Consider the following 57,671-nt stretch of genomic DNA (forward strand, 5'->3'; position numbering starts at 1 on the left):
GCACAGCCCGGCGGACGTGAAGCGTCCTGCTCATACGACCGCCTCGGGCTTGAGACCGAGGCCCTACAGGGACCCCCCCCCCCCCCCCCCCCACCCCCCCTCCCCCCCCCCCCCCCCCCCCCCTCCCCCCCCCCCCCGCCCTCGGCCTCTGTGCGGCAGAGTCGGTACGCGTCAGTCGCGGGTGGCCCCGCCCAGGTGGTGCACGCGGACCATGTTGGTGGTGCCCGGGACGCCGGGGGGCGAGCCGGCCGTGATGATCATGGTGTCGCCCTCGTTGTGGCGGCCCAGCTTGAGCAGCTCGCCGTCGACCAGGTCGACCATCGCGTCGGTGGTGTCCACGTGCGGGACGATGTAGGACTCGACGCCCCAGCTCAGCGTGAGCTGGTTGCGGGTGTTGACGTCCGTGGTGAAGGCCAGGATCGGCTGGCTCACGCGGTAGCGCGACAGGCGGCGGGCCGTGTCACCGGACTGGGTGAAGGCGATCAGCGCCTTGCCGTCGAGGAAGTCCGCGATCTCGCAGGCCGCGCGGGCGACGGAGCCGCCCTGCGTACGGGGCTTCTTGCCCGGGACCAGCGGCTGGAGGCCCTTGGACAGGAGCTCCTGCTCGGCCGCCATGACGATCTTCGACATCGTCTTGACGGTCTCGATCGGGTAGGCGCCGACCGAGGACTCGGCCGAGAGCATGACCGCGTCCGCGCCGTCGAGGATGGCGTTGGCGACGTCGGACGCCTCCGCGCGCGTCGGGCGGGAGTTGGTGATCATCGACTCCATCATCTGGGTCGCGACGATCACCGGCTTGGCGTTGCGGCGGCACATCTCGATGAGCCGCTTCTGGACCATCGGGACCTTCTCGAGCGGGTACTCGACGGCCAGGTCGCCGCGGGCCACCATGACCGCGTCGAAAGCCGCGACCACGGCCTCCATGTTCTCGACGGCCTGGGGCTTCTCCACCTTGGCGATGACGGGGACCCGGCGGCCCTCCTCGTCCATGACCTTGTGGACGTCCTTGACGTCGTCGGCGTCGCGGACGAAGGACAGGGCGACCATGTCGCAGCCCATCCGCAGGGCGAAGCGGAGGTCGTCGACGTCCTTCTCCGACAGGGCGGGGACGTTGACCGCGGCGCCCGGCAGGTTGATGCCCTTGTGGTCCGAGATGACACCGCCCTCGATGACGATGGTCCTGACCCGGCGGCCCTCGACCCCGGTCACCCGGAGCTCGACGTTGCCGTCGTTGATCAGGATCTGGTCGCCCTTGGCGACGTCTCCCGGCAGGCCCTTGTAGGTGGTGCCGCAGATGGACTTGTCGCCCGGGACGTCCTCGGTGGTGATGGTGAACTCGTCACCGCGCACCAGCTCGACGGGACCCTCGGCGAAGGTCTCCAGACGGATCTTCGGGCCCTGGAGGTCGGCGAGGACGCCGACGGCGCGCCCGGTGTCCTCGGAGACCTTCCGGACGCGGTCGTACCGCTCCTGGTGTTCTGCCTGGGATCCGTGGCTGAAGTTGAATCGGGCCACGTTCATGCCTGCCTCGATGAGCGCTTTCAGCTGCTCATACGAGTCGACGGCGGGGCCCAGCGTGCAGACGATTTTGGAACGGCGCATGGAGCGGATCCTATCGGTTTGTTTCGCAGCGGAATATTCCGGCTGGTGGAAAGTCCAAGTGACTACTCGGTAACCAGTGCGTACGCCTGGGTGGCGATCTCCAGTTCCTCATCCGTCGGAACCACGGCGACGGCCACCCGCGCGTAGTCCGCGGAGACCAGCCGCGGGTGCGGCGAACGCGTCGCGTTGGCCTCCGGGTCCAGCGCCAGGCCCAGCTCGGCGAGGCCGTCCACGGCAGCTTCCCGGACCTGGTGGGCGTTCTCGCCCACCCCGGCCGTGAAGGCCACCGCGTCCACCCGGCCGAGCACCGCCGAGTAGGCGCCGATGTACTTCTTCAGACGGTGCACGTACGCGGCGAACGCGACGCCCGCCGCGTCGTCGCCCTCCCCGGCCCGCCGCAGCACCTCGCGCATGTCGTTGTCGCCGCACATGCCCAGCAGACCGCTCTTCTTGTTCAGGAGCGAATCGATCTCATCCACTGAGAGGCCGCCCACCCGCGCCAGGTGGAAGACGACCGCCGGATCCAGGTCGCCCGAGCGGGTGCCCATGACCAGACCCTCGAGCGGGGTCAGGCCCATGGACGTCTCCACGCACACGCCGCCGCGGACGGCGGAGGCCGAGGCCCCGTTGCCCAGGTGCAGCACGATCACGTTCACGTCCTCCACCGGCCGGCCGAGCAGCGCCGCCGTCGCCCGGGAGACGTAGGCGTGGGAGGTGCCGTGGAACCCGTACCGCCGGATGGAGTACTTCTCCGCCGTCGCGGCGTCGATCGCGTACCGCGCCACGTACTCCGGCATCGTCGAGTGGAACGCCGTGTCGAAGACCGCGACCTGCGGGATGTCCGCCCGCAGCCCGCGCGCCACCTCGATGCCCGTCACGTTCGCCGGGTTGTGCAGCGGCGCGAGGGGGATCAGGCTGCGGATCTCCGCCAGCACCTCGTCGTCGATCACGGTCGGCTGCGTGAACCGCGTCCCGCCGTGCACCACCCGGTGCCCCACGGCGGCCAGTTCGGGGGAGTCCAGGCCCATCCCGTCGGCGGCGAGCTCCGCCGCCACCGCCCCCAGCGCCGCCTCGTGGTCGGCGATCGGACCGAGCCGCTCGCGCCTGCCGCCCGCGGCGCCCGGCCCGGTGAGCGGTTCGTGGACGAGCCGGGAGGTCTCCTCGCCGATGCGCTCCACCAGGCCGACGGCCAGGCGGGAGCGGTCCGCCATGTCGAGGAGCTGGTACTTGACCGACGAGGAGCCGGAGTTGAGGACGAGGACGCGTGATGCGGTCACGGTGCGGGTCTTTCCTTCGGGTGCGGTGGGGAGGTCTTCCGGGCGGTAACGGGCGGTCGGCGCGCGCCTACCGGGCGGCGTCGGGCAGTGGCCGCGCCTGCGCCTGGGCCTGGATCGCGGTGATGGCCACGGTGGTGACGATGTCCTGCACCAGCGCGCCGCGCGAGAGGTCGTTGACCGGCTTGCGCAGGCCCTGGAGCACCGGCCCGACCGCGACGGCGCCCGCCGAGCGCTGTACGGCCTTGTAGGTGTTGTTGCCGGTGTTCAGATCGGGGAAGATCAGCACGCTCGCACGGCCGGCCACCTGGGACTCCGGCAGCTTGGTCGCCGCGACCGAGGGCTCCACGGCCGCGTCGTACTGGATCGGCCCCTCCACGGCCAGGTCGGGGCGCTGGGCGCGGACGATCTCGGTGGCCTTGCGGACCTTGTCCACGTCCGCGCCGCTGCCCGAGGTGCCGGTCGAGTACGAGAGCATCGCGATCCGCGGCTCCACCCCGAAGGCGGCGGCGGTGGCGGCCGACTGGACGGCGATGTCCGCGAGCTGCTCGGCGTCGGGGTCCGGGTTGACGGCGCAGTCGCCGTACACCAGCACCCGGTCGGCCAGGCACATGAAGAAGACGGAGGAGACGATGGAGGCCTCCGGCTTGGTCTTGATGATCTCGAAGGCCGGGCGGATGGTCGCCGCCGTGGAGTGCACCGAGCCGGAGACCATGCCGTCGGCCAGCCCCTCCTGCACCATCAGCGTGCCGAAGTAGTTCACGTCGGTGACCACGTCGTTGGCCAGCTCGACGGTCATCCCCTTGTGGGCGCGGACCGACGCGTAGTACTCGGCGAAGCGCTCGCGCAGGGGGGAGGTCGCCGGATCGATCAGCTGCGCGCCCGAGATGTCGATGCCGAGGTCCGCGGCCTTCTTCAGGATGGCCGGCTCCTCGCCCAGCAGGGTGAGGTCGCACACCCCCCGGCGCAGCACCACGTCGGCCGCGCGCAGCACGCGCTCCTCGGTTCCCTCGGGCAGCACGACGCGGCGCCGCTCGGAGCGGGCCCGCTCCAGCAGCTCGTGCTCGAACATCATCGGGGTCACGCGCTCGGAGCGGGCCACCGACAGCAGGTCGCGCAGCTCACCGGTGTCCACGTGCCGCTCGAACAGACCGAGCGCGGTCTCCAGCTTGCGCGGGGTCGCGGAGTTCAACCGGCTCTGGAGCGAGAAGAGTTCGGCGGCCGTGGGGAAGCTGTTGCCGGCCACCGACACCACGGGCGTACCCGGTGCGAGCTTCGAGGCCAGCGTGAGGATGTCGGGGCCCGGGCGCTCGTTCAGGGTGAGCAGCACGCCGGCGATCGGCGGGGTCCCCGAGGTGTGCGCGGCCAGGGCGCCGATGACCAGGTCCGAGCGGTCCCCGGGGGTCACGACCAGGCAGCCGGGGGTCAGGGCGTTCAGGAAGTTCGGCAGCATGGCGCCGCCGAAGACGAAGTCCACGGCGTCGCGGGCCAGCCCGGCCTCGTCGCCGAGCAGCACCTCGCCACCGAGGGCCCGGGTGATCTGGGCGACGGTGGGGGCGGAGAGCGACTTGTCGTCCGGCAGGACGTAGCAGGGCACGGGGAGCCGGGCGGCCAGCCGCTCGGCTATGGAGTCGCGGTCCTCGGGGGCCACCCGGTTGACGACCATCGCCACGACGTGGCAGCCCAGGCTCTCGTACGCGCGGTAGGCGTTGCGGGCCTCGGCGCGCACGGCCTCGGCGGGGTGCTTGACGCCGCCCACGACGGGGACGACGACGGCGCCCAGCTCGTTGGCGAGGCGGGCGTTGAGCGCGAGTTCGTCCGGCAGGTTGGTGTCGGCGTAGTCGGTGCCGAGGACCAGCATGACCTCGTACTCGCGCGCCACCCGGTGGTAGCGGTCGACCAGCCGCGAGACCAGCTCGTCGGTGCCCTTCTCGGCGAGGATCGCCGAGGCCTCCTGATATTCCATGCCGTAGGCCGTGGAGGCGTCCTGCTCGATCCGGTAACGGGCCTTCAACAGGTCGAAGAGCCGGTCGGGGGCGTCGTGGAGCAGCGGCCGGTAGACGCCGACCCGGCCCGTCTGCCGGGTCAGGAGCTCCATGATCCCCAGTTCGACGACCTGCCGGCCGTCCCCCCGCTCGATGCCGGTCACGTACACGCTGCGCGTCACGCGTGCTCTCCGTCCATGCTGTGATTGTCCATTTAGTGTGCCTTGACCTCTTGACAATACCTCTGCCGGTGGATAAGACGCCCGCCGGAAAAAGCCCTGGCCGGGAGGGTCGAAGGGCCCGGTGTCGGGAGCCGCACAGGACGCGCGGCACCCCGGGCCCGTGGAACAATCGGACAAGCTTCCTCATGACGCCCTTCTTCCCATGTACGGCAGGAGACACAGCACGATGCGTATCGGAGTTCTCACCGCGGGCGGCGACTGTCCCGGCCTCAACGCTGTCATCCGGTCGGTCGTACACCGCGCCCTGGTCGGGCACGGAGACGAGGTCATCGGCTTCGAGGACGGGTTCAAGGGCCTGCTCGACGGCAACGTCCGCCCGCTGGACATCAATGCCGTCAGCGGCATCCTGGCCCGCGGCGGCACGATCCTCGGCTCGGCCCGCATGGAGCGCGCCCGGCTGCACGAGGCCGCCGAGAACGCGCAGGAGCTGGCGAGGCGCTACGGCATCGACGCCCTCATCCCCATCGGCGGCGAGGGCACCCTGACCGCCGCGCGGATGCTGTCGGACGCCGGGATGCCGGTCGTCGGCGTGCCGAAGACCATCGACAACGACATCTCCTCCACCGACCGCACCTTCGGCTTCGACACCGCCGTCATGGTCGCGACCGAGGCCATCGACCGTCTGAAGACCACCGCCGAATCGCACCAGCGCGTCATGGTCGTCGAGGTGATGGGCCGCCACGCGGGGTGGATCGCGCTGGAGTCCGGCATGGCCGGCGGCGCCCACGGGATCTGCCTGCCCGAGCGCCCCTTCGAGGTGGACGCCCTGGTGAAGATGGTGGAGGAGCGGTTCGCGCGCGGGAAGAAGTTCGCCGTCGTCTGCATCGCCGAGGGCGCGCACCCCGCCGAGGGCTCCATGCCGTACGAGAAGGGCGCGATCGACCAGTACGGCCACGAGCGCTTCGCCGGCATCGGCAACCGCCTGGCGGTCGAGCTGGAGCGGCGCCTGGGCAAGGAGGCCCGCCCGGTCATCCTCGGCCACGTCCAGCGCGGCGGCACCCCGACCGCCTACGACCGGGTGCTCGCGACCCGCTTCGGCTGGCACGCCGTCGAGGCCGTCCACCGCGGCGACTACGGCAACATGACGGCCCTGCGCGGCACCGACATCGTGATGGCCCCGCTGGCCTCGGCGGTCACCGCGCTGAAGACCGTCCCCGAGGAACGCATGTACGAGGCCGAGTCCGTCTTCTAGCCGGTCCGCCCCTACGGGGCCGGGATCAGGCGGCGCCGCCGGCGAGGCTCCAGAACCGGTCCACGATCCCGGCGAGGAACTCCCGCCCCGCGTCCCCGCTCCGGGCCTCGCCGCCGCTGCCCCAGCTGAGCGTCGCCCTCATCCGGGACTGGTAGTCCCCGTGCAGCACCTCCAGGACCCGCTCGAGGTGGCCCTTGGGGATCGGCAGCAGCTTGCCCAGCGGCTTTACGTACGCCTGCCACCGGGTGGTCACCGCGCTGCGCAGCAGCTCCGCCAGTTCCTCCTGCTTGCCGGTGGCCGTCACGAACTGGGCCAGCGACAGCCCGAGCACCGTCGCGAGGGCCGCGGACTGGCGCTCGTTGCCCTTCCAGCGGCCGGTGTCCTCCATCTTCTGGTAGGCGCCCGCCTCGATGCCGAGCCGCCGGGACAGCTCCTCCACGGACAGCCCGCGCGAGATCCGGTGCTCCCGCAGGGTCACGGGCTCGGCGAGCAGCTCGCCGGGCGAGCACCACAGGACGCCGGCGAGGGCCGTCAGCTCAGTGGAGGAGGGCGAAATCTCGCCACGTTCCCAGGCCATCACGGTCTCGGGGGCGACGATCAGTCCGTACTGGGCGCGCAGGCCATAGGCGACATGACCGGGAGCCATGCCCAGGGCCGCGCGGAGACGACGCGCGGCGGGGGCATTGAAAGGGGGGCTGGAGTGCACACGGCACACCGTAGAAGTGGCTGGGTGTCGGCGCCTACAGACCAATCAAACAAGCCCATAACTCGTAGGAACGTCCTAGGGAGTTATGGCATTTTGCCGGTATATCCGGCGACCGTCCGGTAATCGGTGCAGTCGAAGATCGCTTTCACCGTACGGTTCCAGCCAAAGCCGGTCGAGGCAAGGCCCCTCACAGGTCCCACACACGGCCTTGACGCCGGCGTCCAGGAACGAGGTCCCTACGAGGTCCCTTCCTGCCCCCTTCGGCGACCCGGCGGAGCGGGCCGGCGCCGGCACCCGCGCCGGGGAAGTGCTGCCCCAGGAGCCGGAGCGGCACCTCCCCGGCGGCCGCTACGGCCGGAACCAGATCGTGGCCAGCGGCGGCAGCGTCAGGCGGAGGCTCGCCGGGCGGCCCTGCGCGGGGACCGGCTCGGGCCGCAGCGGCTCCAGGTGCCGCACACCGCTGCCGCCGTACTCCTCCCGGTCGGTGTTGAGGACCTCCCGCCACAGCGGGACCTCCTCCGGCACCCCGATCCGGTACCCGTGCCGCACCACCGGGGAGAAGTTCGACACGCACAGCAGCTGCGAGCCGTCCTGGGCGTAGCGCAGGAACGCGAAGACGTTGTCGTCGGCCGCGTCCGCCTCCACCCAGGCGAACCCCTCGGGAACGGTGTCCCGCTCCCACAGGGCGGGCGCCTGCGCGTAGGTGTGGTTCAGGTCCCGCACCAGGCTGCGCACGCCCCGGTGGTCACCGGCCGCCGCGTAGGAGTCGTCCAGCAGCCACCAGTCCGGCCCGTGCGCCTCCGACCACTCCGCCCCCTGGGCGAACTCCTGCCCCATGAACAGCAGCTGCTTGCCGGGATGGGCCCACATGAAGCCCAGGTAGGCGCGGTGCGAGGCCCGCTGCTGCCACCAGTCCCCGGGCATCTTCGACACCAGCGAGCCCTTGCCGTGCACGACCTCGTCGTGCGAGATCGGCAGGACGTAGTTCTCGCTGAAGGCGTAGATCATCCCGAAGGTCATGTCGTGGTGGTGGTACTTGCGGTGCACCGGCTCCTTCGACGCGTAGCGCAGCGTGTCGTGCATCCACCCCATGTTCCACTTCAGGCCGAAGCCCAGGCCGCCCTGGTCCGTCGGCCGCGTCACGCCCTCCCACGCCGTGGACTCCTCGGCGATCGTCACCACGCCCGGGCAGCGCCGGTACACGGTCGCGTTCATCTCCTGGAGCAGCGACACCGCGTCCCAGTTCTCCCGGCCGCCGTGCTCGTTCGGCGCCCACTGCCCCTCCTCGCGCGAGTAGTCGAGGTAGAGCATCGAGGCGACCGCGTCCACGCGCAGCCCGTCCACGTGGAACTCCTCGCACCAGTAGACGGCGTTGGCGACGAGGAAGTTGCGGACCTCCTTGCGGCCGTAGTCGAACTCCAGCGTGCCCCAGTCGGGGTGCGCCGCCCGCCGGGGGTCCGGGTGCTCGTACAGCGGACGCCCGTCGAACTCGGCCAGCGCCCAGTCGTCGCGCGGGAAGTGCGCGGGCACCCAGTCGACGATCACCCCGATCCCGGCCCGGTGCAGCGCGTCCACCAGGAAGCGGAAGTCGTCCGGACCGCCCAAGCGCGAGGTCGGCGCGTAGTAGCCGGTGACCTGGTAGCCCCAGGAGCCGCCGAAGGGGTGCTCGGCGACGGGCATCAGCTCCACGTGCGTGAAGCCGAGCTCCTTGACGTACCCGGGCAACTGCTCGGCGAGCTGCCGGTAGGAGAGCCCGGGCCGCCAGGACGCCAGGTGCAGTTCGTAGACGGAGAAGGGCGCCTGGTGCGGGGGCCGGGCCCCCCGGCGCGCCATCCACTCCTCGTCCCCCCACGTGTAGGAGGAGGAGGCCACCCGCGAGGCGGTCGCCGGGGGCACCTCCGCGGAGCGGGCCATCGGGTCCGCGCGCAGGGTGTGGCTGCCGTCGGGACGGGTGATGTCGTACTTGTACAGCGCCCCGGCGCCCACGCCCGGCAGGAAGAGCTCCCACACGCCGCTGGAGCCCAGCGAGCGCATCGGGTGGGCGACGGAGTCCCAGTAGGAGAAGTCCCCGCTGACGCGGACCCCCTGGGCGTCGGGCGCCCACACCGTGAACCGGGTGCCGGCCACGCCCTGGTGCTCCATCGGCTCGGCCCCGAGCGCCTTCCACAGCTGCTCGTGGCGGCCCTCGCCGATCAGGTGCAGGTCGAGCTCGCCGAGCGCGGGCAGGAACCGGTACGGGTCGTGGAGTTCGAGCTCGTCGCCGTCGTAGGCGACCAGGAGCCGGTAGTCCGGCACCGCGGTCAGCGGCAGCAGCCCGGAGAACAGCCCGTCCCCCTCGGAGTGGAGTTCGGCCCGCAGCCCCTTGGCGACCACGGTGACCGACTGGGCGAAGGGGCGCAGTACGCGGAAGGACACTCCGCCCCGGACGGTGTGGGCGCCCAGCACCCCGTGGGGGTCGTGGTGGCGGCCCTCCAGCAGCCGGGCCCGTTCCTCCCCGGCCAGCGGTGGCGCCGGCCGGACCCCCTGCGAAGGGGCGGCGGTGCGGGCCCGCGGGGTGCGCGGTTTCCCGGCGGACGCCTGGGTGGGTGCGGTCTCGTCGCGGACGGTCGGTGTCGGCTGTCGTGCGGCGCTCACGCGAGCGGCCTCCTCGGGGGCGTCTGGCGGGGTTGGGGGTGCGGGGAGATGGAGCCGGGGGCGGACGGGGTCGGCGGGACCCGGTGGGCGGGCCGCTGCGGTTCGGAGAGCCGCCGGATCGCGGCCATCGGGACGTGCAGCCAGTCGGGGCGGTGGCGGAACTCGTAGCGGGCCTCGTACACCGCCTTGTCGGTCTCGTACGCCCGCAGCAGCACCGGGTCCTCGCGGGGGTCGCGGCCCGTCGTACGGGCGTAGCCCTCGCAGAAGGCGGCCCGGCAGTCGTCCGACCAGGCGGGGGCGAAGGGCCGGTGCGAGCGCGCGGCGTAGTCGAAGGAGCGCAGCATCCCGGCGATGTCGCGCACGGCCGGTTCGGGGCGGCGCCGGTCGGCCAGCGGCCGGGCCGGCTCACCCTCGAAGTCGATCAACGACCAGGAGCCGTCGAGGGTGCGCAGGGTCTGGCCCAGGTGCAGGTCGCCGTGGATCCGCTGGGCCGCGACCCCGGCGCCGCGGGAGGCGGCCAGTGCGTCGAAGGCCCCCCGCAGCCCCGCCTCGTAGGGCCGCAGCGCGGCCACCTCCCGGGCGGTGGCGGCCAGCCGGGCCGTCATCCCGGCGGCGAGCCGGGCGGTCTGCTCCGGGCCGAGCGCGACGGTGGGCAGGGCCGAGGCCAGCGCGCTGTGCACCTCGGCGGTGGCCCGGCCCAGCGCGTGCGCCTCGGCGGTGAAGTCCTGCCCCGCCCCGAGCCGGCGCAGCGCGAGCTGCCAGCCGTCGTCGGAGCCGCGCAGGTACGGCTGCAGCACGCCCAGGGTCAGCGGCTCGCCGCTCCCGCCGGGCAGCTCGGCCTCGTACCAGGCGACGGGCGCCGGGACGCGGCCGCAGCCCGCGGCGGCCAGCGCCCGGGGCAGCTCCAGGTCCGGGTTGACCCCCGGACCGACCCGCCGGAACACCTTGAGGATGTAGGAATCCCCGTAGATCAGCGAGGAGTTGGTCTGCTCGCCGGACAGCGGCCTGGGGGCGAGCCCGGCGGGGACGGGCGCGTCCGGGTCCCGCTCGAAGCGCAGCGGTCCGAGCATGCCGGGGGAGCGCAATCGTTCCAGCAGCATCGCCGCGAGCCGGGGATCGCCCAGCGCCTCGTACACCGCCCGGCCCGCGTACGGGCCCTCCTGCGGGTGGCCGACCAGGGTGTGCGCCAGCGCGGAGGGCAGGGACGGGCGGATGCCCAGCAGCAGTTGGTAGCAGTCCCCGTCGACGTCGAGGAGCAGGTGCAGCAGGCCGGGGACGGACCCCGGTGGCAGCAGTTCGGCCGCCGAGACGGCGCTGAGCGTGCCGATCGGCCGGCCCTTGCCGGCGAACCAGCGCTGCGCGGGCAGCCAGGTCCGCAGCAGCGGTTCCAGTGGGCCGATCCCCGTGATCAGGGCGGCCCGGTCGGCCGTGAGCCGACTCCGGGCGGATGCAGCCTCCGACATGGCGTCGCGTCCTTTCCCCGGGCCGTCACAGAATGCGCAGTGTCCCGGATGTGCGGCAGTTGCTTCTCCGGTATGTGCGGGTGTCGGGTCAGGATGGTCCGTACAGGGGCGGGCGATTGACCCGTTCGCGTGCTGCCCGCCCCGTACCCGTCGTGCCGGGGCGTGCCCTATTCGGCGCGTTGCCTGGCGCGTTGCTCGGCGCGCTGCTCGCCGCGTTGCTCGGCGCGCAGCCGGAACCAGTAGAAGCCGTGGCCCGCCAGGGTCAGCAGGTACGGCCATTCGCCGATCGGGGGGAAGCGCACGTCACCCGTGAGCTCCACCGGGATCCGCCCGTTGAACGACCGCAGGTCCAGCTCGGTGGGCTGCGCGCAGCGCGAGAAGTTGTGCACGCACAGCACCAGGTCGTCCCCGAACTCGCGCAGGAACGCGAGCACCGCCGGGTTGGACGACGGCAGTTCGGTGTACGACCCGAGCCCGAAGGCCGGGTTCGCCTTGCGGATCTCGATCAGCCGGCGGGTCCAGTGCAGCAGTGAGGAGGGCGATGCCATCGCGGCCTCGACATTGGTGACCTGGTACCCGTAGACCGGGTCCATGATGACCGGCAGGTTCAGCCTGCCCGGATCGCAGGAGGAGAAACCGGCGTTGCGGTCGGGCGTCCACTGCATCGGCGTGCGGACGCCGTCGCGGTCGCCCAGCCAGATGTTGTCGCCCATGCCGATCTCGTCGCCGTAGTAGAGCACCGGCGAGCCCGGCAGGGACAGCAGAAGGGCCGTGAACAGCTCCATCTGGTTGCGGTCGTTGTCCAGGAGCGGGGCGAGGCGGCGCCGGATGCCGATGTTGGCCCGCATCCGCGGGTCCTTGGCGTACTCGGCGTACATGTAGTCGCGCTCTTCGTCGGTGACCATCTCGAGGGTCAGTTCGTCGTGGTTGCGCAGGAAGATGCCCCACTGGCAGCCGTCCGGGATCGCCGGGGTCTTGGCCAGGATCTCGGAGACCGGGTAGCGGGACTCTCTTCGCACGGCCATGAAGATGCGCGGCATGACGGGGAAGTGGAACGCCATGTGGCACTCGTCCCCGCCCTTCGCGAAGTCCCCGAAGTAGTCGACGACGTCCTCGGGCCACTGGTTGGCCTCGGCGAGCAGCACGGTGTCCGGGTAGTGCGCGTCGATCTCCTCGCGGACCCGCTTCAGGAGCTTGTGGGTGCGCGGCAGGTTCTCGCAGTTGGTGCCCTCCTCGGCGAACAGGTAGGGCACGGCGTCCAGCCGGAAGCCGTCGATGCCGAGGTCCAGCCAGAAGCGCAGGGCGGAGAGCACCTCCTCGACGACGGCCGGGTTCTCGAAGTTCAGGTCCGGCTGGTGCGAGAAGAAGCGGTGCCAGTAGTACTGCTTGCGTAGCGGGTCGTACGTCCAGTTCGAGGTCTCGGTGTCGATGAAGATGATGCGGGCGTCCTGGTACTGCTTGTCGTTGTCCGCCCACATGTAGTAGTCGCCGTACGGACCGTCCGGATCCTTGCGGGACTGCTGGAACCACTCGTGCTGGTCGCTGGTGTGGTTCATGACGAAGTCGATGATCACCCGCATGCCGCGCTGGTGCGCGGCGTCCACGAATTCGACGAAGTCGGCGAGATCGCCGAATTCGGGGAGGACCGAGGTGTAGTCGGAGACGTCGTAGCCGCCGTCGCGCAGCGGCGAGGCGAAGAACGGCGGCAGCCAGAGGCAGTCGACCCCCAGCCACTGCAGGTAGTCCAGCTTGGAGGTGAGCCCCCTGAGGTCTCCCACGCCGTCGCCGTTGCTGTCGTGGAAGGAGCGGACCAGGACCTCGTAGAAGACGGCCCGCTTGAACCAGTCGGGGTCGCGGTCCTTGGCGGGGGTGTCCTCGAACGTGTCGTGGACGGGATCGTTGATGATCATGTGGTGGGTGACCCTCCGGTGGGCGGGGACGGTCGCAGAGCGGTGAGCACGTGCGCGGGCGTGCGGCCCGGTTCCAGACGCACGTAGTTCGCCCTGCCCCAGTGATAGGTATCGCCGGTGAGCTCGTCGCGCACCGCGAGGGACCCGTGCCAGTCGAGGCCGAGTACCGGCATGTCCAACGAGACCGTCGCCTCCTGGGTGTGGTGCGGATCGAGGTTGACGACCACCAGTACGGAATTGGCGCCGGCGTGCTTCGAATAGGCGATCACCTGTTCGTTGTCGGTCGAGTGGAAGTGGATGTCACGCAGCTGCTGGAGGGCCGGATTGCGCCGGCGCACCCGGTTCAGCGTGGTGATCAGCGGGGCGATGGTGCGGCCCTCGCGCTCCGCCGCCGCCCAGTCGCGCGGCCGGAACTCGTACTTCTCGGAGTCCAGGTACTCCTCGCTGCCCTCCCGCACCGGGGTGTTCTCGCAGAGCTCGTACCCGGCGTAGACGCCCCAGGCGGGGGAGAGGGTGGCCGCGAGCACCGCCCGCACCTCGAAGGCGGGACGGCCGCCCTTCTGTAGGTACGCGTGGAGGATGTCAGGGGTGTTGACGAAGAAGTTCGGCCGCATGACGGAGGCCGATCGGGTCCCGGCGAGCTCGGTGAGGTACTCGGTGAGCTCGGCCTTGGTGTTGCGCCAGGTGAAGTACGTGTAGGACTGCTGGAAACCGACGGCGGCCAGGGCCCGCATCATCGCCGGGCGGGTGAACGCCTCGGCCAGGAAGATCACGTCCGGGTCGGACTTGTTGATGTCCGCGATCACCTTCTGCCAGAAGACCACGGGCTTGGTGTGCGGGTTGTCCACCCGGAAGATCCGGACGCCGTGGTCCATCCAGTGGCGCAGGATCCGGCAGGTCTCCTCGACGATTCCGGCCATGTCGGCGTCGAAGTGGATCGGGTAGATGTCCTGGTACTTCTTCGGCGGGTTCTCGGCGTACGCGATCGTCCCGTCGGCGCGGTGGCGGAACCACTGCGGGTTCTTCTCCACCCACGGGTGGTCGGGGGAGCACTGGAGGGCGAAGTCCAGGGCGATCTCCAGCCCCAGCTCGCGGGCCCGGCCGACGAAGGCGTCGAAGTCCTCGATGGTCCCGAGGTCGGGGTGGACCGCGTCGTGGCCGCCTTCGGTGGAGCCGATGGCCCACGGCACGCCCGGATCCCAACTCCCGGCGGACAGAGTGTTGTTCGGGCCCTTGCGGTAGGTCGAGCCGATGGGGTGGATGGGCGGCAGGTACACCACGTCGAAGCCCATCCCGGCGATGGCCGGCAGCCGCTCGGCGGCGGTGCGGAACGTTCCGCTCACCGGTGCCTCGCCCGGTACCAGGACCGCGCCCTCCGACCGGGGGAACATCTCGTACCAGGAGCCGAACAGGGCGCGCTTGCGCTCCACCAGCAGCGGCAGCGGCTTGGCGGCGGTGACGAGCTCGCGCAGCGGCTTCTTCGCGAGCACGGCGTCCACGGACGGGTCGAGCGCGGCCGCGTACCGTACGGACACCTCCCGGTCCTCGTCCCGCATGGCCTCGGCGGCGGCCAGCAGCACCCCGCGGCCGTCCCGCTTGGGGATCTTGGCGGCGGCCCGCGCGTAGATCTCGGCGCCTTCGAGGAGGGTGAGGTCGGTGTCGATCCCGGCGGGAATCTTGATCGCGGCATGGGCCCGCCACGTGGCCACCGGGTCGCTCCACGCCTCGACGGTGTACGTCCACCTCCCCTCGACCTCGGCGGAGACCCGCGCGCCCCACCGGTCGGTGCCGGGGGCGAGTTCGCGCATCGGCACGGGGGGTCGCAGCCGCCCGCTCGGATCGCGGAGCACGAGGTGGGCGTTGACCGCGTCGTGCCCCTCGCGGAACACGGTTGCGGAGATCTCGAAGACTTCGTCCACGACCGCCTTGGCGGGTCTGGCGCCGCAGTCGACGGCGGGGCGGACGTCCAGCACGGGAATGCGACCGATCATGATGGGATCACCTGGGGGCAGTTCGCAGGGCTCGGTGTCAACGGGCCAGTCGGCGTCGCGACTGGTAGTGCACGCTCTGTTCGCTCTGTTTCTAGCCGCTCGGTGGACGGCTGGGCTGCGGGCATGGCCGCTCCTGTCCGCGTTCACTCGGGTGGCGGGAGGGGTCGGGTGCGGTGCGCCGTGCGTGTACCTCGTGTACCCGGTGAGCCCTTCCCACTCTCCCCGCGCGCAATCCGTGCCCTTGGTTAACTACTCGTACGTAGGGCCACGGCCGGCACCGGGTACCGGCTCGACATTCCTGCGGGCGGCGTCAAGCCGGGCAGGACCACCTGAAGGAGCTACATCCCTCACGCGCCCCACTCGTAACCCGACCCTTGCCGCGCCTCACAGCTCACAGGGATGAATATATAGAAAACGGGCAGATCGCGAACGCCTCGGTACGGCCGCACGGGTGCCGCAACCCACCGAAGTTGGCCGGTCCCCTACGGCGGAGGCTGGCGGATCCGTCCGAAACGGACACCGGGCATCCCACGGAGTGGGACAGTCCGGTACGGATCCTGACGGCGTGTCGCCCGGCGCAGCGGCCCGGAGGCGGCCCGGCGGCGGCCCCCGGCGGCCGAGGCGGCATGGCCCCCGGGACGGGGCCGGCGCTAGCCTTCCGGGGGTGATGCGCGGATGCACAGCGTGGTGCGGCCGCCCCGATCCGCAATCCCCTGCGAAGGTGGAACGTGTGAAGGCTATCCGTCGATTCACCGTGCGCCCCGTACTTCCCGAGACCCTGCTGCCGCTCACCGACCTCGCGCACAATCTGCGCTGGTCCTGGCATGCCGAGACCCGTGAGCTCTTCCAATCCGTCGACCCCGAGGGCTGGCAGGCCGCCGGGGGCGACCCCGTCCGGCTGCTCGGCACCGTGTCCGCCGCCCGGCTCGCGGAGCTCGCCGCCGACCGCCGCTTCCTGCGGCGGCTCGCCGTCGCCGCCGCCGACCTCGATGACTACGTGAACGGCGGGAGGTGGTACCAGAGCCGGGAGAACGGCGCGGAACTCCCCGCCGCCATCGCCTACTTCTCGCCCGAGTTCGGCATCACCGCCGCCCTGCCCCAGTACTCCGGCGGCCTCGGCATCCTCGCCGGGGACCACCTGAAGGCCGCCAGCGACCTCGGCGTCCCGCTCATCGGCGTGGGGCTGCTCTACCGGCACGGCTACTTCCGCCAGTCCCTCTCGCGCGACGGCTGGCAGCAGGAGCAGTACCCCGTCCTCGACCCCAACGAGCTGCCGCTCGCCCTGCTCCGCCAGGACGACGGCACCCCCGCCCGCGTCGGCCTGACCCTCCCGGGCGGGCGCACCCTGCACGCGCACATCTGGCAGGCCCGCGTCGGCCGCGTACCGCTGCTGCTCCTGGACTCCGACGTCGAGGACAACGACGCCCAGGCCCGCGAGGTGACCGACCGGCTCTACGGCGGCGGCAGCGACCACCGGCTGCTCCAGGAGATGCTGCTCGGCATCGGCGGGGTCCGCGCCGTGCGCGCCTACTGCGCGATCACCGGGCACCCCGACCCCGAGGTGTTCCACACCAACGAAGGGCACGCCGGCTTCCTGGGGCTGGAGCGCATAAGGGAACTGGAGCGGGAGCGCGGCCTCGGCTTCGACGCCGCCGTCGAGGCGGTGCGCGCCGGGACCGTGTTCACCACGCACACCCCCGTCCCGGCCGGCATCGACCGCTTCGAGCGGTCCCTGGTCGCCCGGCACTTCGGCGAGGGCGCGGAACTGGCGGGCGTCCCCGTCGAGCGGATCCTGGAGCTGGGCGCGGAGAACTACCCCGGGGGCGACCCCGGCGTGTTCAACATGGCCGTGATGGGACTGCGCCTGGCGCAGCGCGCCAACGGCGTGTCCACCCTGCACGGCGCCGTCAGCCGGGAGATGTTCGCCGGGCTCTGGCCCGGCTTCGACCCCTCCGAGGTGCCGATCACCTCCGTCACCAACGGGGTGCACGCCCCGACCTGGGTGGCACCCGAGGTCGTCCGGCTGGGCGCCCGTCAGATCGGTGCCGGGCGGACGGAGGACGCGCTGTCCGTCGGCGGGTCCCCGCGCTGGGACGCGGTCGCCGACATCCCGGACCAGGACGTGTGGGACCTGCGCCGGGTGCTGCGCGAGCAGCTGGTCCAGGAGGTCCGGGACCGGCTGCGGGCCTCCTGGCGCCAGCGCGGGGCGGCCGACGCGGAACTGGGCTGGGTGGACTGCGTCCTCGACCCGGACGTGCTCACCATCGGCTTCGCCCGCCGGGTGCCCTCGTACAAAAGGCTCACGCTGATGCTGCGGGACCCGGACCGGTTGCGCAGGCTGCTGCTGGACCCGGAGCGGCCGGTGCAGATCGTCGTCGCGGGCAAGGCCCACCCGGCGGACGACGGCGGCAAGCGGCTCGTGCAGGAGCTGGTGCGCTTCTCGGACGACCCGCGGGTGCGCCACCGGATCGTCTTCCTGCCCGACTACGGCATGGCCATGGCGCAGAAGCTCTACCCGGGCTGCGACGTCTGGCTCAACAACCCGCTGCGGCCGCTGGAGGCCTGCGGCACCAGCGGGATGAAGGCCGCGTTGAACGGCTGCCTCAACCTCTCCGTGCTCGACGGGTGGTGGGACGAGTGGTTCGAGCCGGACTTCGGCTGGGCCATCCCCACGGCCGACGGGGTCGGCACGGACGAGGAGCGGCGTGACGACCTGGAGGCGAACGCCCTCTACGAGCTGCTCGAGGGCCGGGTCGCGCCCCGGTTCTACGACCGGACCGGGCGCACCGGCCTTCCCGTGCGGTGGATCGAGATGGTCCGGCGCACGCTGGTCTCGCTGGGGCCGAAGGTGCTCGCCGGGAGGATGGTGCGGGAGTACGTGGAACGGCTCTACGCACCCGCCGCCCGTGCCCACCGCGCCCTCGACGCCGAGGCGGCGCGGGACCTCGCCTGGTGGAAGGGCCGGGTCCGGGCGGCTTGGCCGCGGGTCGGCGTCGAGCACGTCGAGGCGCTGGCCGCGGGCCCGGTCAACGGCACGGCCGAACTGGGGGCCACGCTCACGCTGCGCGTGCAGGTGTCGCTGGACGCGCTGCGGCCGGAGGACGTGGAGGTGCAGGCCTTCGCCGGGCGGGTGGACCCGCGGGACGTGATCCGGGACGGGCGGACCTTCCCGCTCAAGCCGGCCGCCGGACCCGACCTGGAGGGGCGCTGGGTGTACGAGGGCCCGCTCGCCCTCGACCGCACGGGGCCCTTCGGCTACACGGTGCGCATCCTGCCGGCGCACCCGATGCTGGCGAGCCCGGCCGAACTGGGTCTGGTCGCGGCCCCGGTGGAGACGGAGGCGGAGGGCGGCGTCCTCCTGCGGTGACGCCGGCCCCCGGGCACGGGGGACGGGCGGCCGGACCTGGCCGCCCGTCCCGCACCGGTGGACGGGGCCACGGACCCATGGAACAGGGCCGCCCGGGGAGGTCTGCTCCCGGGCGGCCCCGTGGTCATGCGGGTTCAGCAGGTGCTCGCGTCACCCCGGTCGGGGTCAGAAGGTGAGCTTCCAGCTGTTGATGTAGCCGGTGTCCAGGCTGGCGGCGTCCCGGACGCGGAGCTTCCAGGTGCCGCTCGCGGCCTCGGTGGAGGCGTTCACGGTGAAGGACTGGACGATGTTGTCCGCGCTGCCGCCGGTGCGGTTGCGCAGGTTGTACACGCTGCCGTCGGGGGCGACCAGGTCGACGACCAGGTCACCGACGTAGGTGTGGACGATGTTCACGTCCACCTTGAGGGTGCTCGGGGCGTTGCCCGTGCGGGTCACCGCGATCGGGGACTCGACCGTGGCGTTGTCGGCGATCTGGTAGTCGTTCAGGTTCTCGAACACGTTCTGCTGGCCGGTGCCGACCGTCCAGGTGAACGACGCGGTGCCCTTCTGGCTCTGCGCGTCGGTCACGGTGACGGTCACGTTGTACGTGCCCGCCGTGGTGGCCGTGCCCGAGATCAGACCGGTGGAGGCGTTGATCGACAGCCCGGCCGGCAGGCCGGTCGCAGAGTAGCTCAGCGCACCCGGGTTCGTGCTGGTGGCCTGGACCTGCAGGCTGACGGCGGTGTTGACCTGGGTGGTCTGGTTGGCGATCGGGCTGACCGTCACGCCGTTGGAGATGCGGGACCCGACGGCCACGCCGGCCCAGGCGTTCGCGACGTTGTTGTAGATGGCGGAGCCCTGGCCGTAGAGGTCGGCGGCGGCCCTCAGCGTCTGGACGCGGGCGTCCGCGTAGTTGGTGGTCGACTTGAAGTAGCCGACCGTCAGCGCGCGGAACCAGATCTTCGAGGCGGCGTCGCGGCCGATCGCGGTGACGGGCAGGCCGTCCGCGGTGGGCGAGTCGTAGCTCACGCCGTTGACGACCTTGGCGCCCGAGCCCTCGGAGGCCAGGTAGTACCAGTGGTTGGCCGGGCCCGAGGAGTAGTGGACGTCGATGGAGCCGATGCCCGAGTACCAGTTGTCCTTGGACGAGCCGTCCCTGCTGGGCTTGTCCATGTAGCGCAGCGGGGTGCCGTTGCCGCGGATGTCGATCTTCTCGCCGACCAGGTAGTCGCCGACGTCCTGCGGGTTGTTGGCGTAGAACTCGACGGCCGCCGCCATGATGTCGGAGGTCGCCTCGTTCAGGCCGCCGGGCTCACCGCTGTAGGTCATGTTGCCGGTGACCGAGGTGAGGCCGTGGGTCATCTCGTGCGCGGCCACGTCGGTGGAGGTGAGCGGCTTGGCGTTGCCGTCACCGTCGCCGTAGGTCATGCAGAAGCAGGAGTCCTGCCAGAACGCGTTCACGTAGTTGTTGCCGTAGTGGACGCGGGTGTACGGGGAGACCCCGTCGTTGCGCAGGCCGTTGCGGCCGTGCACGTTCTTGTAGTAGTCCCACGTCACCTGCGCGCCGTAGTGGGCGTCGGCGGCGGCCGTCTCGAGGTTGGCCGGCTGGCCGTTGCCCCAGATGTCGTCCGGGCCGGAGAAGAGCGTGCCCGTGCCGGAGGTCCCCCGGTTGAGGTTGTAGGTCTTGTGGTTGCCGCGGCCCGCGTCGGTCAGGTTGTAGGTGCTGCCCGACTGCGAGGTCCCGAGGGTCACCTGGCCGCTGTACATGGTGTTGCCGGTGCCGGTCTCGACGGCCTGCCACTCGCTGATCTTGGCGCCGGTCTTGGCGTTGGTCACCACGTGCAGCTCGTTCGGCGTGCCGTCGTGCTGGAGGCCGCCGACGACGGTCTCGAACGCGAGGACCGGGACGCCGTCGGCCGCCCAGATCACCTTGCGGGCGCTCTTGGAGGGCTTGGCCTCCTTGGAGCCTTCCGCGTTCGCGGCGGAGACCGCCTGGCTCTCCGCGGCCGCCGGCGTCACCGAGGCGGTGGTGTCGGCCACCTTGATCTCGTGCTGGGTGGCCTTGGTCACGCTCTTGGTCACGCCGGCCTTGGCGTGAACCGTCAGGTCGCCGCCGAGGACGGGCAGGCCGTCGTAGGTCCGCTCGTAGGTGGTGTGCGTGGTGCCGTCCGCGTCCTGGACGACGTCACGCACGATCAGCTTCTCGCCGCTGCCGAGGCCGAGGGCCTTGGCCGCCTGCACAGTGGTCGAGTTCGCCTCGGCGAGGAGCGTCGCACGCTCCGAAGCGCTGAGGACGCGGTTGGCCGCGCCCGGGTTGGGCTGGGCAGCCGTGCGGGCCTGTGACGCGGTGGCGTCGGCGGTGGCGGTGCCGGTCTGTATGCCTACGGCGAGCAGTGCCGCCGCGGCTACGAGGGCGCCGGCCGCGGTGGCTCGCCTCTGGGGGGTGGACCTCAACGCAGACTCCTTCTGCAAGGGGGGTTCCGGACGGCTGGGTGGGCCTCCGGGCAGAACAGGGCTGGTGCGATGAACGGTCGAAGAGTGCCAGCTGCCCGTCGCGATGTCAGGAGCGCGTCAAAAGGTTGGCCGGAAACGGTTCGTTCTCCGAAGAGACGTCTCCGGTATCCGGACTCTTCACCTTTGCGTGCGAAAGGGGGCTCCGATATTCGGAACGGCTGATACCGGTTGCTAACACTTGAGCAACAAGAGGTCGGGTTGCCCCAATCCGCATTTACCGTACGGGTGTTTGTCGTACTGTTTCCCGGTGCGACAGTCGTTCGTTGCCTGGGGAAGCCGCGGACGCTCGCCCATGTCATAGACCACGTGCCAGGGGGGCCCATGAGGCATGTCCATTTTCCGGCGCAAAGGGTGGCCGGGACGGTCCGTGCGGCGTCGTCGCCGGTACGGCGTCTCGGCGACAAGGCGCGCTGGTACCTGCCCGCCGCCGTGAGCGCCGACTTCCTGGGCGCCGCCGTGCCCGTGGGCCTGGTCTTCTCCGCGGCCCAGCAGGTCCGGCCGGTGTACTGCGCCCTGGCCGCCGCCGTGGCGTGGACCGGGGTGCAGGCGCTGCGCCGGCGGTACGCGGTACGGGCGCTCGGGGAGTCCCGCGGCGTGCTGCCCGTTCTGCACGACTGGCTGATTCTGATCGGCGTGCTGGCCGTGGCCCGCGTGGTGACCGAGGAGGACACGCCCCGGCTGTCCGCCCTCGGGGCCCTGCTGCCCGCCCTGCTGATCACCGTAGCCTGCCACAAGCTGACCTACCGCCACCTCACCGCGGCCCGCCGCGAGGCCCAGGCCGTCAGCCGGGTCCTGCTGGTGGGCGAGCCCGACGCCGCCGAGGACGTCATCGCGCACCTGGCCGCCCGCACCGACCACCCGTACGTGGTCGTCGGCGTGGTCCCGGTCGGCGCCGGAGCCCTCGCCAGCGGCGTACCGGTCGCGGGCCGCCTCGACGCGGAGATGGCCGGGACGCCGGGCGGCGACTCCGCCGCGGTGCTCGGCGCCGTCCGCAGCCACAACGCCGACCTGGTCCTGGTGGCCCCCGGCGCGCGGATCGCGGGCGAGCGGCTGCGCCGGGTCGCCTGGGCCCTGCACGACACCGGAGTGGAACTCGCGGTCTTTCCCGGGCTGGTGGAGGTCTCGGTCAAGCGGCTGGAAACCGTGTCCGCGGGCGGGCTCGCCGTCCTGCGGGTCGCACCGCCGGTCAGCCGGGGCGTGCAGCCCCTGCTCAAGTCCGCCCTGGACCGGGTGGGCGCGGCCGCGGGCCTGCTGCTGCTCTCGCCGTTCTTCCTCGGCATCGTCCTGGCGATACGTCTCGGCTCGCGCGGCCCCGCCTTCTACCGGCAGCAGCGCATCGGCCGTGACGGGATCCCCTTCGTCATGTGGAAGTTCCGCACGATGGTGGTCGACGCCGACGCACGCAAGGCCGAGCTCACCGGACACAACGAGAACGACGGCCTGATGTTCAAAATGCGCCGCGACCCCCGGGTCACGCGGGTGGGCCGGCTGCTGCGCCGCACCTCCATGGACGAGCTGCCCCAGCTGATCAACGTCCTGACCGGCGACATGTCGCTGGTCGGCCCCCGTCCGCCGCTGCCGGAGGAGGTGGCGCAGTACGACGAGGTCGAACTGCGCAGGCTCACCGTGCGGCCGGGGATGACGGGGCTGTGGCAGATCAGCGGACGCTCCGACCTGTCCTGGGACGAAACGATTCAGCTGGACCTGCAGTACGTCGACAACTGGTCCTTCACCAGTGACGTCGACGTGATGGGCCGTACGCTCCGCGCCGTCGTCGACGGCCGCGGAGCGTACTGAGGGGCCCGGGTGCGCTCAGCCGCCCTGCCGCTGCTCGCGCAGCCACCAGGCGTAGGTGGCCGCGATGCCGTCCCGCAGCGGGACGGCGGGCTTCCAGCCGAGCGAGCCCAGCCGTCCGACGTCCAGCAGCTTGCGCGGGGTCCCGTCCGGCTTGGAGGTGTCCCAGGCGAGCCGGCCGGTGAAGCCCGTCACCTCGGCGACGGTCTGCGCCAGCTCCCGGATCGTCAGGTCCTCGCCGCAGCCGATGTTGACGGGCTCGTCGCCGTCGTAGGTGTCCAGCAGCACCGCACACGCGGCGGCGAGGTCGTCCACGTGCAGGAACTCGCGGCGCGGTGTGCCGCTGCCCCACAGCACGACCTCGTCGCGGCCCTCGGCGGCGGCCTCGTGGAAGCGCCGGATGAGGGCCGGCAGCACGTGCGAGGACTCCAGGTCGAAGTTGTCGCCCGGGCCGTAGAGGTTCGTCGGCATGGCCGAGATGTACGAGGCCCCGTACTGCTTGCGGTAGGACTGGACCTGCACGATGCCGGCGATCTTCGCCAGCGCGTAGGCCTCGTTGGTCGGCTCCAGCGGGCCGGTCAGCAGCGCGTCCTCGCGGATGGGCTGCGCGGCCAGCTTGGGGTAGATGCAGGACGACCCGAGGAACAGCAGCCGGCCCACGCCGGCGGCGTGCGCGCCGCCGATCACGCTGAGCTGGATCTGCAGGTTCTCCTCGAGGAACTGCACCGGGTAGGTGCTGTTGGCCATGATCCCGCCGACCTTCGCGGCGGCCAGCACCACGGCGTCCGGGCGGACGTCCGCCAGGTAGCGGGCGGTCGCGGCGGCGTCGCGCAGATCGAGGTCGGCCCGACCCCGGGTGAGCACCTCGTGCCCGTCGGCGGTCAGCCGGCGGGCGACCGCGGACCCCACGAGGCCGCGGTGGCCCGCGACGAAGACGCGGGCGTGCGGGGGCAGGAGCGGCAGCGAACTTGTCATACCGCCGATGATGCCAGTCTCCCGCCCGGGCGGTGGCGGCAGTCCGGGCCCAGCCGGCCCGCACGCCACCGGGCCGGCCGGAACCGGCCCCGCGCGGACCCGGGCGCGAAGGGGCGGAATCGGCGTGTACGGTACGCATCCAGCCTCCGGGACACCGGATCGGGCAGCCCCGGGCGGGCAGGGGAAGCCCCCGCCGGGCACCACGGAACACAACGCACCCCAGGGGGAACCGCATGGGCAAGACCGCGCTGATCACCGGCGTCACCGGACAGGACGGCTCGTACCTCGCCGAGCTGCTGCTCTCCAAGGGCTACACGGTGCACGGGCTGGTGCGGCGCTCCTCCAGCTTCAACACGGAGCGGATCGACCACATCTACCAGGACCCGCAGGCGCCCAACCGGTCCTTCGTCCTGCACCACGCCGACCTCTCCGACGGCGTGGCCCTGGTGAACCTGCTCCGTGAGATACGGCCGGACGAGGTCTACAACCTCGGCGCGCAGTCCCACGTCCGCGTCTCCTTCGACGCACCCCTCTACACCGGCGACGTGACCGGCCTCGGCGCGCTGCGGCTGCTGGAGGCCATCCGTGCGAGCGGGATCGACACCCGCATCTACCAGGCGTCGTCCTCCGAGATGTTCGGCGCCACCCCGCCCCCGCAGAACGAGGGCACCCCGTTCCACCCGCGCAGCCCCTACGGCGCGGCCAAGGTGTTCGCGTACTGGACCACGGTGAACTACCGCGAGGCGTACGACATGTTCGCCGTCAACGGGATCCTGTTCAACCACGAGTCACCGCGCCGCGGCGAGACCTTCGTGACCCGCAAGATCACCCGCGCCGTCGCCCGCATCAGGGCCGGTCTCCAGGACAAGCTCTACCTCGGCAACCTCGACGCGGTCCGCGACTGGGGCTACGCCCCCGAGTACGTGGACGCCATGTGGCGGATGCTCCAGCAGGACGAGCCCACCGACTACGTGGTGGCCACCGGTGTGGCCGCGACCGTCCGCGAGTTCGTCGAGGCGTCCTTCGCCCACGCGGGTCTGGACTGGAACGAGTACGTGCGCTACGACGCCAAGTACGAGCGCCCCAGCGAGGTCGACGCGCTCATCGGCGACGCCTCCAAGGCCCACGACCTGCTCGGCTGGAAGCCGACGGTCCTGGTGTCCGAACTGGCCCGGATCATGGTCGACGCCGACATCCGCCAGGTCGACGACCAACTGGCGGGCGCGACGGTCCGCATCGACCGCTGAGGCCTTATATTTCCCCTACGGTTTGCCGTGTCACGGTCATACCCGCAGATGCGTGTGGGTGTGACCGCGGTAAACCTGCCATATGTCCGTAGTGCACCCTCCCTTGCCGAACCTGTTGATTCCAACTTGGTATGCAATGGGTCAAGGAGGGTGACCGGGCCCTCGCGTGAGCCCTAGTCTGCGCCCGTACATATGGCTGTTCGGATAGTTCCAGCCATCAAACCGGGCGATGCCCTGGGGGGCTCATGCGTAAATCCAGAGGGCTGACTGCTGCCCTCGTCCTGTCACTGGCCGGTGCCGGCACCGGGATAGGCCTGGTGCTGATGCCTCAGGCGTCCGCCATCACGGCTCCAGTGGCCTTCACCGCCGACAGCCTGCCGACCTGGCAGCCCGACGGCATCGTGTTCGCGATGGCCCAGGCGAACGGCACCGTCTTCGCCGGCGGGACCTTCTCGGCCGTCCGGCCGCCCGAGGGCACCGCCGGCGCCGAGCGGGAAGCCGTGAACTTCGTCGCGCTCGACGCCGCGACGGGCGTCCCGACCGCGTGCAAGCTCGCGTTCACCGTCTCCGAGGGAAGCGCGACCGTCCGCGCGCTCGAGGTCTCGAAGGACCAGAAGACCCTCTACGCCGGCGGTTACTTCGGCGCCGTCAACGGGACCCCGGTCTCCAGCCTCGCCGCGATCGACATCGCCACCTGCACCCCCAAGGCAGCGTTCCACCCCGGCGTCCCGGCCACCGTGCGCGCCCTCGCCGTCACCGACGACACGCTGTACCTGGGCGGCGACTTCAACGCCGTCGACGGCCAGACCCGCGAGCGGTTCGCCGCGGTGGACGCCGGCTCGGGAGCGCTCAAGCCTTTCGTGGCCGACGCCGACGAGCCCGGCCGTGCCATCGAGGTGAGCAACGACGGCAAGAACGTCCTGCTGGGCGGCGACTTCTTCTCGGTCAACGGCTCCAACACCCACGCGCTGGCCGTCGTGAACGCCACCACCGGCGCCGTCGCCAAGACGTACACCAACATCCCGTCCAACTCCGTGGTCAAGGACATCTCGGCCGACGCGACGGGCTACTACACCGGCAACGAGGGCTCCGGCGGCGGCGTCTTCGACGGCCGCATCGGCCTGAACACCGACTTCAGCGAGAAGTGGCGCGACCGCTGCCTCGGCGCGACCCAGTACGTGCTGCCCTACGACGGGGTGCTCTACAGCTCCTCGCACGCGCACGACTGCTCCACCGAGCTGGAGTTCCCCGACGGCAAGCGCCACTTCCTGCTGGCCCAGCCCACCGACCACACCGGCCCGGCGCCGGCCCCCGTGGGCGGCTTCGTGCGCGGCCCGGGCAAGCTCGGCTGGCACCCCACCGCCAACGACGGCCTCGGCGAGGGCATCGGCCCGCGCGTCATGTCCGTCGCGGAGAAGAACGACGTCAAGTACATGTGGGTCGGCGGTGAGTTCACCCTCATCAACGGCAAGCCGCAGCAGGCGCTGACCCGCTTCGCCTCCACCGGCGACGTCGGCGCCCCGACCACCCCGGTGGCCAGCGTCGACAGCGTCAAGCCCGGCGAGGCACAGGTGCGCTGGCGCACCAGCTACGACGCGGACGACAGCAAGCTCACCTACCGCATCTACCGCAACGGCTCGGCCACGCCCGCCGCCACGGTGAACGCGGACTCCCTGGAGTGGCAGCGCCGGCAGGCGTCCTGGACCGACACCACGGTCAAGGCCGGCCAGTCCTACAGCTACCGCGTGACCGCGACCGACGCGGCCGGCAACACCAGCGCCCTGTCGGCCGCCGTCTCGGTGACGGTCCCGACCACCGTCCAGTCCTACCCGAACCAGGTCCGCGCCGACGGCGCCAGCCTGTACTGGCGTTTCGACGACACCGTCAGCCCCTTCACCGCCGACTCCTCGACCGGCGGCAACACCAGCGGTGTCCAGCTGAACGCCCCCGCCCTGCGCCAGACGCCCGGCGCGGTCACCGGCGCCAGCACCGCGATGGGCTTCAACGGCACCAGCCAGAAGGTCTACAGCGACCACCGCCAGACCGTCGGCGCCGCCTTCACCATCGAGACCTGGTTCAAGACGGGCACCCTTCGCGGCGGCAAGCTGGTCGGCTTCGGCAGCAACACCGACCGCTCCAGCGGCTCGTACGACAAGCACCTGTACATGACGAACACCGGCCGGCTGGTCTTCGGAGTCTCCAACGGCTCCGCCCAGACCGTCTCCACCGGCCTGTTCGACACCTACAACGACAACAAGTGGCACCACGTGGTCGCCACCCAGGGCCCCGGCGGCATCACCCTCTACGTGGACGGCCAGAACAAGGGCTCGTCGAACCGGACCAGCACGCAGACCTACGCGGGCTACTGGCACGTCGGCGGCGACAACCTCACCGGCTGGCCGAGCCGCCCGACGAGCAACTTCTTCAACGGGCAGCTCGACGAGACGGCCGTCTACCCGACGGCGCTCACCGAAGCCCAGGTCAAGAACCACTTCACGCTGGCCAAGGCGCCCACCGACTCGGTCTCCGAGGTCAACGCGACCGAGGACACCTACGTCAACCAGGGCGCTCCGGGCACCGCGTACGGCACGTCCACGTCGCTCGCGGTGCGCGGCACCTCGGCGTACGAGACGTACCTGCGCTTCAACGTCCCGGCCGCCCCGGCCGGGCAGGTGCTGAAGTCCGCCACCCTCCAGTTCAAGACCAACACCCAGACGGGCGCCGGCACCGCCGACACCGTCTCCGTGGTGCCGGTCACCGGAACCTGGACCGGTGCGGGCACGACCTTCACCACCAAGCCGACCCTCGGCGCCACCCCGCTCGGCACCATCGCGGGCGTGCCGGACGGCTCGGCGGTCCACTCCGTTCCGCTGGACACCGCCGCGGTCACCGCGGCACTGGGCAGCAGCTACAGCCTGGGTCTGACGAGCACGGGCACCGACCCGCTGTGGATCTGGTCCTCGGAGGCCACGGCCGCCGACGGCGTCCCGCAGCTGGTCCTCACCTTCGGCGCCAAGTAGCGGCGAACGCCTCGGTGGGGCCCGGCCGGCACGACGTGGCCGGGCCCCGCACCCCTGTCCCACCCCAGTAAGCACGGGAGCCATCCGATGTACCGACGCTCCGCAGCGGCGGCCGTCCTGCTGACCGCCGCCCTGACGCTGACCGCCTGCAGTTCCGGCGGCGGCAAGGCCGATTCCGGCGCGGAGGCGAAGGCGAAGCCGCCGGCCTCGTCGGCGGCCCCCGATCCCGCGGACAGCCCGGCGCCCTCCGCGCCGGCCCCCGACGCCAAGCCGACGGGACCCGTCCTGCCCGACGCCAGGATCACCCCGAAGACGGGCAGCTTCACGGCGCAGGAGAAGAAGTATTTGAGCGGGCGGGTCCCGGAGAAGACGGACCCCGCGGCCGTCCTGCAGTCCGGCCAGGAAGCCTGCCAGCGCGTCCAGTACACCGCGAAGCGGGACAAGGACGCGGCGACCGGGGCCGTCATCACGGGCGAGATCCCGGGCGCGAAGGACGCGATCACCCACCTCTGCCCGGACCAGAAGCCGATCCTCGTGGCGGCGGAGAAGGGCTTCCCCGAAGGCCCCCGCACCTCGCCCGCGGCCGGCACCTACCGCGCCCTGACCCAGGCGTCCACCTGCACTTGGGAGGCGAAGTCCAAGGACGGCTCGATCCTCGCCTCGGGCCCGGAGACCCCGCCGAACGCCGGAGACAAGATCAACGCGACGATCCCGTCGGGCACGGCCGAGTTCACCTCCTCGGGCTGCTACGCCTGGATCCCGGCGTAAGGCCGGCCTGCGCACCACCACCGGACGCCCTGCGCCGCCGAACTGACGGCGGCGCAGGGCGTTTTCGTCTGCCGCGCCGGGGTATCCGCAGGACCGGAGCACGACGACACCGAGCCTTCGGAGGCGAATCCTATGACCGGCCTTGGTGGCTGCATCGGCCTGATTGTGGTGGGGGCCATCCTGACGTTCGCCACCGACTGGGAGATGGACAGCGTCAACCTCGACGTGGTCGGCCTGATCATGATGGCGGTCGGCCTCATCGGCCTCGCCGTCTACACCAGCGTCCTCAAGCGCCGCCGCGCCATGGGCGCCCTCCCGGTCGTCGAGCAGCGCCGCGACATCTGAGCCTTCCGCACCGCCCCTCAGCGCTGCAGGGCCGCCTCGTACACCGGGAGCAGGGTGTCCAGGACGGCGGCCATCGAGAAGGAGCCGGCGGCCAGTTCGCGGGCGGCCGAGGAGGCGGCGGCGTTGGCCGCCGGGTCCAGCAGCGACAGGACCGCCGAGGCCACGCCCGCCGGACCGGGATCGACCGCGCGGCCCGCGCCCGCGGCGGCGATGTCGCGGGCCAGCCCGTTGGAGTGGGTCACCACCGGCGGAACACCCACCGCGAGGGCCTCCAGGACCGACATCGGGAACGGCTCGTCCACCGAGGGCAGCACGTAGACGTGCGCCCGCCGCAGCTCCGCCAGCACCTGGGCACCCGACAGGGCCCCGGGCACCGTGAAGCGGTCGCCCAGGCCCAGAGCCGCGACGCGCGTGCGTACGGCGGCCAGCTCGCCCTCGTCCGGGCCCGCCACGACGAAGTGGGCGTCCGGGTGGACGGCCAGGACCGCCGGAGCCGCATCCACGAAGTCCACCGGCCGCTTGCGGGCCTGCAGGCGCGCCGAGTACAGGATGCGCGGGGGACCGCTCGGTGCGGGCCGCTCGTCCTGCGCCGGGGTCCCGTTGACCAGCCGGACCGCACGCGCCAGCGGTGCGCCGCCGACCACCGCGTCCAGGTCGCCCCGCTCGTGCGGGGTCAGGTACAGCACCGCGTCCGCGCCGCGCAGCAGCCGGCGTACCGCCACCGCGTCCAGCAGCCTCGCCAGCGCCTTCTCGCTCGGGTCCACCATCCCGTGGGTCTGGAGCACCAGCGGCCGGCCCGCCCGCAGCGCGGCCAGCGCCACCGGCAGGGTCACCAGGTCCCGGGCCAGGTGGACGTGGACCACGTCCGCGTCCCGGACCAGTCGCCCGGCGGAGGCCAGCAGCGCCGGGGAGGTCATGCCGCTGAAACCCAGCGGGAGGATCCGCCGCGCCGGGAACAGCTTCGCCGGGACCCCTTCGACGTCGGTCGGCCACGGTTCGGGGAACCCCTCGCCGAGCGCGACCAGCCGCGCCTCGTGCCCGCGGGCCCGCAGCCCCTTGGTGAGGTTCAGCGCGACCCGTACCGGCCCGCCGAAGGCGTGCGAGGGCGAGTGCAGGGTGACGGCGTGCAGGACTCTCACTTGGGCTCCTCCACCGGGCGGCGCCGCCCGTCCTGGGTCTGCAGGGTCAGCTCCGGCAGGTCCTTGTGCACGACGGCCCCCGCGCCCGCGACCGCGCAGCGGCCCACGGTCACCCCGGCCAGCACGCTCGCCCGTACCGCCACCCACGCGCCGTCCTCGATCGTGACGGGCGCGTTGCGGTAGCGGAAGTCGGCGGCCCGGTGGTCGTGCGAGCCGGTGCACAGCATGGCCTCCTGCGAGAGGCACACGTGCGAACCGATCGTCACCGGCTCCAGGTTGAGCAGCCACACGCCCTCGCCGATCCAGGTGTGGTCGCCGACGGTGAGCTTCCACGGCCACAGCACCCGCACCCGGTGCCGGATCAGCACTCCCTCGCCGATCTTCGCCCCGAAGGCGCGCAGCAGCGCCACCCGCAGCCGCGCCGGACAGAACCAGCTCATGAACAGCGTGTTCATCACGGCGAACCAGAGCGCCTGCGTCAGCAGCCCGCGCCCCTTGTCGTACCCGGCCAGCGTGAAGGCAGGAAGGTCACGCAACTGAAAGCCCCGATCGTTCCGCGCGGACGCGCCTCCCCTGGCGCGGCCCGCTCAGACTAGACTGCGCGCGGACCAGGCACATGGGGTGGGGGCGGCAGTGGCAACGGACATACGCAAGCCCCCCGTCGTCCGCCCGCCGTCCCCCTTCGAGGACGAGTCCCTCTGGGGCCGGGTCACGACCCCGCGCACGCTGCTCTCCCGCGCGCTGTCCGTCCCGCTCGCCCTCGGCTTCTCCGTCTTCCTCCCGCTGTTCGTCGCCGCCCAGACCGGCGCGGGCGCGCGCGACGCGGCGTTCTGGCTCCAGCTGCTCCTCACCATGTACGCGGGCGCCCGCCTCTCCGCCATGGTGCTCACCAGCCGCCGCAAGCTGCTCCAGGGCTCCTTCTGGCTGTTCGTCTACATGGCCATGGGCGTGGCCCCGCTCGCGCAGGCCGTCCTCGGCCAGGTCCCGACGCCCGTCGTCGGGCCCCGCTCCGACCTGACCGCCGCGATCGGGCTGGTCCTGCTCGGCTGCACCGCCTTCGACGTGGGCGTGCTGCTCGCGCGGCACCGGCCCGCCGGGCGCGCGGGCGGCTCCCAGAAGCAGCCCCGGCCGGTCATGGCCCACCGGCGCCGCCTGCAACTGCTGACCGTCCTGTCCTTCCTGTGCAGCGCCGCCTTCGTGATGAAGCTGGGCGGTCCGGCGGTGTTCTTCTCCAGCCGCCAGGAGATCATCGCGGGCATCGAGGAGGCGGGGGTCTCCAACGGTGACGGACAGGCAGGCCAGGCCCTGCTGCGCGGCTTCGGCACCGTGCCGGCGCTGCTGTCGCTGCTGCTGTACACGCGCTGGCTGATCACCTCGAAGTACGCCCGGCGCAAGGTCTCGATCATCGTCACCTGGTCGGCGCTGGCCGCGCTGAACCTGGTGGTCAACAACCCGATCTCGAACCCGCGCTACTGGTTCCTGACGGTCATGTTCGCGCTGCTCTTCACCATCTTCCCGGTCAGCGCGGCGATGTACCGGGTGGCCCTGTCGATGGCCGTGGTCGTCGCCCTGCTCGTCTTCCCGTTCGCGGACCGCTTCCGGTACGACGAGAAGAACTACAAGCCGGTGGAGACCACGTCCTTCCTCGAGCCGATGGCGCTCAAGGACTACGACCAGATCGGCATGTTCGCCAACACCATCACCTACTCCGAGTCCGGCCCGGGGCACTTCTACGGGCGCCAGCTGGCCGGATCGGTGCTGTTCGCGGTGCCGAGGTCGGTGTGGGAGGGCAAGCCCCGGGACACGGGCGTGATGGTCGGGCAGTGGATGGGCACGGTCAACACCAACCTCTCCTCGCCGATCTGGGCCGAGCTGTGGCTCGACTTCGGGCCGCTGGGGATGGGGGCGGGGCTGCTGGGGATGGGCTACGCCGCGGCCCGCGTCGACCGGCGCTATGCGAAACGGGCCACGCGCAGCGCGCCCGTGGGAAGCCTGATCTCGGTGGTGGTCCCGCTGGTCGCGGGCTACTCCTTCATCCTGCTGCGCGGGCCGCTGCTGCAGGCGTCCGGGCGGGTGGCGATCGCGGCGCTCTGCCTGGCGCTGGTCGCGACCTACCGCCAGGACCGCGCCACGACCCTGCGCTAGCCGTATTGACCCCCGGGGGTCCCCGGGGTGGGTGGCGCGCCGTCGGGTCGGTCAGGTGGTCGGGGCCGTCGCGGGGGCGGGGACCGGGACCTCGGCCGGCAGTCGGGTCACGCGGTGCCAGGCAGCCGCGGCCTTGAGGGCCGACCCGGCCGCCAGGCCCCAGGCCGCGCCGAGCGGGCCCCAGGCCGCGTAGCCGCCGAGCAGGAGCGCCACGGACAGCAGCGAGAAGACCACCTGCACCGACAGCGTGGCCCGGGGGGCCAGGACGCGCAGCGTCAGCAGCCCGGCCGTGCCGAGGCCCATCACCGCGTACTGGGCCCCCGTCGCCGGCAGCAGCGCGGCCGCCGAGGCCCAGGTGTCGCCCAGCAGTTCCCGGCCCAGCCGGTCCGGCAGCAGGGCCAGGGCCGTCGCCCAGCCGGCGCCGACCGCCGCCAGCAGCAGGCCCAGCGCCGCCGTCGCCCGCACCACGGCCCGCCGGCCGCCGCCGAGCCGCGCCAGCACCGGCGGCGCGAACGAGTTCGCCGAGTTGAACAGCACGTTCAGCGGACCGAACAGCGTGCTGGCACCGCGCAGCGCGCCGACGGCCAGGGGGGTGGCGAACACGCCCAGGCCCAGCACCGCGAGCTGGCTCGAGCCGTTGCCCACCGCGAACTCGACCACGAACCGCTGCCCCAGGTGCCCCCGCCGCAGGTACGGCCGCAGATCCGCCCGCACGCCCCGTACGGACGGCCGCAGCAGCCACAGCCCCAGTCCCAGCGCGGGCAGCGCGGACAGGCCCCACACGAGCACCAGCCGCCCCGCCGAGGCCCCGGCGGGCTGCGCCGCCAGCGCCGCGACCACGCACAGCAGGCGCAGCGCGTCCGCGGCCAGCGCCCGCTCGGGGGCGCGCAGGGCCGAGAAGCAGTACCGCAGCCCGTCCTGCACCAGCACCAACGGCAGGACGAGACCCAGCGCGAGGAAGGCCCGCCCGCCGGCCCCGCCGAGCAGCAGGCCGAGGACCGCGAGCACCGCGCCGACGGCGCCCGAGGCGGCCCCGGTGAAGGCGACGGCCGACCGGCACGCCGCGCCCAGGTGTTCGCCGGACCTCTCCAGGACCAGGCTCTGGCCGACGTAGGCCATGCTCAGCCCGAGCAGCACGGTGAACGTCACGTACACCATCGAGAAGGCGGCGAAGCCGGCCGCCGACGACAGCCGGGCGGCCAGCACCAGCACCAGGATGTTGGTGGCGCTGGAGGCGGCCTGGTCCAGGACCGAGGAGACGGCGGCGAGGCGGCCCCGGCTCATCTCCGGCCCGTGCGGACGGTGCGCAGCGCGACCGTGTCGGTGCCGTCGCCGGGGATGTGCTGCTCCGGCTCGGCCGCCTCGCGCGTCAGCGGCTGCGGCGCGGCCGGTGACGGGGCGGCAGCGGGCGCCGGGCCGGCGCCCTTGCCCTTGTCCTTGCCCCGGCCGCGCTTCTCGCCGGGCAGCGGGGCGTGCAGCACCGCGCCGAGCACCGTCCCGCCGGCTCCGCTGATCAGTTCGCGGATCCGGGACAGGTCGGAGCGGTGGACGGCGCGCGGGTCGCAGACGACCAGGACGCCGTCGACACGGTCGACGAGGGCGAGGGCGTCGGCGTAGGAGAGCACCGGCGGCGCGAGCACCACCACGGTGGAGTTGGGGGAGTCGGCCTCGGAGATCAGCCGGGTGGCGCGGGCGGAGGTCAGCGCACGCGGCACGTTGCGGGCGCGTTCGCCCGGGATCAGGTCGAAGGAGCCGGACTCCCCGGCGTCCACGACGAGCTGGCGCCCGTCGGGCCACTCGGTGTCCGAGTGGCGCCCGCCGGGCGTCGGGCTGCCCGGGGTCTGGCTCCAGCGGGGACGGCCGCCCGCGTCGGTCGGCAGCTGGCTGGCCAGGACCGGAGTGCGCAGGTCCGCCTCGATGAGCAGGACGTCCTTGCCGGTCTCGGCGAAGGAGGCGCCGAGGTTCACGGCCACCGCGGCGGCGGTCTCGCTGCTGCCGCGCGGGGCGACGACGAGCAGCCGGCGCCGGTCGGCGAAGCGGGCGTCGTAGGCCAGCCGGAAGGCCACCGACCGGTACTCCTCGGCGAGCCGCGGGTCGGCCTCGCCCGCGGCGAGCAGCGGCCCGCCGCCCGTCCGGTCGCGCGGCAGGTAGCCCAGGACGGGTGCGCGCAGGGCCCGGGCCACGTCCCCCTCGGAGCGCGGCGCCGGGTCGAACACGAGCCGGACCCAGGCGGCCAGCAGACCGAGGGCGAGGCCCACAGCCGCGCCGAGCGCGAGGGACATCACGATGCCGGGGCCGTCGGCGCCGGGCGGCGCGGTCGCGGCGCTGGTGACCCGGCCGGGGGTCATGTCCAGGGCCTGGAGCTTGGCGATGTTGCTGTTGAGCGTGTTGACCTTGCTCTGCAGGTCGGTCTTGGAGGAGTAGGCGGCGTCGCGCCCGGGGCCCGGCGGCATCGAGTTGATCTGCTTGACCAGGTCGTCGAGCTGCTTGGCCACCGGATCGCGCTGGTCCTGGTAGCCCTTGACCATCTTGTCGCGGGTGACGTCGAGGGCCTCCTGCCGCTTGAGCAGGTACGCCTCGGTCATCGCGTTGGCGCGCCGGGCGGCCTCCTTGGGGGAGGACGCGGTGTAGGTGAAGCGCAGCACCATCGTCTGCGGCGGATTGGTCACCTGGAGCCCGCTGCGCAGGGCCGCGAACCCGGAGGCGGAGACACCGAGCTTCTTCGCCGCCTCGTTGGCTATGGAGGAGCTGAGCGCGACCTGGCGCTCCGAGCCGATGTTGATCGCCTTGTCGGGGGCCAGGCTGGGGTTGAAGGGGTCGTCGGTGGGTGCGCGCAGCACCACGTCGGCCGTCGCGACGTAGGTGTCGGCCGTGGAGACGCCGAGGTACACCCCGCCCAGCAGGCCGATCCCGATGCCGGCGCCGAGCAGCCGGCGGTAGCGCAGGAGCTGGCGGAACTGGTCCCGGAGGAGATCGGGTTCGTCCTCGGCGGGCGCGGCTGCCGGGCGGTTCGTCTCGATCACGGCCGGGGACCCCCAAGTGCTTCGTCCATCAGTGCGTCGATGCGGGCCAGGCCCGCTGCGCGGCTCAGGTGCGCCGCCACGTGGCGGGGCCCGGCCGCTCCCAGTGCGTCCGCGGCCACGGGGTCCTCGGCCAGGACCCGTACGGCCTTCAGCAGGGCCTCGGGGTCCTCCGGCTGCACGAGCACCCCCGCTCCCGAGCGCTCCACCTCCTGGGCGGTCCCGCCCTCCGCCGCCACGGAGGCGACGACGGGCCGGCCGGCCTGGAAGTAGGAGGTGAGCTTCGAGGGAACGCTCATGTCCAGCACGGCGGCGTGCTGGGTGACCGCGAGGACGTCCGCCGCGGCGAGGATATCCGGGAACTCGCCGTCAGCGGCAGGGGGGATGATGTCCAGATTGGGTACATCAGCCGACAAGTCGGCGAGGGCCGAGCGCTGGCTGCCGTCACCCATCAGGACGAAACGGACGCGCGGGTCGAGCCGGGCGGCGGCCACGAGCACCTCGAGGCCCTGCTTGAGGCCCATGTTCCCGGAGTGCAGGACCACCGTCTGGTCGGGTGCCCAGCCGAGGTGGCGGCGGGTCTCCCCGCGCGGCTTGGTGGGCACCGCCACATGGGACCAGTTGGGGACGAGGCGGATCCTGCCGGGGTCCACCCCCATGCCGACGACCCGGTCCACGAACGTCTCGTGGATCACGCCGACGAGGGTGGCCCGCTTCAGGGCGTACGCCTCGGCGCGCCCGGCGACCGCGGCCGCCTTGTCGCCGCCGCTGATGCCGCTCTGCGCGGCGGCGGCGCCCATCAGGTCCTGGACGACCGGGACGAAGGGGACCTTCCACCGGGCCGCGAGCCGGGCGGCCAGCACGCCGCCGGCCAGGCTGGGCATCTGGGCCATGACCGCGTCCGGCTTCGGCATCCGGGGCGGGGCCGCGGCGCCGTGCAGCAGGATCGATCCTTCGAAAAGGGCCCGCTTCAGGGCGGTCTGGCGCTGCGGCACGGTGTGCGCGCGCCGGTGCACGACGACCCCCGCGCGCCGTTCCGTGCGCCGGAGCGCCCCCTTGTACTCCGGCTCGACCGACCACGCCGGATAGTGCGGCATGCCCGCGAGGACATGGGTCTCGTGGCCGAGATCCTCCGCCCAGTGCTCCGCGATCTGGGTGGCGTACGGCCCGATTCCCGCGTGCTCGGGCGCGTAGTTGGTGGAGACCAGCAGCAGGCGCCGGTGACCGGATATGGACACTGAGCGTCCCCTCTTCCCCTGGATGATGCGCTCGTCACCCTATTCGTTCACCCGCGTGCTGCGGAACGTGCACGCTATTGTCTGCTAATCCGCCACACCGGGGGGTGTGGCCGCTGGGGGGTAACAGATGATGGAGCGGGACATGTCCGAACTCGGTGCGCCCGCGCGCCGGCCGTACCGGGTCGGCTATGCGCCGGGTGCCTACGATCTCTTTCACATCGGACACCTCAACATCCTCCGGCACGCCCGTAGCCAGTGCGACTACCTGGTGGCCGGAGTCGTCTCCGACGAGATGGCCGAGCGCGCCAAGGGCCGGCGCCCGATGATCCCGCTCGTCGAGCGGCTGGAGATCGTGCGCAGCGTGAAGTACGTGGACGCCGCCTTCGTGGAGACCGTCCCGGACAAGGTGGAGACCTGGAAGCAGGTCCGCTTCGACGTGATCTTCAAGGGTGACGACTGGCGGGGCACCGCCAAGGGCGAGCGGCTGGAGAGGGACTTCGCCGCCCACGGCGTCGACGTCGTGTACTTCCCGTACACCGTCCACACCTCCAGCACCCAGCTCCGCCGGGCGCTGGACGCGCTCGCCGAACCCCTCGCGGCGGTGGAGCCCTTCACCGCCGAACGGCGCTGAGCTCCCGGAACCACTTCACGAGGAACGCCACCAGGAACAAACCGGCGACCGCCCCGAAGACCGCGTACGCCCAGGCGAACAGCTCGCCGCCGCCGAGCAGCAGGAACACCAGGCACAGCACCCCGTAATCCACGGGCAGCAGGGCCACCGCGCGGACGGTCGAGGGGGCGGCGGCGGGGCTCCCGGGGGCCGGCCGGGGCTTGAGCTTCTCCGTCAGCAGTCCGCCGAAGAAGGTCACGACCGCGGCGAACTGGAAGCCGAGCGGTACCAGCAGCCAGCCGTCCCCGCCCGTCCCGTAGGCGTCCGGGAAGCGGTAGAAGGCGATCAGCACGCAGGAGTGCAGCGCGGTCAGCTTGGCGCAGTCCACGACGTGATCGAGCCACTCGCCGGCGGCGCTGCCGCTCCCGCGCAGCCGGGCCAGCTGGCCGTCGGCCGAGTCGAACGCGAATCCCACGGCGAGCGCGGCCCATACGGCGGCCCCCAGGGCCCAGGAGGGCGCGCACAGCGCCACCGCCGCCGCGGCGGCGAAGCTGAAGGCCGCGCTGACCAGCGTCACCTGATTCGGGGTGAGCCCGAGGGCGTAGGACCCGGCGGCCAAGTACCGCCCGGCCGGCCGGTTCACGAACCGCGAGTAGAGCGACACGCCCTTCGCCGACTTCTGCGCTCCGCGCAGCTCCCGCAGTGCGAACCCGACTCTGGCCATGCACGGACCCCCTCAGTGACGATGTCGAACACATCATCGCAGGGCGCACGTGCGCTCCCCTCCGGGCGATCCAGGACGTCCGAAAGCAGCGGCACGGGAGGTGCGCGCCGGCCGCGCCGGCCCGCCGCCCTATCCCGCCACCCGCAGCAGCAGTACCGAACGGGCCGGGACCGTCAAGGTCCGCCCGCCGAGGTGGCGGGTGAGGGGGGCCTCGGACTGCTCCTCGCGCGAGGTGTCCAGGACCAGCTCGTACACCTCCGCCCACGGCGCCCCCGGCAGGAGCCACTCCACCGGACGGTCCCCGGTGTGCAGCAGGGCCAGGAAGCTGTCGTCGTCCACCTGGCGGCCGCGCTCGTCACGGCCGGGGATGTCCCGCCCCGAGAGGTACATCCCGAGCGCCGCCGCCGGCGCGTACCAGTCCCGCTCCGTCATCTCCGCCCCCGCCGGCGTGAACCAGGCCAAGTCCCGCAGGCCGTCCACGCCCTGCGGCCGCCCGGAGAAGAACGCCCGCCGCCGCAGGACCGGATGGGCCTGGCGCAGCGAGACCAGCCGCGCGGTCAGCGCGAACAGCTCCCGCCACGCCGGGTCCTCCAGCAGCGACCAGTCCACCCAGCCCGTCTCGTTGTCCTGGCAGTACGCGTTGTTGTTGCCGCCCTGCGTGCGCCCGAACTCGTCCCCCGCGACGAGCATCGGCACCCCCGTCGACAGCAGCAGCGTGGTCAGCAGGTTCCGCAGCTGCCTGCGGCGCAGCGCGGCGACCGGCGGATCCGTGCCCTCCGGCGGGTCGCCCTCCACCCCGCAGTTCCACGACCGGTTGTCGTTGGTCCCGTCCCGACCCGCCTCCCCGTTCGCGTCGTTGTGCTTGCGCTCGTAGGACACCAGGTCCCGCAGGGTGAACCCGTCGTGCGCGGTCACGAAGTTCACCGAGGCGTACGGCCGCCGCCCGCCCCACGCGTACAGGTCGCTCGACCCCGACAGCCGGTACCCGAGGTCCCGTACGTCGGGCAGCGCGCCCCGCCAGAAGTCCCGGACGGCGTCCCGGTAGCGGTCGTTCCACTCCGTCCACAGCGGGGGGAAGGCGCCCACCTGGTAGCCGCCCGCGCCCACGTCCCAGGGCTCCGCGATCAGCTTGACCCGGCGCAGCACCGGGTCCTGGGCGATCACCGCCAGGAACGGCGACAGCATGTCCACGTCGTGCATCGAGCGGGCCAGCGCCGCCGCGAGGTCGAAGCGGAAGCCGTCCACCCCCATCTCCGTCACCCAGTACCGCAGGGAGTCGGTGATCAGGCGCAGCACGTGCGGGCGCCCGGCGTGCAGGGTGTTCCCGCAGCCGGTGTAGTCGGCGTACCGGCGCTGGTCGGACTGGAGCCGGTAGTAGCCCCGGTTGTCGATCCCGCGCAGGGACAGCGTCGGCCCGAGCTCGCCCGCCTCCGCCGTGTGGTTGTAGACCACGTCGAGGATGACCTCGATCCCCGCCGCGTGCAGGGCCCGCACCATCCGCTTGAACTCCCCGACCTGCTGGCCCGCCGTACCGCTCGACGAGTAGCCCGCGTGCGGGGCGAAGTAGCCGACCGAGTTGTAGCCCCAGTAGTTGCGCAGCCCCCGGCGCAGCAGGTGGTCCTCGTGCGCGAACTGGTGCACCGGCAGCAGCTCGACCGCCGTCACGCCCAGCCGTACCAGGTGCTCCACGGCCGCCGGATGCGCCAGGCCCGCGTACGTCCCGCGCAGCTCGGCGGGGATCCCCGGATGGCGCATCGTGAAGCCGCGCACGTGCAGTTCGTAGATCACGGAATCGGCCCAGGGCGTCTTCGGCCGGACGTCGTCCGCCCAGTCGTCGTCATCGTGGACGACGACGCCCTTGGGCACGAAGGGCGCGGAGTCCCGGTCGTCGCGCACCGTGTCGGCGATGTACTGCTGCGGCCAGTCCCGCACGTGCCCGTACACCTCCGGCGGCAGCGTGAACTCGCCGTCGACGGCCCGGGCGTACGGGTCCAGCAGCAGCTTCGAGGGGTTGTACCGGGCGCCCGTCCACGGGTCCCAGCGCCCGTGCACCCGGAACCCGTACCGCTGCCCCGGGCGCACGCCGGGCACGAACCCGTGCCAGATCTCGTGCGTCAGCTCCGTCAGCGCGCAGCGGGTCTCGGCCCCGTCCGCGTCGAACAGGCACACTTCCACCGCCTCCGCGCCCTGCGCCCACAACGCGAAGTTGGTGCCCGCCGTGCCGTCCGGACCCTGGTGGAAGCGGGCCCCCAGCGGATGCGAGGAGCCGGGCCACACCGGTGGCCCGGGTCGCCCGGACGTCCGGGCCGCCTGGCCCCTGACCTGGCCGCCCGGCACGGGCACGGTCAGACCGCCGCCCCGGACCGCGCTCTGCGTGTCCACCGCGTTCGCGGCGTCCATCGCGTTCGCGGTGTCCGCCACGTTCGCGGTGTCCACCACGTTCCCGACGGCTTCCACCGCCTCTTCCTGCTCGGCTGCGCTCGACACTGCCCGCCTCCACGGCTCCTGGGTACCTGCGGGGGAGGGGAGTGCGGCCCTGGCGTCCCGGCCCGGGCCCGTCCCCGTCTGGTCCTTCACACTGTTCTGCCCTGCCTGTTCTGCCCGGAACGTCGACGCCCCTCACGTTTCCCCCACAGGCCCCGGTCGTTGGAGGGGACGTGACACTTCTGACGAGGCGGGCAGGGGCGGGCTTGGCCGCCGTGGCGGCATGGGCGGGCCTGCTCGGCGGCCTGGCCGGATGTACCCAGGACGGCCGCTCCCCGGTCGAGATCGCACTGCCCGGCAAACCGCGCTCGCCGGACGAGGCCATCCGGATCACTCCCGACGACAACGCGAAGGGGGTCCCCGCCGACGGACGCCTCAGTGTGACCGTCCCCGAGGGCAGACTGGAACGGGTCGTGGTCACCAAGGTGGAGGACGCGCGGGAGGAGCGGGTTCCGGGCGAGATCGCGGCCGACGGCCTCAGCTGGAGCCCCGACCCGGAGGCCGCCCGGCTGTCGCTCGCCGCCAAGTACACCGTGGACGTCGTCGCACTCGACGGGCACGACCGCCGCCAGGCCCGCCACACCACCTTCACCACCTACGTTCCCGAGGAGCGGTTCATCGGCTACTTCAAGCCGGAGCACCGCTCCACCGTCGGCACCGGCATGATCGTGTCCTTCAACTTCAGCCGGGCCGTCACACGACGCGCCGAGGTGGAGCGGGCCATCACCGTCACCTCGAACCCACCCGTGGAGGTCGTCGGCCACTGGTTCGGCAAGGAGCGGCTCGACTTCCGGCCCAAGGCGTACTGGAAGCCCGGCACCGAGGTCACCGTGAAGGTGGGCCTGCGCGACATCGAGGGCGCGCCCGGCTCCTACGGCATCCAGGACAAGACGGTCACCTTCACCGTCGGCCGCTCCCAGATCTCCACCGTGGACGCGGCCGCGCACACCATGGAGGTCCGCCGGGACGGGCAGCTGCTGCAGACCCTGCCGATCACCGCCGGGGCCCCCAAGACCACCACCTACAACGGGAAGATGGTGGTGATGGAGCTCTTCGACGTCACCCGCATGAACGGCCAGACCGTCGGTTTCGGCGGGGAGTACGACATCCCCGACGTCCCGCACGCCATGCGGCTGACCTCCTCCGGGACCTTCCTGCACGGCAACTACTGGGTCAGCCCGGACACCTTCGGCTCGGCCAACATGAGCCACGGCTGCGTGGGTCTGCGCGACGACAAGGGCGGCGGCTCGGACACCCCGGCCGGCTGGTTCTTCGACCGGACCCTGATCGGGGACGTGGTCGAGGTCGTCAACTCCGATGACAAGACGGTGGCCCCGGACAACGGCCTGGGCGGCTGGAACATGTCGTGGGCGGACTGGGTGGCCGGCTCAGCCATCGCCTGACCGCCCACCGCCCGGCCCCCGGCTGCCGCCCGACCTCTCCGAGCCGTTGGGACGGAACGGTGACAAGACCGTGGTTTTCCGTGGTGTCTCCATGTGATTACCTGTCGGCAAGCGCGCGACTGCCCGCGCGCGGGGGACATGGGGAGAACACGAGTGAACCTGCAGCCGATACGCGGCCGCGTCCGCACCGGCCTGCCGGCCCTTCTGCTGGGGGCCGCCCTGCTGCTGACCACCGCGTGCAGCGGCGGCGGCGGAGGCAACAACGGCAGCGGCAGCGGCGGCGGCGACGCCGGGGGCGATGCCAAGAACGGCACCGGGGCGTCCAAGGCCGTCGTCAGCGTGAAACCGGACGACGGGTCCAAGGAAGTCGCCACCAGCGGCGTCCTGAAGATAACCAGCACCGGCGGCAAGCTCACCACGGTGACCGTCGCCGACACCAAGGGCAACGCGGTCGAGGGCAAGCTGGCGCCGGACGGCGCGAGCTGGGAGCCCTCCCGCCACCTGGCCTCCGCCACCGAGTACAAGGTGCACGCGGTCGCCAAGGACGAGGCCGGCCGGGAGTCCGCCAAGGACGCCACCTTCACCACCCTCACCCCGACCAACACCTTCATCGGCCACTACACGCCCGAGGACGGCGCGACCGTCGGCGTGGGCATGCCGGTGTCGATCAACTTCACCCGCGGCATCACCAACCCGGAGGCCGTCGAGAAGGCCATCACCGTGACGGCCGAGCCGGCCGTGCCGGTCGAGGGCCACTGGTTCGGCAACGATCGCCTCGACTTCCGCCCGGAGAAGTACTGGGCCGCCGGGACCAAGGTCACCGTGAAGATCGCCCTCGATGGTGTCGAAGGCCGCCCGGGCGTCTACGGCAAGCAGACCCGCACGGTCACCTTCACCATCGGCCGCTCGCAGGTCTCCACCGTCGACGCGAGCACCAAGCAGATGCAGGTGGTCCGCGACGGCCAGGTGCTGAAGAACATCCCGATCACCGCGGGCGCCCCGTCGACGACCACGTACAACGGGCAGATGGTCATCAGCGAGAAGTACGAGGTCACCCGGATGAACGGGGCGACCGTCGGCTTCGGCGGGGAGTACGACATCCCCGACGTCCCGCACGCGATGCGGCTGTCGAACTCCGGCACCTTCGTGCACGGCAACTACTGGGCCTCCTCCGGCACGTTCGGCTCGGAGAACGTCAGCCACGGCTGCGTCGGCCTGCGCGACGTGCGCGGCGGGGGCAGCGGCGACGTGCCGGCGGCATGGTTCTTCAACGAGTCGATGATCGGCGACGTCGTCGTCGTGAAGAACTCCAAGGACAAGCAGATCGCCCCGGACAACGGACTCAACGGCTGGAACATGGACTGGGCGGAGTGGATCAAGTAGCCGCCCGTACGCAGGCGGTTCACGTGGCCCGGTGCTGTGACACACAGCACCGGGCCGCGTCGCATACGGGGCTTTTCCGGGGGAGACCCCCGGACCGGCGGCCACTAACCTTCCGCGTATGACCCTCTCTCTCGAAGTCTCCGAAGGCGTCGGCACCATCCGCCTGGACCGGCCGCCCATGAACGCCCTGGACATCGCCACCCAGGACGGGCTGCGCGCGCTCGCGGCGGAGGCGACCGACCGGTCCGACGTCCGCGCGGTGATCCTCTACGGCGGTGAGAAGGTGTTCGCGGCGGGCGCGGACATCAAGGAGATGCAGGTGATGGACCACGCGGCGATGATCGCCCGGTCCCGCGCGCTGCAGGACTCCTTCACCGCGGTGGCCCGCATCCCCAAGCCCGTCGTCGCGGCCGTCACCGGCTACGCCCTGGGCGGCGGTTGCGAACTCGCGCTCTGCGCCGACTACCGGATCGCCGCCGACAACGCGAAGCTCGGCCAGCCCGAGATCCTGCTCGGCCTGATCCCGGGCGCCGGCGGCACCCAGCGGCTGTCCCGGCTCATCGGACCGTCCCGGGCCAAGGACCTCATCTTCACCGGGCGCATGGTCAAGGCCGACGAGGCGCTCGCGCTGGGCCTGGTGGACCGGGTGGTGCCCGCGGCCGAGGTGTACGAGCAGGCGCACGCCTGGGCCGCCCGGCTGGCGCAGGGCCCGGCGATCGCGCTGCGCGCCGCCAAGGAGTGCGTGGACGCGGGCCTGGAGGCGGACATCGAGACGGGGCTCGCCATCGAACGGAATTGGTTCGCGGGCCTGTTCGCCACCGAGGACCGCGAGCGCGGCATGCGCAGCTTCGTCGAGGAGGGCCCGGGCAAGGCGAAGTTCGCATGACCCCTGCGAGTGGATTAGCCAGGGCTTAAGGCAGCCTTAAGCGGATGCGGTGATCCACTGACCGTGATCACTTCCGAGCGCTGGGTCACCGCTGGTCAAGGCCGTTGCGCAGGGCGTCCGGCCGCGTCTCGTGCCGAACGGGGAGCTTCTGCGGAGTCGTTGATTCCGCGGGGGCTTTTCCCGAGGAACGGCCCGAAGGGGCAGGTCGGCCCTCCATGATGGGTGCATGGCGGGCCTGGAGGGTGTGGAACAGCCGCGGCAGCGCAGCAGCGCTTCGGCCGTGCGGCTCACGGCGGCACTTGAGGACGAACAGGGTCTGAAGGCGCTGGAGTTGTACGGGAACCCCGCCGAGGCGGAAGTGACCCTGCCGTCCATGCCGGAGTCGGCCGGTACCGCCCGCAGGCTCACCCAGTGCGTGGTGATACGGCTCTGGGGGCTCTCGCCGCAGATCTCCGAGCACGCCGTCCTGCTGGTCTCGGAACTCGTGGGCAACGCGGTCCGGCACACCGGCGCCCGCTCCTTCGGTTTACGCATGCACCGGCGGCGCGGCTGGATCCGGGTGGAGGTGCGGGACCCCTCGCGCGGGCTGCCGTGCCTGATGCCGGTCCACGAACTGGACACGACCGGGCGGGGGCTGTTCCTCGTCGACAAGCTGTCCGACCGCTGGGGGGCCGACCTGCTGCCGCGCGGGAAGATCACCTGGTTCGAGATGCGCGTGGCCGACCGCCAGAACGCCTGAAGCCCCCTGGTCGCCGTGGTGGGGCGGGCGGGGGCTTCATGGGTGCGCCGAGGATCGAAGGGGGTGTGATCCTCGGCGTGGCGACTTCGCTCGGGTCAATGGGAAGCCGTGGTTCCGACTATGGCAGACGCGGCCCCGAACGCCAAAAGTCCCTACTCGGACATAAGTGTTCAAATAGTGAGAGTTTCGCGTTAAATCCTAGGTGAGGTGAGCCACTCACCTCGCATTCAATGAATAACTATCGACCGCTCTGTGTAAATCGTTGATCACATAACGGACGGACGGCCGCGGGGCCGACTCCGGCCAACGTACCGAATTGGGTCAATCATTACCTTGTGAGCGTTCCGCCCCTTAAATGGGCAGGTGCTCTCACATCCAGGCCGCCGCGCGGTCCTGCGCGCGGGCGGTCTCGCCACGGCCGGCGCCGCCGCGGCCGGCCTCACCGCCGCCTGCGGACCGGCTCGCCCCGCCGCCGCGCCCTCCGCCCCGCCCCCCGCTCCGGCGAGACCGGCCCGGCCCGCCCAACCGGCCGCGGCGCTCCCGCGCCGGTATCCCGGCCTGCCCGTCGAGATCTCCCACGGCCCGCGCGACCGCCCCCGGGTCGCCCTCACCTTCCACGGCAACGGTGATCCCGCCACCGCCCGGTCCGTCCTCGCCGCGGCCGAGGAGGCCGGCGCGCGCGTCACCGTCCTCGCGATCGGGGGCTGGCTCGACGCCCACCCCGACCTGGCCCGCCGGATCCTCGACGGCGGCCACGAACTGGGCAACCACACCCAGCGCCACCTCGCGATCAACGACATGCCGGAAGCCGAGGCATACGCCGAGATCACCGGCTGCGCCCAGCGGCTCAAGCGGCTCACCGGCTCCATCGGCACCTGGTTCCGGCCCTCCCAGACGCAGTACGCCACCCCCCTCGTCCAGAAGCTGGCCCGGCGGGCCGGCTATCCGCACGTCCTGTCGTACGACGTGGACTCCCTCGACTTCACCTCGCCCGGTGCCGCGGCCGTCATCCGCAACGCCACCGGGACGATCCTGCCCGGATCGGTGGTGAGCCTGCACTTCGGCTACGCGGACACGGTCGACGCGATGCCGCCCCTCCTCGAAGAACTCGCGCGCCGCAAGCTGCGCGCGGTGACCACCACGGAGCTGCTGACGCCATGAAGACCACCTGCCTTCCCCGGAAGGCCGCCGTGCTGCTGGCCGGTCTGGTCCTCGCCGCCCTGGCCGGCTGCGGATCGGCCGACAAGGGACCCGCTGAGGCGCTCAGCACCAAGGGTGCCGCCCGACCCCCCAGGGCCGTCCCGGCGGCCCCGCCGGGGCTCGCCGGCATGCCCCCGCTCCTCGATCCGAACGACGTGTACGCGGCGGACCGCCCGAACCGGCTCTCGCCGGTGGTCAAGGACTTCCCCTCGCGCGTCTACGTGCCGAACACCGCCTCCAACACGGTGTCCGTCATCGACCCGGCCACCTACCAGGTCATCGACACCATCCCGGTCGGCGTCCAGCCGCAGCACGTGGTGCCCTCCTGGGACCTGAAGACCCTGTGGGTCAACAACAACCGCGGCCACACGCTGACCCCGATCAACCCGGCCACGGGGGAGGCGGGCAAGCCCGTCGAGGTGCACGACCCGTACAACCTGTACTTCACGCCGAACGGCAAGTACGCGATCGTCATGGCCTCGATGGACAAGGAGCTGGTCTTCCGCGACCCGCACACCATGGACCGCGTGAAGACCGTCCCGGTGAGCTGCTACGGCGTCAACCACGCGGACTTCTCCGCCGACGGCCGCTACTTCATCGTCAGCTGCGAGTTCTCCGGGGAGCTCCTCAAGGTCGACACCGAGAAGATGGAGGTCGTCGGCCAGCAGAAACTGCCCTTCGAGGGCGCCATGCCGCAGGACGTCAAGGTGTCCCCGGACGGCAAGACCTTCTACATCGCGGACATGATGGCGCACGGCATGTGGGTGCTCGGCGGCGACAAGTTCGAGGTGCCCAAGCTGCTGCCGACCGGGAAGGGCTGCCACGGCCTGTACGTGAGCCGGGACTCCAAGGAGATGTACGTCTCCAACCGCGGCGAGGGCACCATCTCGGTCTTCGACTTCCCGCGGAACAAGCTCACCAAGAAGTGGACGCTGCCCGACGGCGGCAGCCCGGACATGGGCGGTGTCTCCGCCGACGGCAAGGTGCTGTGGCTCTCGGGCCGCTACGACTCCGAGGTCTACGCGATCGACACGGCCACCGGCAAGCAGCTCGCCCGGATCCCCGTCGGCGGCGGCCCGCACGGCCTCGCCGTCTACCCGCAGCCCGGCCGCTACTCGCTCGGCCACACCGGCATCTTCCGCTAGGTCCTGTCGTCACAGTGGCGCGGGCCAGGCGCGACTTTGACGACAGGGCCCAGGTCCCGTACGGGCCCCGCAGCCGTGGCCGGTGCGGGGGGCGGCTACCCTGAGCCGGTCAACAAGCACCAAGAAGGGGTGGACCCAGTGGCGAGCATCGAGAGCGCGCGGGCGACGTTCGACAAGTTCGACGTGAACGGTGACGGCTTCATCACGGCCGACGAGTACAGCGCGGCCATGAAGGCCATGGGGGACGCCTACGTCACCGGTTCGGTCGCGGACGCGATCGTCGCGGCCAAGGACGCCGACGGCGACGGCCTGCTGAGCTTCGACGAGTTCTGGGCCGCCCTGAACAAGTAGTCCCCGGCCGGACAGCCGGCCCCCGCCCCCGTTCCGCCCGCCGGGACGGGGGCGCGGTCATGCCCCGGGGCCGGGCCCGTCCGAGGGGGCCGTGTCCCCGACCTCGCCGAGGGCCTCCTCCAGCCAGTGCAGCCAGAACGTCTCCAGGGCGATCCCGCCGTGCAGGACCAGCCGGCGCAGCCGGTCCTCCACGGCGTCGCGCTCCGGGGGGAAGTCCTTCTCCTCGATCGCCTCGTACTGCGCCAGCTGCTGCCGGTGCAGCTCCAGATGGCGCCGCAGCTCCGGCCCGAGCCCGTGCGGTCCGACCACGCCCGCCGCGCGGATGCGCAGCAGCAGGGGATCGCGCATCGGCTTGGGGTCCTGGCTCTCGCCGACCCACCGCGCCAGCTCCGCGCTGCCCGCCGCCAGGACCTCGTACTCCTTCTTCTGCCCGCGCACGGGCACCTCGCTCGGCAGCTCCCGGATCAGCCCGGACTCCTCCAGCCGGCCGAGCTCGCGGTAGATCTGCTGGTGCGTCGCCGACCAGAAGTACCCGATCGACTTGTCGAACCGCCGGGTCAGCTCCAGCCCCGACGAGGGCTTCTCGAGCAGGGCGGTGAGGATGGCGTGCGGCAGCGACATGACGCCATCCTAGGGAGGCCCCGGGCCGTCCCGGCCCCTACCGCCAGTCCGCCAGCGCCTCCGGGGTGCGCGGGCCCGGGAGGCCGGGGGCCAGCAGGCCCCGGCTGCGCAGCAGGGCCGTCACCGCCGGGGACCACGCCTGGCGCAGGCCCGCCTCGGCGAGCAGCGCGCGATCGGACAGGAGTTCCGCCGCCGGCCCCACCCGGATGCCGGACGGGGTCAGCACCGCCGCGTCGTCGGCCCAGCGCACGGCCAGGTCCACGTCGTGCGTGGCCATCACCACCGTCGTGCCCGAGGCACGCAGCCCCGCCAGCACCTCCAGCAGCCGCTCCTGGCCGTCCGGGTCCAGACCGGCCGTCGGCTCGTCCAGGATCAGCACCCGCGGAGCCATCGCCACCGCACCCGCGATGGCCGCCCGCTTGCGCTGCCCGTAAGACAGCAGGTGCGTCGGGCGGTCGCGCAGCGCCGTGATGTCCAGGGCGGCGAGGGCGGAGCCGACCCGCTCGCGGACCTCGGCGAGGGGCAGGCCCAGGTTCATCGGGCCGAAGGACACGTCCTGTTCCACCGAGGCCGCGAACAACTGGTCGTCCGGGTCCTGCACGACCAGCTGCACCGCCGTCCGCAGCCGGGTCAGGCCCGCCCGGTCATGGGCCACCACCGCGCCGTCCAGGAGCAGCGCGCCCGAGCCGGGCTTGAGGCCGCCGCTCAGCAGCCGCATCAGCGTGGTCTTGCCGCTGCCGTTGCGGCCGAGCAGGACCAGCGCCCGCCCCGCGGCGATCCCGAAGTCCACTCCGCGGAGCACGGCGGGCCCGTCCTCATACGCGTAGCCCGCGCCCACCAGTTCCACCAACGGCCTCACAGGAACAGCTCCTTCAACGCGAGAGTGACGGCGACCAGCCCGGCCAGCAGCGCGCCGGACCAGGCCAGGAACGGCCGGGACGGGGTGGACTGCGGGACCAGGACCCGCAGCGCGCCGTCGTAGCCCCGGCCGGCGAGGCCCGCCTGGAGCCGCGCCGCGCGGTCGAAGGCCCGTACGAACGAGGTCGCGGCGAGCCCGGCCACCGACCGCCAGGCCGCCGCCCGGCCGGCGGTGCCCAGCCGGGCCGCCTGGGCCTGGCGGATCCGGGCCAGGGAGTCGAGCAGCAGGAACCCGATCCGGTACATGACCAGGGCCACGTCCACCACCGGGGCCGGGACCCCGGCCCGCACCAGCCGCGGCAGCACGTCCGAGACCGGGGTGGTGAAGGCGAACAGCAGCACGCCGAGCGAGGCCGCCGAGGTGCGCAGCAGCAGCTCGACGGCCTGCCGGGGCCCGCCCGGGGCCGGCGAGAGGAAGCCGTCCGGCCCGCCCACCGCCACCAGCAGCGGCAGCGCGCCGGTGAAGCAGAACCCGAGCGGGATCCGGAAGGCGCGCCACAGCTGCCGCCCGGGCACCCCGGCGGGCCCGAGCAGCAGGCAGAGGGTGGCCACCCCCACCAACGGCCCGCCGGGCCAGGGAGGGAGGCACACCGCGGTGATCGTCAGTCCGATGCCCAGGACCGCCTTGTCCAGCGGATGGCGATGGCGCCACCGGCTGGAGTGCGCCGCCGCGTCGATCGGCAGCACCGCCTACGACTCCGTGGCGGGGGGTTCGGCGGGCGGTGTGGCCGCCGCTGCCGCGGCGCCCTGGCGGCGCCCTCTGCGGATCCCGAAGTAGTACGCGAGCACGCCCGCGCCCAGCGCCGCCTGGAGGGCGAAGAGGGCCGACTCCACCTCCGCGGACGGAGGTTCGTACAGCGGGGAGAACCACGGCTCGTAGTCCGGCCGCAGCTCGGTGATGGCCGCCTCCGCCTGCCCGTCGGCGCCCGCGAAGGGCTCCTCCTTGCCGTCTCCCAGACCCAGCGCGATCGGGAGGACGGCCAGCGCCGCCACCAGGAGCAGCAGCAGGGTGTTGATCTTCGCGTTCCTGGTCATCAGGCCGTCGCCTCCCGCTGCTTGTCGGATCCGGTGAGCCGGGCCACGCCGAGCCGGACCAGGTCCGACTTGCTGGACTGCATCAGCAGCCGCATCACGAGTACGGTCAGCAGCCCCTCGCTCACCGCGAGCGGGATCTGGGTGAGCGCGAAGATCTCGGCGAACTTCACCAGCGCGCCGGTGAACCCGGTGGCGGCGTCCGGGAAGGCCAGCGCCAGCTGCACGGAGGTCACGCAGTAGGTGACCAGGTCGGCGAAGAACGCGCCGAAGAACACCGCCACCATCAGCGGCGCGTCGAACTTCCGCAGCAGCCGGTAGACGGCGTAGCCCGCCCAGGGGCCGGCCACCGCCATCGAGAAGACGTTGGCGCCGAGCGTGGTGAGCCCGCCGTGGGCGAGCAGCAGCGCCTGGAAGAGCAGCGTGATCGTGCCGAGCACCGCCATGATCGGCGGCTTGAACAGGATGGCGCCGAGACCGGTACCGGTGGGGTGGGAGCAGCTGCCCGTCACGGACGGGACCTTCAGGGCGGAGAGCACGAACGTGAACGCTCCGGACGCGCCGAGCAGGAGCGTGCTCTCGGGATTCGCCTTCACCTCGCGGGTGAGGGCCCGGACGCCGTGGACGACGAACGGAGCGGACGCGGCGCCCCAGGCGACCGCGTGCAACGGGGGTAGGAACCCCTCGGCAATATGCATGAGTGGGGAGACCTCTCCAGCACCTCGTGGATGGACAACGCGCCCCGGCCGGTCTCCTGGCTCACGGGTGCTGATGCCCGGGCTCCGCCTTCCCGGGGCCGTACGGTGTTCCGCACGGTGTCCCAGTGGCTTCCCGCTGGGGTTCCCCCCCGACGGAGGCAGGGGGAGAGTGGAGCCGGACTTCCCCGATCACAGTGGCGAGGGCCGCACCGGTTTTCCACCGGTTTCCCGAACACCAAGGCCCGCTGACCCTAGTGGGCGGAGCGGGCCGGTAACAACCCGTCTCGAACGGGCCACGAGGTGTCCGAACTCCGCTTGCCCGCGCGCTGCGGCGGGCGCGGAGAGGTCCCCGGCGGTGGTCGCGCGCCAACGGCCGGGCGGGCCACGGGACTTCCGGTTTTCCTTTCGGTCGCACGCGCGTGCTGCTCGGCGGGCCATGCCGTTCCGAGCGGTTCCGGTTGCCCGCGGGCCGGGCAGTGACCCGGCCGCCAAGGCCCCGGACGGTGACCCGGCCCGCGGGGAGCGGCGCTCCCCGTGGGACGCGGGCTGCCGGGCGGCGGCGGTCAGTGGGCGATGTCCACGACCAGTCGCTCGGGCGAGTGCAGGGCGAAGGTGCGGTAGTAGGGCAGGGTGTCGAAGGCGGCGCCGAAGGTCACGTACCCCTCGTAGTCGCCGGTCATGGCGATGCCCTTGAGCTTGGGGAGCGGGATCTGCTGGAGCTTGGGTCCGGTGTAGACGCTCGTCCCGGCGTCGTTGTGCGCCGCCGCGGGGTTGAGGCGGATCTCCAGGAAGTGCTTGCCGGGCAGCGGCACGGGTTTGCCCGAGCCGTCGTAGATCAGCTGCGCGACGGGAGTGACGGTCGCCCCGGGGACGTACCCCTGCAGGTCGATGACGATCCGGTCGTAGGTGGCGTGCCCCGCCCAGCGGGCGTTGACGACGAGCGGGGTCTGGGTCTGGGCCTGGGCCCGGGTGGCTGACGCACCGGCGGCGGTGGCGGCGGCCGAGGCGGGAGCGGCGAAGGAGAGGCAGACGGCGAGCAGAGCGCCGGATGCCAGGGCGGTGAGCTGCCGGCGACGTGGGTGGATCATGACGTCCCCTCGGTTCTCGAGAGACGGGACTGCTGGCAGAACCTAGGACGCCGGGGCGAATCCCGCAGTTCCGGTTCCACCGCAACTTTTCGCAGCCGCCCGACTCCGTGCCGACCCGCCGGTCGACCGGCGCGGCCGCGAACAACCCCCGCGAACGACGGGGGCCCGGCGCGCAGCGTGCGCGCCGGGCCCCGTGCGTCAGCCGGCGTGGGGCCGGCCGCCGCGTCTCAGCATTCGATGACGTTGACCGCCAGGCCGCCGCGCGCGGTCTCCTTGTACTTCACCTTCATGTCCGCGCCGGTCTCCTTCATGGTCTTGATGACCTTGTCGAGGGAGACCTTGTGGCTGCCGTCGCCGCGCATCGCCATCTTCGCCGCGGTGACCGCCTTGACCGCCGCCATGCCGTTGCGCTCGATGCACGGGATCTGGACCAGGCCGCCGACCGGGTCGCAGGTCAGGCCCAGGTTGTGCTCCATGCCGATCTCGGCCGCGTTCTCGACCTGCTCCGGGGTGCCGCCCAGGACCTCGGCGAGGGCGCCGGCCGCCATCGAGCAGGCCGAGCCGACCTCGCCCTGGCAGCCGACCTCGGCGCCGGAGATCGAGGCGTTCTCCTTGAAGAGCATGCCGATCGCGCCCGCCGCGAGGAGGAAGCGGACGACGCCGTCCTCGTCCGCGCCCGGCACGAAGTTCATGTAGTAGTGCAGGACGGCCGGCAGGACGCCCGCCGCGCCGTTGGTCGGGGCGGTCACGACCCGGCCGCCCGCCGCGTTCTCCTCGTTCACCGCCATCGCGTAGATCGTCGTCCACTCGCTGCGGTGCATCATCGGGTCGCCCTCGGTGCGCAGCTGGCGCGCGGTGGAGGCGGCCCGCCGCTTGACCCGCAGGCCGCCCGGCAGGATGCCCTCGCGGGACATGCCGCGCGCGACACAGGCCTGCATGACCCGCCAGATCTCCAGCAGGCCCTCGCGAATCTCCTCCTCGGTGCGCCAGGCCTTCTCGTTCTCCAGCATCAGCGAGGAGATCGACAGGCCGGTCTCGTTCGCCAGGCGCAGCATCTCGTCGCCGGAGCGGAAGGGGTACTTCAGCACCGTGTCGTCGAGCTTGATCCGGTCTTCGCCGACCGCGTCCTCGTCCACGACGAACCCGCCGCCGACCGAGTAGTAGGTCTTCTCCAGCAGCGGGGCGCCGGAGGCGTCGTACGCGAAGAGCGTCATGCCGTTCGCGTGGTAGGGCAGCGAGCGGCGGCGGTGCAGGATCAGCTGGTTCGGCTCGTCGAAGGCGATCTCGTGGACATCGCCTATCTCCGCCCCCAGCAGGCGCAGCCGGCCGCTCTTGCGGATGCGCTCCACCTCCTCGTCCGCGCCCTCCACGTCGACCGTGCGCGGCGAGTGTCCCTCCAGCCCCAGCAGCACCGCCTTGGGGGTGCCGTGGCCGTGGCCGGTCGCGCCGAGGGATCCGAACAGCTCCGCGCGGACGGACGCGGTCTGCGCGAGGACGCCGTCCTTCTTCAGACGGGTCACGAACATGCGTGCCGCGCGCATCGGGCCGACCGTGTGGGAGGAGGACGGGCCGATGCCGATGGAGAAGAGGTCGAAGACGGAGATGGCCACTGGCGGACTCCCTTGTCTGCTCGTGGGGTGGGAGGGGGAGGCGGATCGTGCCGGGTGGGTGCGTTGTGCGGATTTTGTCCGACAGGTGAGCTTAACGCGGCGACGTGAACGGCTCGGCCGCCGGACGGATCGGGAGGGGTACGGGCGCGTGTACGGGATCAAGGTGCGCCCGGGGCATGGGAAGGGCCCGGCCCCGTACGAGACGAGGCCGGGCCCCCAAGCCGCCGCTAGAGCGACGGGTACAGCGGGAACTTCGCGGCGAGCGCGGAGACGCGGGCCTTGAGCGACTCGCTGTCGTACGCCGGCTTCAGCGCGGCCGCGATGATCTCCGCGACCTCGGTGAAGTCCTCGGCGCCGAAACCGCGGGTGGCGAGCGCCGGCGTACCGATGCGCAGACCCGAGGTGACCATCGGCGGGCGCGGGTCGTTCGGGATGGCGTTCCGGTTGACCGTGATGCCGATCTCGTGGAGCCGGTCCTCGGCCTGCTGGCCGTCGAGCTCCGAGTTGCGCAGGTCGACCAGGACCAGGTGGACATCCGTACCGCCGGAGAGGACGGACACGCCGACCTCGGTGACGTCCGGCTGCACCAGGCGCTCGGCGATGATCTTCGCGCCCTCGAGGGTGCGCACCTGGCGCTCCTTGAAGTCCTCCGAGGCCGCGACCTTGAAGGAGACCGCCTTGGCGGCGATCACGTGCTCCAGCGGGCCGCCCTGCTGACCGGGGAAGACCGCGGAGTTGATCTTCTTGGCCAGCTCCTGCGTCGACAGGATGACACCGCCGCGCGGACCGCCGAGGGTCTTGTGCGTGGTGGTGGTGACGACGTGGGCGTGCGGCACCGGGTTCGGGTGCAACCCCGCGGCGACCAGGCCCGCGAAGTGCGCCATGTCGACCATCAGGTACGCGCCGACCTCGTCCGCGATGCGGCGGAAGGCGGCGAAGTCCAGCTGGCGCGGGTAGGCGGACCAGCCCGCGACGATCAGCTGCGGCTTGGACTCCTTGGCGAGGCGCTCGACCTCGGCCATGTCGACCTGGCCCGACTCGTCGACGTGGTAGGGGACCACGTTGTAGAGCTTGCCGGAGAAGTTGATCTTCATGCCGTGGGTCAGGTGACCGCCGTGGGCCAGGTTCAGGCCCATGATCGTGTCGCCCGGCTTCAGGAGCGCGAACATCGCGGCGGCGTTCGCCTGCGCACCGGAGTGCGGCTGGACGTTCGCGGCCTCGGCGCCGAACAGCGCCTTGATGCGGTCGATCGCGATCTGCTCGACCACGTCGACGTGCTCGCAGCCGCCGTAGTAGCGGCGGCCGGGGTAGCCCTCGGCGTACTTGTTGGTCAGGACCGAGCCCTGGGCCTCCATGACGGCGACCGGAGCGAAGTTCTCCGACGCGATCATCTCCAGGGTGGACTGCTGGCGCGCGAGCTCGGCGTCGACGGCGGCGGCGACGTCGGGGTCGAGTTCGTGGAGAGGGGTGTTCAGTACGGACATCAGGATCCCCTGGGTCAGTTGCCGGCGGTGAGCTTGGCGTACTCGTCGGCGGAGAGCAGGTCGCCCGGCTCCTCCGCGACGCGCACCTTGAACAGCCAGCCGCCCTCGAACGGGTCCGTGTTCACGAGCGCCGGGTTGTCGACGACGTCCTGGTTGGACTCGACGACCTCGCCGGAGACGGGGGAGTACAGGTCGCTGACCGACTTGGTCGACTCCAGCTCGCCGCAGGTCTCGCCCGCGGTCACCGTGTCGCCGACCTCGGGAAGCTGGGCGTAGACGACGTCACCGAGCGCGTTGGCCGCGAACTCCGTGATGCCGACCGTCGCGACGCCGCCCTCGGCGTCCGACAGCCACTCGTGCTCCTTGCTGTAACGCAGCTGCTGGGGGTTGCTCATGACCTGATTCTCCTGGATGCGGGGGAGTGGATACGAACAGCGGTCTCGGCCGTTGAGACGGCCGGTGGTGCGGTGACGGCGTACGGGGCTACTTCTGCCGCTTGTAGAAGGGCAGGGCCACGACCTCGTACGGCTCATGCGTACCGCGAATGTCCACGCCGACACCGGAGGTGCCGGGCGCGGCGTGCGCCGCGTCGACGTACGCCATGGCGATCGGCTTGCCCAGCGTGGGCGACGGAGCGCCCGAGGTGACCTCGCCGACGACCTCGCCGCCGACGACGACGGAGAAGCCGGCGCGCGGGACGCGGCGGCCCTCGGCGACCAGGCCGACCAGCTTGCGCGGCGGGTTCGTGCCGGCGCGCTCGGCGGCGGCCTCCAGCGCGGCGCGGCCGACGAAGTCCCCCTCCTTCTCGAACTTCACGACCCGGCCGAGCCCCGCGTCGAAGGGGGTGAGCGAGGTGGTCAGCTCGTGCCCGTACAGCGGCATGCCCGCCTCCAGGCGCAGCGTGTCGCGGCAGGACAGGCCGGCCGGGACCAGGCCGGCGCCCTCGCCCGCCTTGGTCAGCGCCTGCCACAGCTCCACGGCGTGCTCGGGGGCGACGAACAGCTCGAAGCCGTCCTCACCGGTGTAGCCCGTCCGGGCGATGAGCGCCGGCACCCCGGCCACCGTGCCCGGCAGGCCCGCGTAGTACTTGAGCCCGTCGAGGTCGGCGTCGGTGAGCGAGGAGAGGATGCCGGGGGACTGCGGACCCTGCACGGCGATCAGCGCGTAGGCGTCGCGGTCGTCGCGGACCTCGGTGTCGAAGCCGGCGGCGCGCTCGGTCAGCGCGTCCAGGACGACCTGGGCGTTGGAGGCGTTGGCCACGACCATGAACTCGGTCTCGCCGAGACGGTAGACGATCAGGTCGTCGAGGATCCCGCCGTCCTCCTGGCAGATGTGCGTGTAGCGGGCGCGGCCGACGCCGACGGTGGAGATGTTGCCGACCAGCGCGTAGTCCAGCGCCTTGACGGCTTCCGGGCCGGTCAGGGTGATCTCGCCCATGTGGGAGAGGTCGAAGAGGCCGGCCCGGGTGCGGACGGCGTGGTGCTCGTCGCGCTCGCTGCCGTACCGCAGGGGCATGTCCCAGCCCGCGAAGTCGGTCATGGTCGCACCGAGCGAGCGGTGCAGCGCATCGAGTGCGGTCAGGCGGGGGGCGTTGCTCATGGGTGTGGCTCCCGGGTCCCAGGGCATGACATGACGAGGAAGGTCCTCCCCATCTGTCATCGGAACCTGAGAGGTTCGCCGAGAGTTCCCTCCGCAGGCGGGGGAGATCGGCTTGCACCTTGGGTGGAGCCGCCCGTCGGACGGCCCGCTTTTCAGATCTGCCTCATCCACGCGGTACGGGGCCTGAGAGATTCAAGGGAGGTTCTTGCTCCTTCGGCGCCCGGGCACGGCCTTGCGGCGTGCCGGGACTCTCCCGCGCGGATTCAAGCGGCCGGTATGCAGTTGGTCCAGATGGCGCACATCATTGCACGCCACCGCCGTGATCGGGGGTGGGGCCCCGGAAGTGACCCGCGGGGCACGGGGCGGGGCGCGGGCCGGAACGGAACCGGGGGTGCCGGATTACCGTCTCTTTACACTCAGGGGGAAAGGGTCCCGGTGACCCGATGCGGGGGAGGCGAACACTGTGCGGAGATTCGGAGTGGTGGCGGCCGCGGGGATCGTGGACGCGGTGCCGACGCAGCGCGGCGGCCCGGCCGCCTGCGCGGGAACGGACGCCGGCCGGGTACGGGACCTGCGGGGGACCGGGGCGCGGGGGGCGCGCCGGCTCTCCTTCGCCGAGGGCGACCTCGTCGTGGTGTCCGGCCTGCCGGGCGGCGGCAAGAGCACGCTGATCAAGAGGGCGGCCGAGGGCGCCGCGATCGACTCCCAGGACACCCGCGAGCGCTGGGAGCGGAGCATGCCGGCCGCCCTGCCGTACGCGGCGTACCGGCCGCTGGTGCGGGCCGCGCACTACTGGGGGCTGTGGCGGGCCCTGCGCTCCGGCGCCTCGGTGGTCGTGCACGACTGCGGTACGCAGGCCTGGGTCCGCGGCCTGCTCGCGGCGGTGGCGCGCCGCCGCGGCCGGGCGCTGCACCTGGTGCTCCTCGACAGCAGCCCGCAGGAGGCGCTGTCCGGGCAGGCGGCGCGCGGGCGCCGCGTCTCGGCCTACGCCTTCGCCCGCCACCGCGGCGCCGTGGCGCGGCTCCTGCGCGAGGCGGAGGCCGGACGCCCGCCGGTCGGCTGCGCCTCGGTCACCCTGCTGGACCGGCCGGCGGCGGCCGCCGTCTCCCACATCGCCTTCCCCTCCTAGCCGCCGGGCCGCATCCA

Annotated in this window: 44 protein-coding genes and 2 riboswitches; of the genes, 17 read left to right on the forward strand and 27 right to left on the reverse strand. The window is 72.0% G+C overall.

Annotation, left to right across the window (positions count from 1 at the left end):
* Positions 1–171: 171 nt before the first annotated feature.
* The 3 genes from pyk to pta form a co-directional block, all read right to left on the reverse strand.
* The gene (pyk, locus tag AC07FY_RS08660; protein ID WP_479002497.1) at positions 172–1,602 is read right to left on the reverse strand and encodes a pyruvate kinase; all 1,431 of its coding nucleotides are present in this window, start codon (positions 1,600–1,602) and stop codon (positions 172–174) included.
* Positions 1,603–1,664: 62 nt separating this feature from the next.
* Positions 1,665–2,879: an acetate kinase gene (locus AC07FY_RS08665; protein ID WP_479002500.1), complete on the reverse strand. Its 1,215-nt coding sequence runs from the start codon at positions 2,877–2,879 to the stop codon at positions 1,665–1,667.
* 67 nt (positions 2,880–2,946) lie between these two features.
* Positions 2,947–5,043 carry a phosphate acetyltransferase gene (gene pta / locus AC07FY_RS08670; protein WP_479002503.1) on the reverse strand — a complete coding sequence of 699 codons (2,097 nt, stop codon included), beginning with the start codon at positions 5,041–5,043 and terminating at the stop codon, positions 2,947–2,949.
* A gap of 226 nt (positions 5,044–5,269) precedes the next feature.
* Between pta and AC07FY_RS08675 the strand changes: the two genes are divergently transcribed.
* On the forward strand, positions 5,270–6,295 hold the full coding sequence (locus AC07FY_RS08675; protein ID WP_479002506.1) for an ATP-dependent 6-phosphofructokinase: 1,026 nt from the start codon (positions 5,270–5,272) through the stop codon (positions 6,293–6,295).
* Between the two features lie 25 nt (positions 6,296–6,320).
* Here the strand turns inward: AC07FY_RS08675 and AC07FY_RS08680 are convergent, their stop codons facing one another.
* The 5 genes from AC07FY_RS08680 to AC07FY_RS08700 form a co-directional block, all read right to left on the reverse strand.
* Positions 6,321–7,010, reverse strand: a complete 690-nt coding sequence (locus AC07FY_RS08680) for a helix-turn-helix domain-containing protein (protein WP_479002509.1) — start codon at positions 7,008–7,010, stop codon at positions 6,321–6,323.
* 339 nt (positions 7,011–7,349) lie between these two features.
* Positions 7,350–9,635, reverse strand: a complete 2,286-nt coding sequence (gene glgB, locus AC07FY_RS08685) for a 1,4-alpha-glucan branching enzyme (RefSeq protein ID WP_479002510.1) — start codon at positions 9,633–9,635, stop codon at positions 7,350–7,352.
* Positions 9,632–11,098 (reverse strand): maltokinase N-terminal cap-like domain-containing protein, encoded by a 1,467-nt coding sequence (locus tag AC07FY_RS08690; RefSeq protein ID WP_479002512.1) that lies wholly within the window; start codon positions 11,096–11,098, stop codon positions 9,632–9,634. The genes glgB and AC07FY_RS08690 overlap by 4 nt, the downstream gene beginning before the upstream one ends.
* A 167-nt stretch (positions 11,099–11,265) precedes the next feature.
* The gene (gene treS / locus AC07FY_RS08695) at positions 11,266–13,008 is read right to left on the reverse strand and encodes a maltose alpha-D-glucosyltransferase (protein ID WP_479002515.1); all 1,743 of its coding nucleotides are present in this window, start codon (positions 13,006–13,008) and stop codon (positions 11,266–11,268) included.
* Complete coding sequence (locus tag AC07FY_RS08700) at positions 13,005–14,999, reverse strand: alpha-1,4-glucan--maltose-1-phosphate maltosyltransferase (RefSeq protein ID WP_479002518.1); 1,995 nt, start codon at positions 14,997–14,999, stop codon at positions 13,005–13,007. The genes treS and AC07FY_RS08700 overlap by 4 nt, the downstream gene beginning before the upstream one ends.
* Before the next feature lie 730 nt (positions 15,000–15,729).
* Between AC07FY_RS08700 and glgP the strand changes: the two genes are divergently transcribed.
* Positions 15,730–18,366: an alpha-glucan family phosphorylase gene (gene glgP / locus AC07FY_RS08705; RefSeq protein ID WP_479002521.1), complete on the forward strand. Its 2,637-nt coding sequence runs from the start codon at positions 15,730–15,732 to the stop codon at positions 18,364–18,366.
* A gap of 165 nt (positions 18,367–18,531) precedes the next feature.
* Here glgP and AC07FY_RS08710 read toward each other — a convergent pair whose 3' ends face one another.
* Entirely contained in the window at positions 18,532–20,799 is a 2,268-nt protein-coding gene (locus AC07FY_RS08710) for a M4 family metallopeptidase (protein ID WP_479002524.1), read from the reverse strand.
* A 381-nt stretch (positions 20,800–21,180) separates the two neighbouring features.
* Here AC07FY_RS08710 and AC07FY_RS08715 point away from each other — a divergent pair, with 381 nt between their 5' ends.
* On the forward strand, positions 21,181–22,656 hold the full coding sequence (locus tag AC07FY_RS08715; RefSeq protein WP_479002527.1) for a sugar transferase: 1,476 nt from the start codon (positions 21,181–21,183) through the stop codon (positions 22,654–22,656).
* Positions 22,657–22,671: 15 nt separating this feature from the next.
* On the opposite strand, the gene AC07FY_RS08720 is transcribed toward AC07FY_RS08715, so the two are convergent.
* Positions 22,672–23,628: a GDP-L-fucose synthase family protein gene (locus AC07FY_RS08720; protein WP_479002530.1), complete on the reverse strand. Its 957-nt coding sequence runs from the start codon at positions 23,626–23,628 to the stop codon at positions 22,672–22,674.
* Between the two features lie 233 nt (positions 23,629–23,861).
* Here AC07FY_RS08720 and gmd point away from each other — a divergent pair, with 233 nt between their 5' ends.
* The 4 genes from gmd to AC07FY_RS08740 all read left to right on the forward strand — a co-directional run bounded on the left by gmd (position 23,862) and on the right by AC07FY_RS08740 (position 29,008).
* Positions 23,862–24,875, forward strand: a complete 1,014-nt coding sequence (gene gmd / locus AC07FY_RS08725; protein WP_479002533.1) for a GDP-mannose 4,6-dehydratase — start codon at positions 23,862–23,864, stop codon at positions 24,873–24,875.
* A gap of 245 nt (positions 24,876–25,120) precedes the next feature.
* Positions 25,121–27,895, forward strand: a complete 2,775-nt coding sequence (locus AC07FY_RS08730; RefSeq protein WP_479002536.1) for a CBM96 family carbohydrate-binding protein — start codon at positions 25,121–25,123, stop codon at positions 27,893–27,895.
* Between the two features lie 87 nt (positions 27,896–27,982).
* Positions 27,983–28,663: a hypothetical protein gene (locus AC07FY_RS08735; protein WP_479002544.1), complete on the forward strand. Its 681-nt coding sequence runs from the start codon at positions 27,983–27,985 to the stop codon at positions 28,661–28,663.
* Between the two features lie 132 nt (positions 28,664–28,795).
* Positions 28,796–29,008 (forward strand): hypothetical protein, encoded by a 213-nt coding sequence (locus AC07FY_RS08740; RefSeq protein ID WP_479002547.1) that lies wholly within the window; start codon positions 28,796–28,798, stop codon positions 29,006–29,008.
* 17 nt (positions 29,009–29,025) lie between these two features.
* On the opposite strand, the gene AC07FY_RS08745 is transcribed toward AC07FY_RS08740, so the two are convergent.
* Both AC07FY_RS08745 and AC07FY_RS08750 read right to left on the reverse strand, forming a co-directional pair.
* Entirely contained in the window at positions 29,026–30,147 is a 1,122-nt protein-coding gene (locus AC07FY_RS08745) for a glycosyltransferase (protein ID WP_479002548.1), read from the reverse strand.
* The gene (locus tag AC07FY_RS08750) at positions 30,144–30,683 is read right to left on the reverse strand and encodes a WcaF family extracellular polysaccharide biosynthesis acetyltransferase (protein WP_479002551.1); all 540 of its coding nucleotides are present in this window, start codon (positions 30,681–30,683) and stop codon (positions 30,144–30,146) included. Before AC07FY_RS08750 ends, AC07FY_RS08745 begins: the two co-directional genes overlap by 4 nt.
* Before the next feature lie 109 nt (positions 30,684–30,792).
* On the opposite strand from AC07FY_RS08750, the gene AC07FY_RS08755 reads away from it, so the two are divergent.
* Positions 30,793–32,292, forward strand: a complete 1,500-nt coding sequence (locus tag AC07FY_RS08755; protein WP_479003176.1) for a hypothetical protein — start codon at positions 30,793–30,795, stop codon at positions 32,290–32,292.
* Between the two features lie 51 nt (positions 32,293–32,343).
* Here the strand turns inward: AC07FY_RS08755 and AC07FY_RS08760 are convergent, their stop codons facing one another.
* Genes AC07FY_RS08760 through AC07FY_RS08770 form a run of 3 tightly spaced genes read right to left on the reverse strand, consistent with a single transcriptional unit; the run spans position 32,344 to position 36,520 of the window.
* On the reverse strand, positions 32,344–33,576 hold the full coding sequence (locus tag AC07FY_RS08760) for an MATE family efflux transporter (RefSeq protein ID WP_479002554.1): 1,233 nt from the start codon (positions 33,574–33,576) through the stop codon (positions 32,344–32,346).
* On the reverse strand, positions 33,573–35,315 hold the full coding sequence (locus tag AC07FY_RS08765; RefSeq protein ID WP_479002557.1) for a tyrosine-protein kinase domain-containing protein: 1,743 nt from the start codon (positions 35,313–35,315) through the stop codon (positions 33,573–33,575). Before AC07FY_RS08765 ends, AC07FY_RS08760 begins: the two co-directional genes overlap by 4 nt.
* The gene (locus AC07FY_RS08770) at positions 35,312–36,520 is read right to left on the reverse strand and encodes a glycosyltransferase family 4 protein (RefSeq protein ID WP_479003178.1); all 1,209 of its coding nucleotides are present in this window, start codon (positions 36,518–36,520) and stop codon (positions 35,312–35,314) included. Before AC07FY_RS08770 ends, AC07FY_RS08765 begins: the two co-directional genes overlap by 4 nt.
* Positions 36,521–36,692: 172 nt before the next feature.
* Between AC07FY_RS08770 and AC07FY_RS08775 the strand changes: the two genes are divergently transcribed.
* The gene (locus AC07FY_RS08775) at positions 36,693–37,181 is read left to right on the forward strand and encodes an FAD synthase family protein (RefSeq protein ID WP_479002560.1); all 489 of its coding nucleotides are present in this window, start codon (positions 36,693–36,695) and stop codon (positions 37,179–37,181) included.
* Here AC07FY_RS08775 and AC07FY_RS08780 read toward each other — a convergent pair.
* Together AC07FY_RS08780 and glgX are read right to left on the reverse strand one after the other, a co-directional pair.
* A complete protein-coding gene (locus AC07FY_RS08780) occupies positions 37,162–37,884 on the reverse strand; it encodes a CDP-alcohol phosphatidyltransferase family protein (protein ID WP_479002563.1) in 723 nt (240 codons plus the stop codon). The genes AC07FY_RS08775 and AC07FY_RS08780 overlap by 20 nt on opposite strands.
* A gap of 129 nt (positions 37,885–38,013) precedes the next feature.
* Positions 38,014–40,371 (reverse strand): glycogen debranching protein GlgX, encoded by a 2,358-nt coding sequence (gene glgX, locus AC07FY_RS08785; RefSeq protein ID WP_479002565.1) that lies wholly within the window; start codon positions 40,369–40,371, stop codon positions 38,014–38,016.
* A 179-nt stretch (positions 40,372–40,550) separates the two neighbouring features.
* Between glgX and AC07FY_RS08790 the strand changes: the two genes are divergently transcribed.
* The 7 genes from AC07FY_RS08790 (at position 40,551) to AC07FY_RS08820 (ending at position 47,475) form a co-directional block, all read left to right on the forward strand.
* The gene (locus AC07FY_RS08790) at positions 40,551–41,771 is read left to right on the forward strand and encodes a L,D-transpeptidase (protein ID WP_479003181.1); all 1,221 of its coding nucleotides are present in this window, start codon (positions 40,551–40,553) and stop codon (positions 41,769–41,771) included.
* Positions 41,772–41,909: 138 nt separating this feature from the next.
* Entirely contained in the window at positions 41,910–43,154 is a 1,245-nt protein-coding gene (locus AC07FY_RS08795) for a L,D-transpeptidase (RefSeq protein ID WP_479002568.1), read from the forward strand.
* A gap of 118 nt (positions 43,155–43,272) precedes the next feature.
* Entirely contained in the window at positions 43,273–44,040 is a 768-nt protein-coding gene (locus tag AC07FY_RS08800; protein WP_479002571.1) for an enoyl-CoA hydratase/isomerase family protein, read from the forward strand.
* Positions 44,041–44,266: 226 nt separating this feature from the next.
* Complete coding sequence (locus AC07FY_RS08805; RefSeq protein WP_479002574.1) at positions 44,267–44,779, forward strand: ATP-binding protein; 513 nt, start codon at positions 44,267–44,269, stop codon at positions 44,777–44,779.
* 363 nt (positions 44,780–45,142) lie between these two features.
* Complete coding sequence (locus AC07FY_RS08810; RefSeq protein WP_479002577.1) at positions 45,143–45,940, forward strand: polysaccharide deacetylase family protein; 798 nt, start codon at positions 45,143–45,145, stop codon at positions 45,938–45,940.
* Entirely contained in the window at positions 45,937–47,124 is a 1,188-nt protein-coding gene (locus tag AC07FY_RS08815; protein ID WP_479002580.1) for a YncE family protein, read from the forward strand. The genes AC07FY_RS08810 and AC07FY_RS08815 overlap by 4 nt, the downstream gene beginning before the upstream one ends.
* A 138-nt stretch (positions 47,125–47,262) precedes the next feature.
* Complete coding sequence (locus AC07FY_RS08820; RefSeq protein ID WP_479002581.1) at positions 47,263–47,475, forward strand: EF-hand domain-containing protein; 213 nt, start codon at positions 47,263–47,265, stop codon at positions 47,473–47,475.
* Positions 47,476–47,532: 57 nt separating this feature from the next.
* On the opposite strand, the gene AC07FY_RS08825 is transcribed toward AC07FY_RS08820, so the two are convergent.
* The 10 genes from AC07FY_RS08825 to gcvT all read right to left on the reverse strand — a co-directional run bounded on the left by AC07FY_RS08825 (position 47,533) and on the right by gcvT (position 56,525).
* The gene (locus tag AC07FY_RS08825; RefSeq protein WP_479002583.1) at positions 47,533–48,096 is read right to left on the reverse strand and encodes a PadR family transcriptional regulator; all 564 of its coding nucleotides are present in this window, start codon (positions 48,094–48,096) and stop codon (positions 47,533–47,535) included.
* A 37-nt stretch (positions 48,097–48,133) separates the two neighbouring features.
* Entirely contained in the window at positions 48,134–48,955 is an 822-nt protein-coding gene (locus AC07FY_RS08830; RefSeq protein ID WP_479002586.1) for an energy-coupling factor ABC transporter ATP-binding protein, read from the reverse strand.
* Positions 48,952–49,701, reverse strand: a complete 750-nt coding sequence (gene cbiQ / locus AC07FY_RS08835) for a cobalt ECF transporter T component CbiQ (RefSeq protein ID WP_479002589.1) — start codon at positions 49,699–49,701, stop codon at positions 48,952–48,954. Before cbiQ ends, AC07FY_RS08830 begins: the two co-directional genes overlap by 4 nt.
* Positions 49,702–49,704: 3 nt before the next feature.
* Positions 49,705–50,049: an energy-coupling factor ABC transporter substrate-binding protein gene (locus tag AC07FY_RS08840; RefSeq protein WP_479002592.1), complete on the reverse strand. Its 345-nt coding sequence runs from the start codon at positions 50,047–50,049 to the stop codon at positions 49,705–49,707.
* Positions 50,049–50,744 carry an energy-coupling factor ABC transporter permease gene (locus AC07FY_RS08845; protein WP_479002595.1) on the reverse strand — a complete coding sequence of 232 codons (696 nt, stop codon included), beginning with the start codon at positions 50,742–50,744 and terminating at the stop codon, positions 50,049–50,051. The genes AC07FY_RS08840 and AC07FY_RS08845 overlap by 1 nt, the downstream gene beginning before the upstream one ends.
* Before the next feature lie 29 nt (positions 50,745–50,773).
* Positions 50,774–50,999, reverse strand: a riboswitch (cobalamin riboswitch).
* Positions 51,000–51,307: 308 nt separating this feature from the next.
* The gene (locus AC07FY_RS08850; RefSeq protein WP_479003184.1) at positions 51,308–51,829 is read right to left on the reverse strand and encodes an AMIN-like domain-containing (lipo)protein; all 522 of its coding nucleotides are present in this window, start codon (positions 51,827–51,829) and stop codon (positions 51,308–51,310) included.
* 230 nt (positions 51,830–52,059) lie between these two features.
* Positions 52,060–53,442, reverse strand: coding sequence for an L-serine ammonia-lyase (locus tag AC07FY_RS08855; RefSeq protein ID WP_479002598.1), 1,383 nt, complete (start codon positions 53,440–53,442; stop codon positions 52,060–52,062).
* Between the two features lie 227 nt (positions 53,443–53,669).
* Complete coding sequence (glyA, locus tag AC07FY_RS08860; RefSeq protein WP_479002601.1) at positions 53,670–54,926, reverse strand: serine hydroxymethyltransferase; 1,257 nt, start codon at positions 54,924–54,926, stop codon at positions 53,670–53,672.
* A gap of 14 nt (positions 54,927–54,940) precedes the next feature.
* Positions 54,941–55,321, reverse strand: coding sequence for a glycine cleavage system protein GcvH (gene gcvH, locus AC07FY_RS08865; RefSeq protein ID WP_479002604.1), 381 nt, complete (start codon positions 55,319–55,321; stop codon positions 54,941–54,943).
* An 88-nt stretch (positions 55,322–55,409) separates the two neighbouring features.
* Positions 55,410–56,525 (reverse strand): glycine cleavage system aminomethyltransferase GcvT, encoded by a 1,116-nt coding sequence (gcvT, locus tag AC07FY_RS08870; protein ID WP_479002607.1) that lies wholly within the window; start codon positions 56,523–56,525, stop codon positions 55,410–55,412.
* Between the two features lie 162 nt (positions 56,526–56,687).
* A riboswitch (glycine riboswitch) is annotated at positions 56,688–56,791 on the reverse strand.
* Positions 56,792–56,988: 197 nt separating this feature from the next.
* Here gcvT and AC07FY_RS08875 point away from each other — a divergent pair.
* Entirely contained in the window at positions 56,989–57,654 is a 666-nt protein-coding gene (locus AC07FY_RS08875) for an AAA family ATPase (RefSeq protein ID WP_479002610.1), read from the forward strand.
* Positions 57,655–57,671: the final 17 nt, after the last annotated feature.

The sequence above is a fragment of the Streptomyces sp. NPDC045967 genome (assembly GCF_056430495.1).

Coding starts and splice junctions, on each gene's coding strand:
- pyk (WP_479002497.1), bottom strand. CDS start 1,602: ATGCGCCGTTCCAAAATCGTCTGCACGCTGGGCCCCGCCGTCGACTCG.
- AC07FY_RS08675 (WP_479002506.1), top strand. CDS start 5,270: ATGCGTATCGGAGTTCTCACCGCGGGCGGCGACTGTCCCGGCCTCAAC.
- AC07FY_RS08690 (WP_479002512.1), bottom strand. CDS start 11,098: ATGTCGGAGGCTGCATCCGCCCGGAGTCGGCTCACGGCCGACCGGGCC.
- treS (WP_479002515.1), bottom strand. CDS start 13,008: ATGATCATCAACGATCCCGTCCACGACACGTTCGAGGACACCCCCGCC.
- AC07FY_RS08700 (WP_479002518.1), bottom strand. CDS start 14,999: ATGATCGGTCGCATTCCCGTGCTGGACGTCCGCCCCGCCGTCGACTGC.
- AC07FY_RS08715 (WP_479002527.1), top strand. CDS start 21,181: ATGAGGCATGTCCATTTTCCGGCGCAAAGGGTGGCCGGGACGGTCCGT.
- AC07FY_RS08720 (WP_479002530.1), bottom strand. CDS start 23,628: ATGACAAGTTCGCTGCCGCTCCTGCCCCCGCACGCCCGCGTCTTCGTC.
- gmd (WP_479002533.1), top strand. CDS start 23,862: ATGGGCAAGACCGCGCTGATCACCGGCGTCACCGGACAGGACGGCTCG.
- AC07FY_RS08730 (WP_479002536.1), top strand. CDS start 25,121: ATGCGTAAATCCAGAGGGCTGACTGCTGCCCTCGTCCTGTCACTGGCC.
- AC07FY_RS08735 (WP_479002544.1), top strand. CDS start 27,983: ATGTACCGACGCTCCGCAGCGGCGGCCGTCCTGCTGACCGCCGCCCTG.
- AC07FY_RS08740 (WP_479002547.1), top strand. CDS start 28,796: ATGACCGGCCTTGGTGGCTGCATCGGCCTGATTGTGGTGGGGGCCATC.
- AC07FY_RS08760 (WP_479002554.1), bottom strand. CDS start 33,576: ATGAGCCGGGGCCGCCTCGCCGCCGTCTCCTCGGTCCTGGACCAGGCC.
- AC07FY_RS08775 (WP_479002560.1), top strand. CDS start 36,693: ATGTCCGAACTCGGTGCGCCCGCGCGCCGGCCGTACCGGGTCGGCTAT.
- AC07FY_RS08780 (WP_479002563.1), bottom strand. CDS start 37,884: ATGGCCAGAGTCGGGTTCGCACTGCGGGAGCTGCGCGGAGCGCAGAAG.
- AC07FY_RS08795 (WP_479002568.1), top strand. CDS start 41,910: ATGGGGAGAACACGAGTGAACCTGCAGCCGATACGCGGCCGCGTCCGC.
- AC07FY_RS08800 (WP_479002571.1), top strand. CDS start 43,273: ATGACCCTCTCTCTCGAAGTCTCCGAAGGCGTCGGCACCATCCGCCTG.
- AC07FY_RS08805 (WP_479002574.1), top strand. CDS start 44,267: ATGGCGGGCCTGGAGGGTGTGGAACAGCCGCGGCAGCGCAGCAGCGCT.
- AC07FY_RS08815 (WP_479002580.1), top strand. CDS start 45,937: ATGAAGACCACCTGCCTTCCCCGGAAGGCCGCCGTGCTGCTGGCCGGT.
- AC07FY_RS08825 (WP_479002583.1), bottom strand. CDS start 48,096: ATGTCGCTGCCGCACGCCATCCTCACCGCCCTGCTCGAGAAGCCCTCG.
- AC07FY_RS08840 (WP_479002592.1), bottom strand. CDS start 50,049: ATGACCAGGAACGCGAAGATCAACACCCTGCTGCTGCTCCTGGTGGCG.
- AC07FY_RS08845 (WP_479002595.1), bottom strand. CDS start 50,744: ATGCATATTGCCGAGGGGTTCCTACCCCCGTTGCACGCGGTCGCCTGG.
- glyA (WP_479002601.1), bottom strand. CDS start 54,926: ATGTCCGTACTGAACACCCCTCTCCACGAACTCGACCCCGACGTCGCC.
- gcvH (WP_479002604.1), bottom strand. CDS start 55,321: ATGAGCAACCCCCAGCAGCTGCGTTACAGCAAGGAGCACGAGTGGCTG.
- gcvT (WP_479002607.1), bottom strand. CDS start 56,525: ATGAGCAACGCCCCCCGCCTGACCGCACTCGATGCGCTGCACCGCTCG.